Source organism: Lelliottia wanjuensis (genome assembly GCF_030238365.1).
In the GTDB taxonomy this organism is placed as follows: Bacteria; Pseudomonadota; Gammaproteobacteria; order Enterobacterales; family Enterobacteriaceae; genus Enterobacter; species Enterobacter wanjuensis.
In genome coordinates this window covers 173015-227449 of record NZ_JASSOT010000062.1, presented here as the reverse complement: position 1 = coordinate 227449, position 54435 = coordinate 173015, and the positions used below count along the sequence as shown (strand labels likewise).

The following is a 54435-nucleotide window of genomic DNA, read 5'->3' as shown; positions in this document are numbered from 1 at the left end:
GAAGGAACGCGTATGTGCCGGGATGAGAAAACTGCTCCAGCTGGCTTATGGCGTGGTGAAATCCGGACGAGAATTTAATGCTGAAATACCGCTTGCCGGATAACCGACAAGACGGTATCTCTCCCACGGGAGAGGGAGAAAACATAAAAAACGGCAACCGAAGTTGCCGTTTTGCTTTTATTTCGATATACGCTTGTACTTAATACGTTTTGGCTCCAGCGCATCCGCGCCGAGGGTACGTTTCTTGTACTCTTCGTATTCGGTGAAGTTACCTTCGAAGAACTCCACTTTACCCTCGTCCTGGTAATCCAGAATGTGGGTTGCGATACGGTCGAGGAACCAACGGTCGTGGGATATCACCATTGCACAGCCCGGGAACTCCAGCATGGCGTTTTCCAGCGCGCGCAGGGTTTCAATGTCCAGGTCGTTTGTTGGTTCATCGAGGAGCAGAACGTTACCGCCAACCTGCAGCAGTTTCGCCAGGTGCAGACGACCACGTTCACCACCGGACAGCTCGCCGACGCGTTTACCCTGATCCACACCTTTGAAGTTGAAGCGGCCAACGTAGGCGCGGCTCGGCATCTCGGTGTTACCGATACGCATGATATCCTGCCCGCCGGAAACTTCTTCCCACACGGTTTTGCTGTTGTCCATCGCGTCACGGAACTGATCCACAGAGGCCAGTTTCACGGTGTCGCCCAGCGTAATGGTGCCGCTGTCAGGCTGTTCCTGACCGGACATCATGCGGAACAGCGTCGATTTACCCGCGCCGTTCGGACCGATGATCCCGACAATCGCCCCTTTCGGCACGGAGAAGCTCAGGTCGTCGATCAGCAGGCGATCGCCGTAAGACTTACGCAGATTGCTCACTTCAACGACTTTATCCCCCAGACGTGCTCCAGGTGGGATAAACAGTTCGTTGGTTTCGTTACGTTTCTGGTATTCGGAGTTGTTCAGCTCTTCAAAGCGTGCCAGACGGGCTTTGCCCTTAGACTGACGGCCTTTCGCGCCCTGACGAACCCACTCCAGCTCTTTCTCAATCGATTTACGACGAGCCGCTTCCTGAGAAGCTTCCTGCGCCAGACGCTGATCTTTCTGCTCCAGCCAGGAGGAGTAGTTGCCTTCCCACGGAATACCTTCCCCGCGGTCCAGCTCCAGGATCCAGCCTGCGACGTTATCGAGGAAGTAACGGTCGTGGGTAATTGCCACAACGGTCCCTTCGAAGTCGTGCAGGAAGCGTTCCAGCCAGGCAACGGATTCGGCATCCAGGTGGTTCGTTGGTTCGTCGAGCAGCAGCATGTCTGGCTTTTCCAGCAGCAGACGGCACAGCGCGACGCGGCGGCGTTCACCCCCGGACAGTTTTTCGATTTTCGCGTCCCAGTCTGGCAGGCGCAGGGCATCGGCCGCACGCTCCAGCTGAACGTTCAGGTTGTGGCCGTCGTGCGCCTGGATAATTTCTTCGAATTTACCCTGTTGCGCCGCCAGTTTGTCGAAGTCCGCATCCGGTTCAGCGTACTTCGCGTAGACTTCATCCAGACCTTTCAGGGCGTTAACGACTTCGGAAACGGCTTCTTCGATGGATTCGCGAACGGTGTGTTCCGGGTTCAGCTTCGGTTCCTGCGGCAGATAACCGATTTTGAGACCAGGCTGCGGGCGAGCTTCACCTTCGATATCGGTATCGATACCGGCCATGATGCGCAGCAGGGTGGACTTACCGGCACCGTTGAGACCCAGGACACCGATTTTTGCGCCAGGGAAGAAGCTCAGCGAGATATTTTTCAGAATATGACGTTTCGGCGGAACCACTTTGCCGACACGATGCATGGTATAAACGAATTGAGCCACGTGGACTTCGCCTCTTTTATAGTAAAGAAAATGGTATACAGCTGCGAAGTGTAGCCTTTTTCATGGCCTAATCCCAGACACGAACGTCGGGAGTGTTAAAACGCGCAAGAAAGGTAAAAAAGTGTCCATGACGTGGCGTGTTGCGGAATGCCTGGTTAGCATAGATCCATTACATTTGTAGGTGGCAAGACGCCGCAACAGTATTCAACAAAATGAGGAAGAGCTTGTGGAAAAAGCCAAACAGGTGGTCTGGCGTCTGCTGGCTGCCAGCGTCTGCGTGATGACGATAAGCCACGCAGCGCATGCCGATTCACTGGATGAACAGCGCAACCGCTATGCGCAGATCAAGCAGGCGTGGGACAGTAAGCAGATGGATACCGTGCAGGCCCTTATGCCGACGCTGAAAGAGTATCCGCTCTACCCGTATCTGGAATATCGCCAGATTACCGACGATCTCATGAACCAACCGACGCTCACCGTCGCCAATTTTATTCAGGCTAACCCCACGTTGCCCCCTGCCCGAACCTTACAGTCGCGCTTTGTGAACGAACTGGCGCGACGCGAAGACTGGCGCGGCCTGCTGGCCTTCAGCCCGGAAAAACCGGGCACCACCGAGGCGCAGTGTAATTTCTATTACGCCAAATGGGCGACGGGCCAACAGCAGGAAGCCTGGAACGGCGCAAAAGATTTGTGGCTGACGGGGAAAAATCTGCCGAATGCCTGTGACTCGCTGTTTGGCGCCTGGCGCGCATCGGGCCAGCAAGATCCGCTGGCCTATCTCGAACGTATTCGTCTGGCGATGAAAGCCGGGAACACCCGTCTGGTGACCACACTGGCCGGGCAGATGCCGTCCGATTATCAGACTATTTCCACGGCGGTGCTTCAGCTCGCCAACGATCCGAATTCCGTACTGACCTTCGCCCGCTCGACCGGCGCGACAGATTTCACTCGCCAGATGGCGGCGGTGGCCTTTACCAGCGTGGCGCGTGACGATGTGGAAAACGCGCGGCTGATGATCCCGCAGCTGGTTCAGGCGCAGCAGCTTAACGACGATCAAACCCAGGATCTGCGCGATATCGTCGCGTGGCGTCTGATGGGCACCGATGTCACCGATGAACAGGCGCGCTGGCGTGACGATGCGATCATGCGTTCGAACTCTACGTCGCTGGTAGAGCGCCGCGTGCGTATGGCGCTCGGCACCGGCGATCGCCGGGGCTTAAATACCTGGCTCTCCCGCCTGCCGATGGATGCCAAAGAGAAAGACGAATGGCGCTACTGGCAGGCCGATCTGCTGATGGAGCGTGGGCGCGATGACGAAGCGAAAGAGATCCTTCACTCCCTGATGCAGCAGCGCGGATTCTACCCGATGGCGGCGGCGCAGCGCCTGGGCGAGGAGTACACGCTTAAAATCGACAAAGCCCCGACCAACGTCAACTCAGCCCTGATTCAGGGTCCGGAAATGGCGCGGGTGCGCGAGCTGATGTACTGGAGCATGGATAACACGGCGCGCAGCGAGTGGGCCAACCTGGTGACCAGCCGCAGCAACGACGAAAAAGCCCAGCTGGCGCGCTACGCGTTTGATAACCGCTGGTGGGATCTGAGCGTGCAGGCGACGATCGCCGGGAAGCTGTGGGATCATCTGGAAGAGCGTTTCCCGCTAGCCTATAAAGATCTGTTCGATCGTTACACCAGCGGGAAAGACATTCCGCAAAGCTACGCGATGGCGATTGCCCGTCAGGAGAGCGCGTGGAACCCGAAAGTGCGCTCACCGGTTGGAGCTAGCGGCCTGATGCAGATCATGCCCGGCACTGCCACGCACACGGTGAAGATATTTAATATTCCAGGCTACAGCAGCCCGTCACAGCTGCTGGACCCGGATACCAACATCAACATCGGCACCAGCTATTTGCAGTATGTCTATTCCCAGTTCGGCAATAACCGTATCTTCTCGTCTGCGGCCTATAACGCAGGGCCTGGACGCGTGCGGACCTGGCTTGGCAACAGCGCCGGACGCATCGACGCGGTGGCGTTTGTCGAGAGCATTCCGTTCTCGGAAACGCGCGGGTATGTGAAGAATGTGCTGGCCTATGACGCTTACTATCGCTACTTCATGGGGCAGAAAGATCCCCTCATGAGCGACGCCGAGTGGCAGAGAAAGTATTAATCCAGTGGGGTTGTGTTATGCTTGTACTCGTCTAAGAGTACAAACGGCGGCATAACATGACCCAGCATTCCCCTTATTCATCGGCGATGGCCGAACAGCGCAATCAGGAGTGGCTTCGTTTTGTGGAGCTGCTTCGCCAGTCCTATGAGAAAGATCTGCACTTACCGCTGATGCAATTGATACTGACACCTGACGAGCGTGAAGCGTTGGGCACGCGCGTGCGCATTATCGAAGAGTTACTGCGCGGTGAGATGAGCCAGCGTGAGCTGAAAAGCGAGCTGGGGGCGGGCATCGCGACGATCACCCGTGGCTCGAACAGTCTGAAATCAGCCCCGGTGGAGTTGCGCCAGTGGCTTGAGGAAGTGTTGTTGAAAAATGCCTGATGGCATGTTCCTGTAGGCCGGGTAAGGCGAAGCCGCCACCCGGCAATGGCGCGGCAGGTTGCCTGATGGCATGTTTTTGTAGGCCGGGTAAGGCGAAGCCGCCACCCGGCAATGGCGTGGCAGGTTGCCTGATGGCGCTTCGCTTATCAGGCCTATAACGGCGGAATCAGCCGTATACCGCGTTATGAAACGGGCTTAACGCCAACACCACCGCCTGATGGTATACGCTCGAACGCGTCAAGGCTCCGGCGGTAAACACGCCAATCGCCCCTTCTTTACGACCAATCTCATCAATGCCGGTGTACTGCGACATCACCGGCCCGAGCGCCTCTCCGGCGCGCACTTTTTCCAGAATGATGGCCGGCAAAGGCAGCGTCGCCGAGCGCGATTCACCGCGCTGCTCGCGGCTCTCGATTACCACCCAGCTAAAGGTGGCTCCCTCGTCAATCCCCGCTTCAATCGCCACCCAGAAATCAGCCTCAGGGCGCGCGGCCTTCGCATTCACGACGCGATTTCGTGCGCCAGCGCGCGTTTCCTCGCTCCCGAACGGCTGTTCAGGGACGCCGCTCTCGACGCCGACGGCGTCAATGTGGCAGGATCCTTCGCCGAAGATCTCTTCAAATGCCCTTAGAATTGCCTGAATTTTGGCAGGATTAGTGGTAGCAGAGACAACATGGTGCATAATTAAGCTCGATTCAAAAAAACTCATCGCAGTATAACGGAAAAAAAGCATGTTACAGGTTTACCTTGTTCGCCACGGTGAAACGCAGTGGAACGCCGAGCGACGTATTCAAGGGCAGTCAGACAGTCCTCTCACCGCCAAGGGTGAGCAACAAGCATGGCAGGTCGCGGAACGTGCCAGATCCTTAGGCATCACGCACATTATCGCCAGCGATTTAGGTCGCACGCAGCAAACGGCGCGCATTATTGCCGAGGCCTGTGGGTGCGACATTATCCTCGATCCTCGCCTGCGCGAACTCGACATGGGTGTGCTCGAAAAGCGTCATGTGGATACCCTGACGGAACAGGAAGAGGGCTGGCGGCGTACGCTGGTCAACGGCACGGAAGATGGTCGTATTCCGCAAGGCGAATCCATGCAGGAGCTGAGCGTGCGCGTACAGGCGGCGCTGGCGGATTGTCTTAAACTGCCGCAGGGCAGCCGTCCGCTGCTGGTGAGTCACGGTATCGCGCTGGGATGTCTGGTGAGTACCATTCTTGGACTGCCAGCCTACGCGGAACGCCGTTTGCGTTTGCGCAACTGCTCCATTTCCCGTATCGACTATCAGGAAAGCCCGTGGCTGGCTTCAGGTTGGGTGGTCGAAATGGCAGGGGACATCTCGCATCTGGACGCCCCTGCGCTGGATGAACTGCAGCGCTAGCGGCGCACTGGAATCAGGTATTCCATCCGCAGATTGATTGGGCCTACTTCCGGTCGGGCATCGCTGGCCGGGTAGTAGCGCTCAATATCCTGACCTTTGCGGCGGTTCAGATTCAGCATTGGCATGCAGGTGCCGTAAACGGTCAGGATAAATTCCTGAACGCCCGTGCCCAGCCCTTCGTAGGTGAACATCACGTATTCACCGCCTTCCAGTACCACCGGTTTCGAACCCTGGATGTAGCCGTTGGCCATCTCTGGCGTGAGCGCGGTGGTATAGAACACTTCCTGCTCGTCGTCTTTTTCCATGCTCGGATGCGTTTCGTTCAGGCCATACAGCAGCGGCGGAAGCGCCGGAGCGTGGCTCAGGAAATCGCGCCAGAACTGGGTGCGCATCTGATGACGGAATTCGGAGATCTGCTCCAGAGAACAGGTATAGCTTTGCGTCGTGCCGATGAGATGGGTCTCTGGCAGGACCGTGAATTCGTATTTTGGCATCGCGAATTCACCCAGGCGCAGCGGCGGACGCATACCAAACGAACTCCAGTCGGGTGAACGACGATAGAGCGCAGGCGTCAGCGAGAACTGTTTTTTGAAGGCGCGGGTAAACGTCTGCTGCGAGTCAAAACGGTACTGCAGGGCAATATCCAGAATAGGGCGTGCCGTCAGGCGCAGTGCCACAGCCGATTTTGAAAGACGACGTGCACGAATATAGGCACCGATAGCATGACCGGTGACATCCTTGAACATCCTTTGCAAATGCCACTTGGAATAGCCTGCTTTTGCCGCCACATTATCCAGTGACAAAGGCTGGTCCAGATGACCTTCCAGCCAGGTAAGCAGATCGCGAATAATTCCAGCCTGATCCATATACTATCCTCATCCTTAAAACAGCAGGTGCCTGATAACAGGGTAGCGGATAATAGCATTTTTTGATGTTTTAGCATTCAGTGTTTTTTTTGCGCATTAATGCTTTTTGCCGCACATTATGGGCAATAAATTGCTAATCCTGTGATCTTGCTACATTTTTATTCGGTTTGTTGAATAATCGCTCAATGTAATTTTAAAGAATGGTAACAATATGAAATACAAGACATTGATCTTCACTGCTCTGATGTTAATCGTAGGCCGTAACGCGCTGGCTGAAGAAGTCGGCTCCGTCGATACCGTGTTTAAGATGTTCGGTCCGGACCATAAAATTGTGGTCGAAGCCTTTGACGATCCGGATGTGAAAAACGTCACCTGCTACATCAGCCGCGCGAAAACGGGCGGCATTAAAGGCGGCTTAGGGCTGGCGGAAGATACGGCCGATGCGGCGATCTCTTGCCAGCAGGTCGGGCCCGTCGAACTGAGCGACAAAATCAAAAACGGCAAAGCGCAGGGCGATGTGGTGTTCCAGAAACGGACCTCGCTGGTGTTCAAAAAGCTCCAGGTCGTGCGTTTCTACGATGCGAAACGCAACACGCTGGCGTACCTGGCCTACTCCGATAAAGTGGTCGAAGGATCGCCGAAAAACGCACTGAGCGCAGTGCCGATTATGCCGTGGCGCTAACCCAGGGAATGACGATGCAGCAACCCTTGATTTGGCTGGTGGAAGACGAAATCAGCATCGCCGAGACGCTGATCTACATGCTTTCACAGGAAGGTTTTGCGGTGAAAGCGTTCGAGCGCGGGCTGCCTGCGCTCGACGAGGCGCGACGTCAGGCACCTGCGCTGGCGATTCTGGATGTGGGTTTGCCGGATATCAGCGGATTTGAGCTGTGTCGTCAGCTGCTGGCGCAGCACCCGTCGCTGCCGGTGCTGTTCCTCACGGCCCGCAGTGACGAAGTGGATAAGCTACTCGGGCTGGAAATGGGGGCGGATGATTACGTCGCCAAACCCTTTTCCCCGCGCGAAGTGTGCGCCAGGGTGCGGACCATTTTGCGCCGGATGCAAAAATCCGCGCTGCCGTCAGACATCGTGCGTATCGGACAGTTTGAGCTCAACGAGCCGGCGGCGCAGATCAGCTGGTGCGGCGAGCCATTACTTTTGACGCGCTACGAATTTTTGCTGCTCAAAACCTTGCTCCATGCGCCGGGCCGGGTGTTTTCCCGCCAGCAGCTGATGGACAAAGTCTGGGGCGAGGACGGCGACAGCTTCGATCGCACCGTTGATACCCACATTAAAACCCTGCGCGCCAAACTGCGCGCCGTGAATGCAGATCTTTCGCCGATCAGCACCCATCGCGGCATGGGCTACAGCCTGGGGCTGGTGTAATGCGCATTGGCATGCGCCTGCTGCTGGGCTATTTCCTGATCGTTGCTATCGCGGCCTGGTTCGTGCTGTCGATCTTTGTGCAGGAGGTCAAACCCGGCGTGCGTCGGGCGACTGAAGGCACGCTGATCGACACCGCCACGCTGCTGGCGGAAGTGGGGCGTGACGATCTGCTGAATGGCGATCCGCAAAACGGCAGGGTGGCGCAGGCATTTTCTCAGCTCCATCAGCGCCCGTTTCGCGCCAACATTGGCGGCATCTACAAGGTGCGTAACGAGTATCACGTCTACATGACCGACGCCCAGGGCCGGGTGGTGTTTGATTCCACTGGAAAAGGGCTGGGCGAGGATTATTCCCGCTGGAACGACGTCTGGCGCACCCTGCGCGGGCAGTACGGCGCGCGCAGCACTCAGGACGATCCGAACGATCCTAATAGCACGGTGATGTACGTGGCGGCGCCGATTGTGGATCAGGGAAAAATTATCGGCGTCCTGTCGGTGGGGAAACCGAACAGCGCGATGGCGCCGGTGATCCAGCGCAGCGAGCGACGCATTCTCTGGGCGGGCGGCGCGCTGCTGGGGATTGCCCTGCTGATCGGGCTGATCGTCGCTTGGTGGATTAACCGCTCCATCAGCTCTTTGTCGCGTTACGCCGATTCTGTCACCCACGAGACGCCGCTGCCGTTGCCCGACCCCGGCAGCAGCGAGCTGCGCAAACTGGCGCAGGCGCTGGAAAACATGCGTATTCGTCTTGAAGGCAAAAATTACATTGAGCATTACGTTCACGCACTCACCCACGAGCTGAAAAGCCCGCTGGCGGCGATTCGCGGTGCGGCGGAGATCTTAGCGGAACAGCCGCCGCCGTCGGTGGCTGCGCGGTTTATCGATAACATACTGGTGCAGAATGCGCGCATGCAGTCGCTGGTCGAAAAGCTGCTCGAGCAGGCGAAGCTGGAAAACCGCGTGGAGATTGTCCCTACCAGGGTAAGTATTGACGCGCTGTTCACGCGCATCACCGACGCCCGTTCGACGCAGCTGGCGGCAAAGAACATCAGGCTGACAGGCAACGGCGCAGCGCTAACGGTTGAAGGCGACGCGGATCTGCTGGAGCAGGCGTTCGGCAATTTGCTCGACAACGCTATCGACTTCACGCCATCCGGCGGAAGCATTGTGCTCAGCGCCGAAGAGACGCAGAAACAGACTCTGCTGAAAGTCACGGACAGCGGCAGCGGCATCCCGGATTACGCGCTGGCTCGCATCTTTGAGCGCTTCTACTCACTTGCGCGCGACAACGGCCTGAAAAGCAGCGGCCTCGGGCTGGCATTTGTGCAGGAGGTGGCTCGGCTGCATCACGGCGATATTCAGCTTCACAACCGTGAAGCGGGCGGCGTTGAGGCGATTTTGAGACTTCACCGTCCCTTCACATAACTTCAAATTCAGCGCACATAGCCGCGTTACGCTCTCTCCATCACTAAGGAGAAGGCAATGAAAAAATCCCCCCTGTTCTGGAAAGTTAGCACCCTGATGGGGTGCATCCTGCTGCTGTTAGTTCCGCTGTTCATGGTGAGTAACCTGATTTCGGAGCGCGCCAGCTATCGCGATGACGTTGAAGATACGCTGCGTCAAAGCACCAGCGGGCCGCAGCAGCTCACCGGGCCGCTGATCGCGATCCCTGTAACGGAAATTTATTACAAGTTCGAAGATAACGTGAAGGTTGAGCACAAGCGCAGTTTCCTGCACTTTTTGCTGCCTGAATCGCTGGTGGTTGACGGGAATCAGCAGGTCGAGTCTCGCAGCATCGGGATCTACGACGGACAAATCTGGAGCACTGATCTCAAGCTGAAGGCGCAATTTAACACCGATAAGCTGGACGAACTGAAAGGCGAAACCATTACCCTCGGACAGCCGTTTATTGCCGTCGGCGTGGGCGATGCGCGTGGGATCGGGGCGGTGAAGGTCTCGAAAGTGAACGATGAAACCTTGACCGTCGAACCGGGTTCGGGCATTTCAGGGCAACAGGCGGGGATCCATATTCCGCTGACCTGGGAGACGCTCAATGCGAAAAACATCGACCTGGAGATGTCACTCAATCTCAATGGAACGGGGAGTTTTTCGGTCGTACCGGTCGGGCGCAACAGCGAGCTGACGCTGCGCAGCAACTGGCCGCATCCGGGTTTTATGGGCGATTACTTACCCTCGAAGCGTGAAATCAGCGAGTCAGGTTTCCAGGCGCACTGGCAGAGCAGCTGGTTTGCCAACAATCTTGAAAGTCAGTTTAGCGCCATCGAACCGCCAGAGTTTCGTAGCGTTCCGGCGTTTAGCGTCACGGTAGCAACGCCTGCGGACCAGTACCAGCTGACGGACCGGGCGATTAAGTACGCCATTTTGCTGATTGCTCTGACGTTTATGGCTTTTTTCGTCTACGAAACGATGACTCACCTTCGCCTGCACCCGATGCAGTATCTGCTGGTGGGGCTGTCGCTGGTGCTGTTCTATCTGGTACTGCTGGCGCTCTCTGAACACGTGGGCTTTACGCCAGCCTGGATTATTGCAAGTCTGGTCGGGGCGATGATGAACGGGGTTTATCTGCAGGCGGTGCTGAAAGGCTGGAAGCGCAGCGTGCTGTTTGTGGTGGCGTTGTTAGGCCTCGACGGTGTGATGTGGTTCTTGCTGCGCTCGGAAGACAGCGCGCTGCTGTTGGGCTCTGGCGTGCTGGCGATCGCGCTGTTTGCGGTGATGTATCTCACCCGTCACTTTGACTGGTACTCGCTTTCACAGGTGAAGCAAAGTGTGCCGAAAGGGGAACCGGACGACGATGCATTACGGATCTGGAAATAAAAAAACGGCGCATTAAGCGCCGTTTTTACTGCATTGAGTGCGGGATTATTCCTGCAGGTCGCCGCAAAAACGATACCCTTCGCCGTGGATAGTGGCGATGATCTCTGGCGTATCCGGCGTAGACTCGAAGTGTTTACGAATGCGACGGATCGTCACGTCAACCGTACGGTCGTGCGGCTTCAGCTCGCGACCGGTCATCTTCTTCAGCAGCTCTGCACGGGACTGAATTTTGCCCGGGTTTTCGCAGAAGTGCAGCATGGCGCGGAATTCGCTGCGCGGCAGCTTGTACTGTTCACCGTTCGGGCTAACCAGCGAGCGGCTATTAATATCAAGTTCCCAGCCGTTGAACTTGTAGCTGTCTACGCTACGACGCTCTTCGCTCACCGTACCCAGGTTCATGGTACGGGACAGCAGGTTGCGTGCACGGATGGTTAACTCGCGAGGATTAAACGGCTTGGTGATGTAGTCATCAGCGCCGATTTCCAGGCCAAGAATTTTATCCACTTCGTTATCACGGCCTGTCAGGAACATTAGTGCGACGTTCGCCTGTTCACGCAGCTCGCGCGCCAGCAGAAGGCCGTTTTTCCCGGGCAGGTTGATATCCATGATGACCAGGTTGATATCATTTTCAGAAAGGATCTGATGCATCTCTGCGCCATCGGTCGCTTCAAAGACATCGTAGCCTTCTGCTTCGAAAATGCTCTTTAACGTGTTGCGTGTTACCAACTCGTCTTCAACGATAAGAATGTGCGGGGTCTGCATGTTTGCTACCTAAATTGCCAACTAAATCGAAACAGGAAGTACAAAAGTCCCTGACCTGCCTGATGCATGTCGCAAATTAACATGATCGGCCTAACGTGACTAAAGTACGTAATTGCGTTCTTGATGCACTTTCCATCAACGTCAACAACATCATTAGCTTGGTCGTGGGCACTTTCCCTCAGGACCCGACAGTGTCAAAAACGGCTGTCATCCTAACCATTTTAACAGCAACATAACAGGCTAAGTGACACCAGACACCCAATAAAACTACGCTTCGTTGACATATATCAAGTTCAATTGTAGCACGTTAACAGTTTGATGAAATCATCGTATCGGATTGCTAGCCTTTGTCACAAATTTTCAATAAACCAACTAGTTGCAGATATTGATTAATAAACAACGCGAATCCAATACGAAAAAGCAATCAATCAGAGTATTATCATTAATAAACATACGGATAAGCAATATCTGTTAACATTTAAATCAATGATTCAGTCATGCAACAGTTTAGCGTTTTTAATTTGTTGTGAAACGCGATTTCGGTGATTTGTGTTGCAATTTTGTAAATTCGCGCTGCGTAATATGTTGAGCTGTATCACACTTTTACAGGCTAACTGATTAAAAAGAGAGCATAAATGCACTTATCGATAGTGCTGGTTTCGCCAGCAAGACCCGAAAATATTGGCGCCGCCGCCCGTGCAATGAAGACGATGGGATTCACCGATTTACGTATTGTCGACAGTCAGGCACATCTTGAACCGGCGACCCGCTGGGTGGCGCACGGTTCGGGTGAAATTCTCGACAACATAACCACTTACGCAACCCTCGCTGACGCATTGCACGACATTTCCTTCACCGTGGCGACCACCGCGCGCAGCCGGGCGAAGTATCATTACTATGCGACGCCGATCGAACTGGTACCGATGCTTGAGGAAAAAAGCGCGTGGTTGACCAAAGCTGCGCTGGTGTTTGGTCGTGAAGATTCAGGCCTGACCAACGAAGAGCTCGAGCTGGCAGACGTGCTCACGGGCGTGCCGATGGTGGCGGATTACCCGTCCCTCAATCTGGGCCAGGCGGTGATGGTGTATTGCTATCAATTAGCATCCTTAATGCAAACCCCGGCACCTGCCACAGAGAGCGTGGATGAAAACCAGCTGCGGGCATTACGCGCACGAACCCAATCGCTTTTGGCGCAGCTGGGCGTGGCCGACGATCAGAAAATGGTGGACTGGTTACACCAGCGTCTCGGTCTACTTGAGCAGCGCGATACGGCGATGCTGCACCGATTGCTGCATGATATTGAAAAAAAATTGGCAGAATAAAAATCTGATATTTTTTTTTCGTATGGATTAACCGTCTGTCGATAAGGGTTGCAACTGGTCGTATCCGGACAAAAATAAATCCGCAAGCAGCGGGTCGTGAAAGGGTTACAAACTGTGATCAAATTAAAAATTCATTGACTTAAGGTGCCGGATACTTTAACCCTAAAAGGATACAGGACAGACAGAAAACAACACAGAGCACACAACATCCATGAATCGCGTTAGCACCACCACCATTACAACAACCATCATCATTACCACAGGTAACGATGCGGGCTGACGCGTAACAGGAAAAACAGAAAAAAGCCCGCACCTGAACAGTGCGGGCTTTTTTTTCGACCAAAGATCACGAGGTAAACCATGCGAGTCTTGAAGTTCGGCGGTACATCAGTGGCAAACGCAGAACGCTTTCAGCGCGTTGCCGATATCCTGGAAAGCAACGCCAGGCAGGGGCAGGTGGCAACCGTGCTCTCTGCCCCGGCGAAAATTACTAACCACCTGGTGGCGATGATTGAAAAAACCATCGGTGGGCAGGATGCGCTACCGAACATCAGCGATGCCGAGCGTATTTTTGCCGAGCTGCTGCAGGGGCTCGCCGACAGCCAGCCCGGCTTCCCGCTCGCACAGCTGAAAGCTCTGGTTGAACAAGAATTCGCACAGATTAAACATGTCCTGCACGGCATCAGCCTGCTGGGCCAATGTCCGGACAGCATCAACGCGGCGCTGATTTGCCGCGGTGAAAAACTGTCGATCGCTATTATGGCGGGGCTGCTGGAAGCGCGCGGCCACGCGGTCACGGTGATCGACCCGGTTGAAAAACTGCTCGCCGTGGGCCACTACCTCGAGTCCACCGTCGATATCGCCGAATCCACTCGCCGCATCGCCGCCAGCAAAATCCCGGCTGACCACATGATCCTGATGGCAGGTTTCACCGCCGGGAACGACAAAGGTGAACTGGTGGTGCTGGGCCGTAACGGCTCCGACTACTCCGCCGCCGTGCTTGCCGCCTGTCTGCGCGCCGACTGTTGTGAAATCTGGACTGACGTCGACGGCGTCTATACCTGCGACCCACGCCAGGTGCCGGACGCGAGGCTCCTGAAATCGATGTCGTATCAGGAGGCGATGGAGCTGTCGTACTTCGGCGCAAAAGTTCTCCACCCACGTACCATCTCCCCGATTGCCCAGTTCCAGATCCCTTGCCTCATCAAAAACACCGGTAACCCGCAGGCGCCAGGCACCCTGATTGGCGCCAGCCATGACGAAGACGATCTGCCGGTGAAAGGCATTTCGAATCTGAATAACATGGCGATGTTCAGCGTCTCCGGTCCGGGGATGAAAGGGATGGTCGGCATGGCTGCGCGCGTGTTTGCCGCGATGTCACGCAATGGCATCTCCGTGGTGCTTATTACTCAGTCCTCCTCTGAATACAGCATCAGCTTCTGCGTACCGCAGGCCGACTGTGGCCGTGCGCGCCGCGCGCTGGAAGAGGAGTTCTATCTGGAGCTGAAAGAAGAGCTGCTGGAACCCCTGTCGATTCAGGAGCGCCTGGCGATCATCTCCGTCGTTGGCGACGGAATGCGCACGTTGCGCGGGATCTCCGCCAAATTCTTTGCCGCGTTGGCGCGCGCGAACATCAATATTGTCGCCATTGCCCAGGGCTCTTCCGAGCGCTCCATCTCCGTCGTGGTGAGCAATGACGACGCGACCACCGGCGTGCGTGTGACGCACCAGATGCTGTTCAACACCGATCAGGTGATCGAGGTGTTCGTGATCGGTGTCGGCGGTGTGGGCGGCGCGCTGCTCGAGCAGGTCAAGCGCCAGCAGGGCTGGCTGAAGAACAAACATATCGACCTGCGCGTCTGCGGCGTGGCGAACTCTAAGGCGCTGCTGACCAACGTCCACGGCCTGAATCTGGAAAGCTGGCAGGACGAGCTGGCGCAGGCCAAAGAGCCGTTCAATCTGGGCCGCCTGATCCGTCTGGTGAAGGAGTATCACCTGCTCAATCCGGTGATTGTGGACTGTACCTCAAACCAGGCCGTCGCCGATCAGTATGCTGACTTCCTGCGCGAGGGCTTCCACGTGGTGACGCCGAATAAAAAGGCCAACACCTCGTCGATGGATTACTACCATCAACTGCGTACCGCCGCCAGCAAGTCGCGTCGCAAATTCCTGTACGACACCAACGTGGGCGCAGGGCTGCCGGTCATCGAGAACCTGCAAAACCTGCTTAATGCGGGTGACGAACTGCAGAAATTCTCCGGCATTCTTTCCGGCTCGCTGTCGTTTATTTTTGGCAAGCTGGATGAAGGGATGAGCCTCTCGGAAGCTACCCGCGAAGCGCGTGAGCTGGGCTACACCGAGCCGGATCCGCGCGACGATCTCTCGGGCATGGACGTGGCGCGCAAGCTGCTGATCCTCGCCCGTGAAACGGGCCGCGAGCTGGAGCTGTCCGATATCGTCATCGAGCCGGTGCTGCCCGCGAGTTTTGACGACAGCGGCGATGTCGCGACCTTTATGGACCGCTTAGTGCAGCTCGACGACGACTTTGCGGCGCGCATCGCAAAAGCCCGTGATGAAGGCAAAGTATTGCGCTATGTTGGCAACATCGAAGACGACGGCGTGTGCCGTGTGAAGATTGCCGAAGTGGACGGGAACGATCCGCTCTTTAAAGTGAAAAACGGCGAAAACGCTCTGGCGTTTTACAGCCACTATTATCAGCCATTACCGTTGGTGCTTCGCGGTTACGGCGCAGGGAATGATGTGACAGCGGCGGGCGTGTTTGCCGATCTGTTGCGTACCCTGTCATGGAAGTTAGGAGTTTAACATGGTCAAAGTTTATGCCCCGGCTTCTAGCGCCAATATGAGCGTCGGATTTGATGTGCTGGGTGCGGCGGTTACGCCTCTCGACGGTTCGCTGCTGGGTGATACGGTCACCGTCGAAGCGGCGGACAGTTTCAGCCTCAATAATATTGGCCGCTTCGCGAGCAAGCTGCCGCCAGAACCGCGCGAGAATATTGTTTATCAGTGCTGGGAACGCTTCTGTCAGGAGATCGGCAAAAACGTGCCGGTCGCCATGACCCTCGAAAAAAGTATGCCGATTGGCTCGGGCCTCGGCTCCAGCGCCTGTTCCGTCGTCGCCGCGCTGGTGGCGATGAACGAACACTGCGGCAAACCGCTGAACAACACCCGTCTGCTCTCCCTGATGGGCGAGCTGGAAGGGCGCATCTCCGGCAGCATTCACTACGATAACGTCGCGCCGTGCTTCCTTGGCGGCATGCAGCTGATGATCGAAGAGAACGGCATTATCAGCCAGCAGGTGCCAGGCTTTGATGAGTGGCTGTGGGTGCTGGCGTATCCGGGGATTAAAGTCTCGACCGCCGAAGCGCGCGCGATCCTGCCCGCGCAGTATCGCCGTCAGGACTGTATCGCGCACGGTCGTCATCTGGCGGGCTTTATTCACGCCTGCTATACCCGTCAGCCCGCGCTCGCCGCGAAGCTGATGAAAGATGTGATCGCCGAACCTTACCGCACCAAACTGCTGCCGGGCTTCAACGAAGCGCGTCAGGCGTCGCTGGATATCGGCGCGCAAGCGTGCGGCATTTCGGGCTCCGGCCCGACGCTGTTCGCCTTATGCGATAAGCCGGACACCGCGCAGCGCGTGGCGGACTGGCTGTCGAAAAACTACCTGCAAAATCAGGAAGGCTTTGTTCATATTTGCCGTCTGGACACGGCCGGCGCACGAGTACTGGGATAAACGATGAAACTCTACAATCTTAAAGATCATAACGAGCAGGTGAGCTTCGCGCAGGCGGTGACTCAAGGGCTGGGCAAAAATCAGGGGCTGTTTTTCCCGCACGATTTACCCGAGTTTAGCCTGACGGAAGTGGACGACATGCTGAAGCAGGATTTCGTCACCCGCAGCGCGAAAATCCTCTCCGCCTTTATTGGCGATGAAATTCCTCACGAGCTGCTGGAAGAGCGCGTGCGTAGCGCCTTTGCCTTCCCGGCTCCGGTGAAATCCGTTCAGCCTGACGTGGGCTGTCTGGAGCTGTTCCACGGTCCGACGCTGGCATTTAAAGATTTCGGCGGGCGCTTTATGGCGCAGATGCTGACGCACATCAGCGGCGACAAGCCTGTGACGATTTTGACGGCGACTTCCGGTGATACGGGTGCGGCGGTGGCCCATGCGTTTTACGGCCTGAAAAACGTCCGCGTGGTGATCCTCTATCCGCAGGGGAAAATCAGCCCGCTGCAGGAAAAACTGTTCTGTACGCTCGGCGGCAACATTGAAACCGTCGCCATCGACGGCGATTTTGACGCCTGCCAGGCGCTGGTGAAAAAGGCCTTCGACGATGAAGAGCTGAAAGTGGCGCTGGGGCTGAACTCGGCGAACTCGATCAACATCAGCCGCCTGCTGGCGCAGATTTGCTACTACTTCGAAGCGGTGGCGCAGCTGCCGCAGGAAGCGCGTAATCAGCTGGTGATTTCGGTGCCAAGCGGTAACTTTGGCGATCTGACCGCCGGTCTGCTGGCGAAATCCCTCGGCCTGCCGGTGAAGCGTTTTATCGCGGCAACCAACGCCAACGACACGGTTCCACGCTTCCTGAAAGACGGCAAGTGGACGCCAAACGCGACCCAGGCGACCCTGTCGAACGCGATGGATGTGAGCCAGCCGAACAACTGGCCGCGCGTGGAAGAGCTGTTCCGCCGTAAGATCTGGCGTCTGGGCGATCTGGGCTATGCGGCGGTGAGCGATGACACCACCAAAGAGACGATGCGCGAGCTGAAAGCGGTGGGTTACACCTCCGAGCCGCATGCGGCGATTGCCTACCGTGCGCTGCGCGACCAGCTCAATCCGGGCGAGTATGGCCTGTTCCTCGGCACGGCGCATCCGGCGAAGTTCAAAGAGAGCGTGGATGAGATCCTGGGTGAATCGCTGCCGCTGCCGAAAGAGCTGGCCGATCGCGCCGATTTGCCGCTGCTGTCCCACCATCTGCCAGCGGATTTCGCGGCGCTGCGCCAGCTGATGATGACGCGCGGATAGCCTTGTTGTGTCGGGTGGCGGCTTCGCCTTACCCGACCTACGGTTTTTGTAGGCCCGGTAAGCGTAAGCGCCACCGGGCTTTTTTTATGGAGAAATTAAGGAGAGAAAATGCAGGGAAAAAGCAGAAATTCCCAATAAATGCGGTCACTTAGAGATTAGGATTGCAGAGAATAACATCCCCGACTTCCCTCACGTACTCTCCTTACATCGGCCCACGTTGGGCAAGAATGAAAAGGAGTCACCTATGTCTAAACTGAAACCTGCACTGCTCGTGCTTTCACTGATGCTGGTCGCTCCCGCAGTGGTTCAGGCCGGGGAGATCACCCTGGTCCCGGCGGTAAAATTACAGATTGGCGATCAGGATAGAAGCGGGCACTACTGGGATGGCGGCCGCTGGCGCGACCATGACTGGTGGAAATCACATTACGAGTGGCGCGACAACCGCTGGCACCAGCATGACGAGCATCGCGAGCCTCACGATAACCGCCATGGCGATAAACATGATAAGCCTGGCAAGGGGCCGGACTGGAAGCATCATTAACAACGCCTGATGGCGCTGCGCTTATCAGGCCTACGAGTCGCCCTGGTAAGCGTAGCGCCACCGGGGAAATTACTGCTCGTGCCGCTTAAACACCAGCTCGCCTTTCCCTGACGCTTCGCCGTCAAAGAAATACCCGTCAGTGTTAAATTGGGTCAACTGCTCTGGCTTCGTCAGGCGGTTCTCAATGATATAGCGGCTCATCAGCCCGCGCGCTTTTTTGGCGTAGAAGCTGATCACTTTGAACTTGCCGTTCTTCTCGTCCAAAAATACCGGCTTGATAATCTCCGCGTTGAGCTTTTTCGGCTTCACGGATTTGTAGTATTCGTCGGACGCCAGGTTGATGACGATATTATCGCCCTGGGCTTTCAGCGCGTCGTTCAGCTTCTCGGTGATGATATCGCCCCAGAAGTGGTACAGATCTTTGCCTTTGGCATTTTCCAGACGGATTCCCATCTCCAGGCGATACGGCTGCATCAGATCCAGCGGGCGCAGCACCCCGTACAGGCCTGACAGCATGCGCAGGTGTTGCTGGGCAAAATCGAAATCGGCTTCGCTGAACTCTTCCGCCTGCAGGCCGGTATACACATCGCCTTTGAAAGCGAGGATCGCCTGACGGGCGTTTTTCGGGGTGAAATCCGGATGCCAGTCGTGGAAGCGGGTGGCGTTGAGATCGGCGAGTTTGTCGCTGATGCTCATCAGCTTGCCAATCTGCGGGGCGGAGAGTTTACGCGCCTCGCGAATCAGCTGCTGTGAATGATCCAGCAGTTCGGGCTGGGTATAGCGCTCGGTGGCGAGCGGGCTCTGGTAATCGAGCGTTTTTGCAGGTGAAATCAGAATCAGCATATCCAGTCCTTGCAGGAAATTTAGAGCGACTTTAGCAAAAAAATGGCCTGATTTGATCGATGACTGTTATTGCCGGGGCAAATCATCCCAACTGCCCGGCGCAATCTGCGACTCAATTTCGGGGTAACGGGTGGGGTCAAATACCGGCTGCACGCCCATTTTGCGCTGACGCAAGTAATCGCGGGCGATCAGCGCCACCACCGGCGACAGCAGCAAAATCGCGGTCAGGTTGGTGATCGCCATCAGCGCCATAATCACGTCCGCCAGCTGCCAGACCAGCGGCAGGCTCATCACCGAACCCATCAATACCATCCCGGCGATGCCGAGGCGCAAAAACCACAGGTTATTACGCGAGTCGAGGCGCAGGAATATCAGGTTATTTTCGGCATAAATGTAGTTGGCAACGATTGAGCTAAAGGCAAACAGCATCACAATCAGCGAGACAAATCCTGCGCCCCAGCTGCCGGAGAGATTCACCAACGCCTGCTGGACGAGCTGTATGCCCGCCATATCAGCGGAATGAGGAACCGGACCTGCCAGCAGCACAATCATCGCGCTGGCGGTGCAGATGATAATGGTGTCGGTAAACACGCCGATCATCTGCACGATCCCCTGCGCCGCCGGGTGAGGAGGCCATGAGGCGGCCGCCGCTGCGGCATTCGGCGTGGAGCCCATCCCCGCTTCGTTCGAGAACATACCGCGCTGGAAACCGGCCGTCAGCGCCTGACTGATGGTGTAACCCAGCGCGCCTGCGGCAGCTTCTCGCCAGCCAAATGCGGCTTTGAAAATCATGGCGATGACGCCTGGCACCTGTTCGATATGCGTAGCTGTGACGACGAGACTGGCGAATACCCACAGCAGGGCCATGACGGGAACCATCCACTGCATCAGGCGCGCGACGCCTTTGATGCCGGTCACGATGACCAGCAGCGTCATCACGGCCAGCACCACGCCCGTTATCCATTCCGGGAAGCTGAAGGCATAGCGCAGGGCGTGGGCCACGGAGTTCGCCTGGACGGTGTTAAAGATAAGGCCGTAGGCAGCGAGCAGGAAGAGAGAAAACAGGACGCCCATCCAGCGCATCCCCAGACCACGGGACATATACCAGGCCGGGCCGCCGCGGAATTGACCGTGCTTATCGCGCTCTTTGTAGAGCTGGGCCAGCGAGCACTCGGCAAAAGAGGTCGCCATGCCGATAATCGCCGTCACCCACATCCAGAATACGGCGCCAGGGCCACCGGCGCTGATCGCGAGGGCCACACCGGCTAAATTCCCGCTGCCGACGCGTGCCGCCAGGCTGGTGCAGAGCGCCTGAAAAGAGGTTAATCCGCCGGGCTGGGGGTTAACGCTGTTTTTAAGACTTTTGCCAAACTGGCGAATGTAGCGAAACTGAATAAAACCGCTGCGGTAGGTAAACCACACCCCGGCTCCCAGTAACAGATAAATCATTACTGAGCCCCACAGGACTTCATTGATAAAAGAAAAGAAATCAGGCATTAACGTCCCTCTTGTTGATGCCACTGAATAGATACGCGGTAACGCTGAATGAGCACGCTGTTAATTAGCAGGCTGTTAATATTCAGAGTTTACCATACTATCCGTAAGCGCACTGTCTGCGGTTGCGCTGTCATTCCGTCGTGTTATCATCAGGGCAGACCGGTTACATCCCCCTAACAAGTAAGCCTGTCATTTTTCCGCTGCGGGCAGGCTGTCGGTAGCGTGAATTATCCAGGGCACGTTAAAAGAGAAACACTATCATGACGGATAAATTGACCTCCCTTCGTCAGTTCACCACTGTCGTAGCTGACACCGGAGATATCGCGGCAATGAAGTTGTACCAGCCGCAGGATGCCACAACTAACCCTTCTCTGATTCTTAACGCCGCGCAGATCCCTGAGTACCGCAAACTGATCGACGAAGCTGTGACCTGGGCGAAAGGCCAGAGCAACGATCGTGCGCAGCAGGTTGTGGATGCAACTGACAAACTGGCTGTGAACATCGGTCTGGAAATCCTGAAACTGGTTCCGGGTCGTATCTCTACCGAAGTTGACGCGCGTCTGTCCTACGACACCGAAGCGTCTATCGCCAAAGCCAAACACCTGATCAAACTGTATAACGATGCGGGCATCAGCAACGATCGTATCCTGATCAAACTGGCTTCCACCTGGCAGGGCATTCGCGCTGCAGAACAGCTGGAAAAAGAAGGCATCAACTGTAACCTGACTCTGCTGTTCTCCTTCGCGCAGGCGCGTGCGTGTGCAGAAGCGGGCGTGTACCTGATTTCTCCGTTCGTGGGCCGTATTCTGGACTGGTACAAAGCCAACACCGACAAGAAAGAGTATGCAGCTTCTGAAGATCCAGGCGTGGTTTCCGTGACTGAAATCTACGAATACTACAAACAGCACGGCTACGAGACCGTCGTGATGGGCGCAAGCTTCCGTAACGTCGGTGAAATCATCGAGCTGGCCGGCTGTGACCGTCTGACCATCGCCCCTGCGCTGCTGAAAGAGCTGGCAGAGAGCGAAGGCGCGCTGGAGCGTAAACTGAGCTACACCGGCGAAGTGAAAGCACGTCCAGAGCGTATCACCGAGTCTGAGTTCCTGTGGCAGCACAACCAGGATCCAATGGCAGTAGACAAACTGGCGGACGGTATCCGTAAGTTTGCTGTTGACCAGGAAAAACTGGAAAAAATGATCGGCGATCTGCTGTAATCATTTCCCTGGCCGGGAGCTCTCCCGGCCACGTTACTTCTCTCGTCCCCTGTCTGATTTTCCCCTCTGCGTGTATCATTCTCCGTAATCAGTATTGTTATGAAGGGAATGGATATGAATACCTTACGCATCGGCTTAGTGTCGATTTCTGACCGCGCGTCCAGCGGCGTGTACGCCGACAAAGGCATCCCGGCGTTAGAAGAGTGGCTGGCCGCCGCACTGACCACCCCGTTTGAAGTGCAAACCCGTTTAATCCCGGATGAACAGCCGATCATCGAGCAAACCCTGTGCGAGCTGGTGGACGAAATGAGCTGCCATCTGGTGCTGACCACCGGTGGTACCGGCCCGGCGCGCCGCGACGTGACGCCGGATGCCACGCTGGCGGTCGCCGATCGCGAGATGCCAGGTTTCGGCGAGCAGATGCGTCAGATCAGTCTGCACTTTGTGCCGACGGCGATCCTGTCACGTCAGGTGGGTGTCATCCGCAAACAGGCGCTGATTCTTAATCTGCCAGGCCAGCCGAAATCTATCAAAGAGACGCTCGAAGGGGTGAAAGCCGAAGACGGCAAAGTGGTGGTGGCGGGGATCTTTGCCAGTGTACCGTATTGTATACAGCTGCTGGACGGGCCTTACGTCGAGACCGATCCGCAAATGGTAGCAGCTTTTCGCCCGAAAAGCGCAAGGCGCGAAATAATCTCCTGAAATTGATGTGTTTGTGACATAAGCTACAGCCTCAATGGCGTGGTGTTTGATTTACGGTATAGTCATTTTTTCTTTACGATCACTGTAAAATTAAATCAACACTGCCAGTAAAGGTTTTGCAATGTCACATTACACCCGGCCTCTGAATCGTCAGGACTACAAAACGCTCACGCTCGCGGCCCTCGGCGGCGCGCTGGAGTTTTACGATTTCATCATCTTCGTCTTCTTTGCCGCCGTTGTCGGCGAACTCTTCTTCCCGGCGGATATCCCGGAATGGCTGCGTCAGGTGCAGACCTTCGGTATTTTTGCCGCAGGCTATCTGGCGCGCCCGCTGGGTGGCATTATCATGGCCCACTTCGGCGATCTGGTCGGGCGCAAAAAGATGTTTACCCTCAGCATTCTGCTGATGGCGGTGCCGACGCTGGCGATCGGTCTGCTACCGACCTATGCCTCGATGGGGATTGTGGCACCGGTTCTGCTGCTGTTGATGCGTATTTTGCAGGGTGCGGCGATTGGCGGGGAAGTGCCGGGGGCGTGGGTGTTTGTTGCTGAACACGTTCCGGCGCGTCGCATCGGGATCGCCTGCGGGACCTTAACCGCCGGGCTGACCGTCGGGATTTTGCTCGGCTCGGTCGTGGCCACGCTGATCAACACCAGCATGACGCCGCAAGCCGTGCATGAGTGGGGCTGGCGAATTCCGTTTCTGCTGGGCGGGGCGTTTGGCCTGGTGGCGATGTATCTGCGCCGCTGGCTACAGGAGACGCCGATTTTCCTTGAGATGCAGCAGCGTAAAGCCCTGGCGCAAGAGCTTCCGGTGAAAGCGGTGGTGGTGCGCCATCAGAAAGCGGTAGTGATCTCCATGCTGCTGACCTGGCTGCTGTCCGCCGGAATTGTCGTCGTGATTTTGATGTCGCCGGTCTGGCTGCAAAAACAGTATGGCTTTGCCCCGGCGGTGACGCTGCAGGCCAACAGCATCGCGACCATTATGCTCTGCTTTGGCTGTCTGATTGCCGGTCTGGCGGCGGATCGTTTCGGGGCCAGCCTGACCTTTATCGTTGGCAGCCTGCTGCTCGCCGGATCGAGCTGGGCGTTCTATCACCTGGCGGGCGCGCATCCGGAACAGCTGTTCCTGCTCTACGGCATCGTGGGCCTGTGCGTTGGCGTCGTCGGGGCCGTGCCTTACGTGATGGTTCGCGCCTTCCCGGCGGAAGTACGCTTCACGGGCATTTCGTTCTCCTACAACGTCTCGTACGCCATTTTCGGCGGTTTAACGCCGATAGCCGTTACGCTGCTGATGGGCGTCTCGCCGATGGCTCCGGCCTGGTACGTGCTGGCACTGGCGTTGATGGGGCTGGTGCTGGGGATCTGGCTTCGCGGTGAGCGCCATCAGCTGATGGCGCATACGCCGGTTAACGAGGGGTAAAGCTCAGGATGATGTTGTCATCCGGGATATGGGTGAAGCTTTTGATCAGCTCGTGATAATCCGCCTGCGGATCAACGTCCTTGAACAGCGTTGGGTAGAAGATTTTACTCAAGGCTTCAATGGCGATGATGTTGTACGGATTGTTGTAGAAGTGATGGTATAGCGCACCGGTATGGCCCTGCGCGACGGCCGGAATGCTGCTCACGCCCTGGCGCGACACCAGCGCCTTAAATGCGGCGGCGACATCGCTTTCCGGCACGTTATAGCCAAACGGAATAATCGCGGTGCCTTTCCCCGAGCGCTTTGATCCGGTCATCAGGTAGTAATCCGGGTTCAGGGAGATAATTTTTTCCACCGAGATATTCCCGGTTGCGCCCGGTAGCAACTGCGAGCCAATGTTCACGCCGCCTGCGGCCTCTACCAGCCCGCCCCAGCCGTTGTGCGCGTGGGTGAAGCAACAGCCGTTATCCAGCCCGGCGACCCCGGCAATCGGTTCGATAAACACCAGCGGCTTTTTCTCTGCTTCCGTCAGGCGCTGGTGAATTCTGTCCAGACGCTGCTGATAGAAGTCGACATAGGCCTGCGCACGATCCGTCTGGCCCAAAACTTTGCCCAGCAGATCGATGCTCGGCAGCGTGTTCTCCACCGGATGCAGTTCGTAATCTACGAACACCACCGGGATGTGCAGGGCTTCCAGCTGGGTCAGCACACCGCTTTGCGTCAGCGAAGGTTTGGCGCGCAGCTGGGCAATCATCAGATCCGGGTGGCGCGAAATCACCGTCTCCAGATCGACGTTCCCCTGATCCGAGAACTGCATATCGAGGATCTTCTCGGCTTCCGGCCATTTGCGCTTCAGCACGTTCCAGGTTTCAGTGTCCTGTTTCTTCGGCAGGTTGTTCCACGCCACCACTTTGGCGAAGGGATCGTCACGCTCGAGCATCGCCAGCGTCAGAATATCGCGGCCATCCTGCAAAATAATGCGCTGCGGCTCCTGCGGGATAGTCACCGTGCGGTTAGCCATATCTTTTACGGTCACCGGCCAGGTCTGGGCCATCGCCAGCAGCGGTGAGAGCAGCAGTACCGCTGCGAATATCGTCTTCTTAATCGTCATACTTCCCCGTCTTATGATGAGTGTTATGTTGTTAAACCATCGACCACCACGTGCGGCAGTCCTTGCGAACACTTTTCCACCCGGCCTTTCACGCCGTAGACCGTCGCCAGGTTCGCGGGGGTGACCACCTCGCCCGGAACTCCGCTGGCGACCAGGGCACCCTCTTTGAGCATCACGGCGTATTCGGCGTGGCGCAGGGCGATGTTGATGTCGTGGATCACCACCACCGTCACGATGTTGCGCAGCCGCGTTTCGCGGGCAACGATGTCCATAACGTGAAACTGATAGTTGAGATCGAGGGCGCTGAGGGGTTCATCAAGCAGCAGGAGATCGGGCTGGCGGATCAGGGACTGGGCCAGACCAATCAGCTGTTTTTGCCCGCCTGAGAGCTGGTCGAGATAACTCATTGCCAGATGGGCGACGCCGAGCTTTTCCAGGATCGCAAAAGCTTCCTCCCCGGCGTTGCCGTCAACGGGAGAGCCACTGGCGCGTCGCGCGACAATCACCGACTCCAGGGCATGGAGATGCACGCCCGCCGGGAGCGACTGCGGAAGATAAACCACTTTTTGTGCCCGCCTGGCAGAGGGTAACGTCATCAGGTCTTCACCGTTCAGCGCAAGCTTGCCCTGGGCCGGGTTCAGATCGGCCATGGCGCGCAGCAACGTCGATTTCCCCGAACCGTTCGGCCCGAGCAGCGCCGTAATTTTTCCGCGCGGCAGCAGGGGCGTCGTCAGCCCGTTGATGATTTTCTTTTTGCGATAGCCGGTGTGCAGGTCGGTGACGATCAATCCATCCATTACAGCGTCCCCCGGTGGCGAATAATAATGCTCAGGAAGAAGGGCACGCCGACCAGCGAGGTGACGATGCCGACCGGAATAATGACGCCGGGGACGATATTTTTGGAGAGCACCGAGGCCAGGGACAGCACCAGCGCGCCGATCAGCATACTGCCCGGCAGGTAAAAGCGATGGTCTTCGCCAAACATCATCCGCGAAATATGTGGGGCGACCAGGCCGATAAACCCGACCGGGCCGACAAACGCCACCGTCAGCGCCGAGATAATGCTAATGCGCAGGAGCGTCGCCAGCCGCAGTTTGCGCACGTTAATGCCAAAGCTCACCGCCCGGTCTTCGCCGAGGCGCAGGGCGGTGAGCTTCCAGGCGTTTTTCAGTGACAGCGGCACGACGATCAACAGGACTACCAGCAGAATCGCAAGCTTATCCCACGACGCGCGGGCCAGGCTGCCCATCGTCCAGAACACCAGCCCCTGGAGCGTGTCTTCGCTGGCGACAAATTGCAGAATGGAGATCAGCGCGTTAAAGGTGAAGACCAGCGCGATGCCAAACAGCACCACGCCGGAGGTGGCGACGCGCGTCCAGCGGCTGATGCCGTCGAGCACGAAGCAGGCCATCAGCGCGAAAATAAAGGCATTGGCAGAGATGAACCATTGATCGGGAATACCGGGGATCCCCAGCCCAAGGATAATCGCCAGCGCGGCACCAAAGGAGGCGGCGGAAGAGACGCCCAGCGTAAACGGGCTGGCGAGGGGGTTATTCAGAATGGTTTGCATCTCAGCGCCCGCGAGGCCCAGCGCCATTCCCACAACGACCGCCATCAGCGCGAAGGGCAGACGGATATCCCAGACGATCACCCGTGTGCCTGCGTCAGCGGAGGCGGCATCAAACAGCGTGTGCCCCAGGGTTGCAACGGAAATCCCGGACGGGCCGAGGGTAAAATCCAGCAGGAGCGAGAGGACGATCAGCAGCAGAATCACACCTGCGACGACAAAGCGGCGCATCACGACTTTACGGTACTGTGACGCCACCGCAGATCCGTCAGGTTTCACGCTGGCGACAAGAGGGGAACTCATTGGCTTACCTTATGCAACAAAAGCAGAATCGTAGTTTATCCCGAAACGTTCCTGTCTTTGATGCTGCCTGATATCCAATATCCGGGGATGCTCCCGGCGACAATATTCGGGATGATAATGCTTATCAATTAAAATGATATGAAGCGCGCAACTCGTTTAGCTGCGGTTTCTGTTGTGCGCAAAAATTAACCTTCCAGATGGCGGCAGGTCATGTACGCGCCTGTCACGCACAGCGCGACGGGCACCAGGAAACTGTGGTCCATCCGGGTGGATTCCATGATCAGCGCGATGGCCGTGATCGGCATTTGCAGAGACGCGGCGAGAAAACCCGCGGCCCCTGTCAGGGCAAAACTCGCCATATCCGCGCCGGGGAACCAGCGGCCCAGCAGGATAAACAGCACCGAGCCGAGCAGGCCGCCGACGGCAAGTCCGGGTGTGAGCAAACCGCCCTGAGCACCGGCGCGCAGTACCGCCCAGATCACCACCACTTTAAGCATGAGGATCGCGACGGCGAGCTGGAGTGTCACATCGCCGCTAAGGGCCAGCTGCGTCGGGCCTTTGCCATTGCCGGGCAGCTGCGGGAACCAGACGGATAGCGCCCCGAGAGCCGTAAAGGCGATCAGGCTGAAGACCGGCATCTGCCAGTTACTGCGCACTTTGCTGCGTGCGCGCTGCGTTACGCGACGGAACAGAAACGCCGCCGCGCCAAACAGCGGGCCGGAAAGCGCCCCCCAGAAGACCAGCGAAGTGGCGGCGATTTCGGTGGTGAAATGGTACTGATGTTCATCGCCCAGTCCGAGCGTGGCGATCCACGCCGCCAGCGCGGAGGTGACCAGCGCGGCGATGGCTTTCTCCCAGCTGAAGCTGACCAGCAGCACTTCCAGCGTAAAAATGGCCCCGGCCAGCGGAACGTTATACACCGCCGCCAGACCGGCACCGGCGCCGCAGGCGATCATCAGATGGATATCGGCCAGGCTCAGGTGCAGACGACGGGCGACGCCGCTAGCAAAGAGTGCGCCCACTTCGCGCGGGGCGACTTCCCGACCGAGCGGTGAGCCCATCGCGACGGTGATGATTTGCAGAAGCGAGTTAATGAGCGTGGTGACGGCAGGCATCGGTTGGTCTGGGTTTTTGATCGCCTCGCCGATGCTGATGCGTTTTTTGGCGTAGCGCGCCAGCAGCCACCAGCCGATACCCGCTACCAATCCCGCGGCGGTGAGAGCGAGAAAACGCCGCTGGGCGCTGGCATCCGTCACGCCCTCTAAAAACGACTGCGGGCTGATGAGGAGCGTCTGGCTGTAGCCGTAAACGAGGTGCTGAACTTCATGCAGCAGCATGGCGAGCAGCATGCCGCCGAGCCCCGCCAGAATCCCGGTGAGCAGTAACGCAGTCCAGCGATGCAGCCAATATATGCGAGACGGATCATGAGCCATCATACGGAATGTCTTGATAAAAAGAGGGAGAAACAGTGTCCCACAAAGCGACAAAACGAGGAATCAATCAGAAGAATTAAAGCGAGAGATTCGTGCCCGCGAGGCGGGCACGAAGGGGGATTAGTGTTTTTCACCAATCGGCAGTACGGTGCGGCCAAACTGTTCGTTCAGCACTTCGCCCATTGCCAGGTAGATTGCGCTCGCGCCACACGCCAGGCCAACCCAGCCCGCAACGTGAACGATGCTTTCGTTATCAGCCAGATGACCAATCGCCAGCAGGGCGAACAGCACGGTCAGGCTCAGGAACACGAACTGCAGGGCGCGGTTACCGACCAGCGTACCGAAGAACATGAACAGGGTGAAGATGCCCCACAGGCCCAGGTAAACGCCGAGGAAGTGCGCGTTAGAGGCAGCAAAGCCCATATTTGGCATGACCAGAATGGCGACCAGGGTCAGCCAGAAAGCGCCGTAAGAGGTGAAAGCGGTTAAACCGAAGGTATTGCCTTTTTTATACTCCAGCAGTCCCGCGAAGATTTGCGCGATACCGCCGTAAAAAATGCCCATCGCCAGGATAATATTGTCCATCGGGAATAAGCCGATGTTATGCAGGTTCAGCAGAATAGTGGTCATGCCGAAACCCATCAGGCCCAGCGGAGCCGGATTAGCCAACTTAGTGTTGCCCATAAGTCCTCAAAAAAATCATCATTAGTATGGTGAAATGGTTAAACCACGCCCACTCTCCCGAGCAGTGGCGCGGCATAATAATCGGCGCGATCCCTGCCGTCTATGATCTGAGCAGGGTGAAATTAAAAAATTTTTTATCCTTGCCCCTTGATGCATGCCGTTACGACCCCATCTTGTAGTCAACCGCAGTGAGTGAAGCTGAAAAAAATCAAATCAGGGCAGTTGAAACCGCACGTTTCGCCCTTATTACAGATTCACAACCACATGATGAACAAATTTTTAGTGGAGACGTTTAGATGGGTAAAATTATTGGTATCGACCTGGGTACTACCAACTCTTGTGTAGCGATTATGGACGGCACTACTGCACGTGTGCTGGAGAACGCCGAGGGCGATCGCACCACGCCTTCTATCATTGCTTATACCCAGGATGGTGAAACTCTGGTTGGCCAGCCGGCTAAACGTCAGGCCGTGACTAACCCGCAAAACACGCTGTTTGCGATTAAACGCCTGATTGGCCGTCGCTTCCAGGACGAAGAAGTACAGCGTGATGAAGCCATCATGCCGTACAAAATTATCGGTGCTGACAACGGCGATGCATGGATCGACGTGAAGGGCCAGAAAATGGCACCTCCGCAGATCTCTGCAGAAGTGCTGAAGAAAATGAAGAAAACGGCTGAAGATTATCTGGGCGAACCGGTAACTGAAGCGGTTATCACTGTACCTGCATACTTCAACGATGCTCAGCGTCAGGCAACCAAAGATGCCGGTCGTATCGCGGGTCTGGAAGTCAAACGTATCATCAACGAACCTACCGCAGCCGCGCTGGCTTACGGTCTGGATAAAGAAGTTGGCAACCGTACTATCGCGGTTTACGACCTCGGTGGTGGTACTTTCGATATCTCTATTATCGAAATCGACGAAGTTGACGGCGAAAAAACCTTCGAAGTTCTGGCAACCAACGGTGATACCCACCTGGGTGGTGAAGACTTCGACAGCCGTATGATCAACTACCTCGTTGACGAGTTTAAGAAAGATCAGGGCATTGACCTGCGTAACGATCCGCTGGCAATGCAGCGCCTGAAAGAAGCCGCAGAAAAAGCGAAAATTGAGCTCTCTTCTGCGCAGCAGACCGACGTTAACCTGCCGTACATCACTGCAGATGCGTCTGGTCCAAAACACATGAACATCAAAGTGACTCGCGCGAAACTGGAAAGCCTGGTCGAAGACCTGGTGAACCGTTCCATCGAGCCGCTGAAAGTTGCTCTGCAGGATGCTGGCCTGTCTGTCTCTGACATTCAGGACGTTATCCTGGTCGGTGGTCAGACGCGTATGCCAATGGTTCAGAAGAAAGTCGCTGAATTCTTTGGTAAAGAGCCGCGTAAAGACGTTAACCCGGACGAAGCAGTGGCCATCGGTGCTGCGGTTCAGGGCGGTGTACTGACGGGTGAAGTGAAAGACGTTCTGCTGCTGGACGTGACCCCGCTGTCGCTGGGTATCGAAACCATGGGCGGCGTGATGACTGCGCTCATCAGCAAAAACACCACCATCCCGACCAAGCACAGCCAGGTGTTCTCTACCGCTGAAGACAACCAGTCTGCGGTGACCATCCATGTGCTGCAGGGTGAGCGTAAACGTGCTGCGGATAACAAAGATCTGGGCCAGTTTAACCTCGACGGTATCAGCCCGGCTCCACGCGGTATGCCACAGATCGAAGTCACCTTCGACATCGATGCTGACGGTATCCTGCACGTGTCCGCGAAAGACAAAAACAGCGGTAAAGAGCAGAAGATCACCATCAAAGCTTCTTCTGGTCTGAACGAAGAAGAGATCGAAAAAATGGTTCGTGAAGCAGAAGCGAATGCTGAATCTGACCGTAAATTCGAAGAGCTGGTTCAGACCCGTAACCAGGGTGACCATCTGCTGCACAGCACTCGTAAGCAGGTTGAAGAAGCCGGCGAACAGCTGCCAGCTGATGACAAAACCGCAATCGTTGCTGCACTGAGCGCGCTGGAAACTTCCCTGAAAGGCGAAGACAAAGCGGACATCGAAGCGAAAATGCAGGAACTGGCGCAGGCGTCCCAGAAGCTGATGGAAATCGCTCAGCAACAGCACGCACAGCAGCAGGCTGGCGCTGAAGCGGGTGCTTCCGCGAACAACGCGAAAGACGACGACGTTGTCGACGCTGAGTTCGAAGAAGTCAAAGACAAAAAATAATCGCCCTGATGCAGGGTAATTAATCAGCACGGGCGAAGAGGTTTCCTCTCCGCCCGTGCTCGCATGTTAAGGGGCTGAAAAAACCAATGGCAAAGCAAGACTACTACGAGATTTTAGGCGTTCCGAAAACTGCGGAAGAGCGTGAAATCAAAAAGGCGTACAAGCGCCTGGCCATGAAGTTTCACCCGGACCGTAACCAGGGTGACAAAGAGGCCGAAGCCAAATTTAAAGAGATCAAAGAAGCGTATGAAATCCTGACCGACGCTCAGAAACGTGCAGCCTACGATCAGTACGGTCATGCGGCGTTTGAACAAGGCGGCATGGGCGGCGGCGGATACGGCGGTGGCTTTGGTGGCGGTGGCGCTGATTTCGGCGACATCTTTGGTGATGTTTTCGGTGATATCTTCGGCGGTGGCCGCGGTCGTCAGCGCGCAGCGCGCGGCGCGGATCTGCGCTACAACATGGATCTGACGCTGGAAGAGGCCGTTCGCGGTGTGACCAAAGAGATCCGTATTCCAACGCTGGAAGAGTGTGATATCTGCCACGGCAGCGGCGCGAAAGCGGGGACCAAACCGCAAACCTGTCCAACCTGTCACGGCTCCGGCCAGGTGCAGATTCGCCAGGGTTTCTTCGCGGTGCAGCAGGCCTGTCCGCACTGTCATGGTCGCGGTACGCTGATTAAAGATCCGTGCAACAAATGTCACGGTCACGGTCGCGTTGAGAAGACCAAAACCCTGTCCGTCAAAATCCCGGCAGGGGTGGATACGGGCGACCGCATTCGTCTCTCAGGCGAAGGTGAAGCTGGCGAGCACGGCGCACCGGCAGGCGATCTGTACGTTCAGGTCCAGGTGAAACAGCACGCCATCTTTGAGCGTGAAGGCAATAACCTGTACTGCGAAGTGCCGATCAACTTCGCGATGGCAGCGCTGGGCGGCGAAATCGAAGTGCCTACGCTGGACGGACGCGTGAACCTGAAAGTTCCAGGTGAAACGCAGACCGGTAAGCTGTTCCGCATGCGCGGAAAAGGCGTCAAATCCGTTCGCGGCGGTGCGCAGGGTGACCTGCTGTGTCGCGTGGTCGTTGAAACGCCGGTCAGCCTGAATGACAAACAGAAACAGCTGTTGAAAGAACTGCAGGAAAGCTTCGGCGGTCCAACGGGCGAGAAAAACAGCCCGCGTTCTAAAAGCTTCTTCGATGGCGTGAAAAAATTCTTCGATGATTTGACCCGCTAATCCCTTAGCGAGTGTGAATTTTTCAAAGCCCGGAAGCGATTCCGGGCTTTTTCGTTATGCGAGGAACTGCTCGGTAAAACTGAATCAAATCCCAATATTAATCTGATTTTTTCGATCTGTTAGCCTTGGTATTATGGTTTTAACGAGGTATGGTCTTAAGAGAGAACTAAAGTGAAACTTTTACAACGATTCTTCAGCAATGAGGCGTCCGGCGGGGTCATTTTGATCCTCGCCGCGATTGCCGCCATGGTCCTGGCAAACCTGGATGCGACCCAGGGCCTGTATCGTGCGTTTCTGGATACGCCCGTAGAACTGCGCGTGGGCGCGCTGGAAATTAACAAGAATATGCTGCTGTGGATTAACGACGCGCTGATGGCGGTGTTCTTCCTGCTGGTGGGCCTGGAAGTGAAGCGCGAGCTGGTGCTGGGCTCTCTGAACAGCCGTCAGCGGGCCGCTTTCCCGGTCATCGCGGCGCTGGGCGGTATGGTGGTACCTGCGCTGCTCTATCTGGCGTTTAACTACCAGGATCCGGTGGCGCGCCACGGCTGGGCGATTCCGGCGGCGACGGATATTGCTTTTGCACTGGGCGTGCTGGCGCTGCTGGGCAGCCGCGTGCCGGTGGCGTTAAAGATTTTCCTGATGGCGCTGGCAATTATCGATGACCTGGGCGCGATCGTGATCATCGCCCTGTTCTACACCAGCGAACTGTCGGTGCTGTCGCTGAGCGTGGCGGCGGGGGCTATCGCCGTACTGGCATTGCTGAATCTGTTTAACGTGCGCCGAATCGGAATTTACGTGCTGGTGGGTGTGGTGCTGTGGACGGCGGTACTCAAATCCGGCGTTCATGCGACGCTGGCGGGGGTTATCATCGGCTTCTTTGTGCCGCTGAAAGCGGATGAGAAGGGCAAATCCCCGGCGAAGCAGCTGGAGCATGTTCTGCATCCGTGGGTCGCGTTTATGATCCTGCCGCTGTTTGCCTTCGCTAACGCGGGCGTATCGCTCCAGGGCGTGACGCTAAGCGGTCTGACATCCATGCTGCCGATGGGTATCATCGCCGGTCTGTTTATTGGTAAGCCGCTGGGGATCAGCCTGTTCTGCTGGCTGGCGCTCAAGCTGAAGCTGGCTTCCCTGCCGCAGGGAACCACCTTCCGGCAGATCATGGCGGTCGGCGTGCTGTGCGGAATCGGCTTTACGATGTCGATTTTCATCTCGACCCTGGCGTTTGCGTCGATGGATCCGCAGCTCATCGTGTGGGCGAAACTCGGCATCCTGACCGGCTCGCTGCTCGCGGCCTTTACGGGTTATACGCTATTGAAAGTGAAGCTGTCGGGGCAGGTGCAACCGGCATAACAGAAAACGGGGGAGGGCAGAGGCCCTCTCCTGACAATACTCTCAGGGAGCGAAAACGCGATGTCTCACATCAATTACAACCATCTGTACTATTTCTGGCACGTCTACAAAGAAGGCTCGGTGGTGGGCGCGGCGGAAGCCTTGTATCTGACGCCCCAGACCATCACCGGCCAGATTAAAGCGCTCGAAGAACGCCTGCAGGGGAAACTGTTCAAACGCAAAGGCCGCGGGATTGAGCCGAGCGAACTGGGCGAGCTGGTCTTTCGCTATGCGGACAAGATGTTCACCCTGAGCCAGGAGATGCTCGATATCGTGAACTACCGAAAAGAGTCCAACCTGCTGTTTGATGTGGGCGTGGCGGATGCGCTCTCCAAACGCCTCGTCAGTGGCGTGCTGGACGCGGCGGTGGTGGAAGACGAACAAATCCATCTGCGCTGCTTTGAATCGACGCACGAGATGCTGCTGGAGCAGTTAAGCCAGCATAAGCTGGATATCATCATCTCGGACTGTCCGATCGATTCCACCCAGCAGGAAGGGTTGTTCTCAGTGAAGATTGGCGAATGCGGCGTGAGCTTCTGGTGCATCAATCCCCCGCCAGAAAAACCCTTCCCGGCGTGCCTGGAAGAAAGACGCCTGCTGGTGCCCGGACGACGTTCGATGTTAGGCCGCAAGCTGCTGAACTGGTTTAACTCGCAGGGTCTGAAAGTGGAGATTCTCGGGGAGTTTGATGATGCGGCGCTGATGAAAGCCTTCGGTGAAGCGCATAACGCGATTTTCGTTGCGCCAACGCTCTACGCGCACGATCTGTACACCGATGACCGGGTCACAGAGATTGGACGGGTGGATAACGTGATGGAGGAGTATCACGCGATTTTTGCCGAACGCATGATTCAGCATCCGGCGGTGCAGCGCATCTGTAACCGCGACTACTCGGCGCTCTTTACGCCGCCCGCGTCAAAATAAGCCTATAAAAAAACCCGCATTAAGCGGGTTCTTTATAAACAAGCAACAACAAGTGGCGATTAAGCCAGTTTGCTGATCTGCGCGGTCAGGTTTGCTTTATGACGCGCTGCTTTGTTTTTGTGGATCAGACCTTTAGCAGCCTGACGATCCACGATTGGTTGCATTTCGTTAAATGCGTTCTGCGCTGCAGCTTTGTCGCCAGCTTCGATTGCTGCGTATACTTTCTTGATGAAAGTACGCATCATAGAACGACGGCTTGCATTGTGCTTACGAGCCTTTTCAGACTGAATGGCACGTTTCTTAGCTGATTTGATATTAGCCAAGTCCAACTCCCAAATATGATCTATGTGGACAATTCAAAGGCCGAGGAATATGCCCTCTATACCTTCTTTTGTCAATGGATTTGTGCAAATAAGCGCCGTTGAATGGCGACGCTACGTTACGTAGTGATGGCGCAGGATTCTACCAGCTTGTCTCCCCTGAATACAGTCTTTCGATGTAAAAAACGCACTTTGCCGGTAGTTTTTTCCCCTCCGAAAGCTAAGCATCATGAAATCATTACGGCTTTCTGATTTGAGGCAACAATCGCCGGTTAACCTTAACCGCTGTACAAGGTATACTCGGGCGATTTTCACTGTTTTGAGCCTGTCATGAAGCTGATACGCGGCATACATAATCTCAGTCACGCCCCGCACGGGTGCGTACTGACCATTGGTAATTTCGACGGCGTGCATCGTGGGCATCAGGCGCTGTTGCAGGGATTGCGTAAAGAGGGCGAGGCCCGCGGGCTGCCGGTCGTGGTGATGATTTTTGAACCGCAGCCGCTGGAGCTGTTTGCTGGTGATAAAGCGCCCGCACGCTTGACCCGTCTGCGCGAGAAATTGCGCTATCTGGCGGAGTGCGGCGTGGACTACGTGCTGTGCGTGCGCTTTGACCGACGTTTCGCGGCACTGACGGCGCAGAATTTTGTCGGCGATTTGCTGGTCAAACGTCTGGGCGTGCAGTTTCTCGCCGTGGGCGATGATTTCCGCTTCGGCGCTGGTCGTCAGGGCGATTTCTTGTTATTACAGAAGGCCGGTCTGGAGTATGGTTTTGATGTCACCAGCACCATGACTTTCTGCGAAGGCGGCGTGCGCGTGAGCAGCACGGCGGTGCGACAGGCCCTGGCCGACGATCAGCTGGACGCGGCGGAGAACCTGTTAGGGCATCCGTTCGCCATTTCCGGACGCGTCGTGCACGGCGATGCATTAGGTCGGACCATAGGTTTCCCGACGGCGAACGTCCCGCTGCGTCGTCAGGTGTCCCCGGTAAAAGGGGTGTATGCGGTAGAAGTCACCGGACTGGGTGACAAGCCGTTGCCGGGCGTGGCCAATATTGGCACCCGTCCAACGGTGGCAGGTGTGCGCCAGCAGCTGGAAGTGCATCTGCTGGACGTTGTAATGGACCTCTACGGTCGCCATATAGATGTAATCCTGCGTAAAAAAATACGCAATGAGCAGCGATTTGCTTCGCTCGATGAGCTGAAAGCACAAATTGCGCGTGATGAGTTAACGGCCCGCGAATTTTTTGGGCTATCGAACCCGGCTTAATGCCTGAACGAGTTTTAAATACGGAACCGAGAATCTGATGAGTGACTATAAATCAACCCTGAATTTGCCGGAAACAGGGTTCCCGATGCGCGGCGATCTCGCCAAGCGCGAACCGGGAATGCTGGCGCGTTGGACCGATGATGACCTGTACGGCATCATCCGTGCAGCCAAGAAAGGCAAAAAAACCTTCATTCTGCATGATGGCCCTCCATATGCGAATGGCAGCATTCATATTGGTCACTCTGTAAACAAGATTCTGAAAGACATTATCGTGAAGTCCAAAGGACTCACCGGTTTTGACTCGCCTTACGTTCCGGGCTGGGACTGCCACGGTCTGCCAATCGAGCTGAAAGTGGAGCAGGAATACGGCAAGCCGGGTGAGAAATTCACCGCCGCCGAGTTCCGCGCGAAATGCCGCGAATACGCCGCCGCGCAGGTTGACGGTCAGCGCAAAGACTTTATCCGTCTGGGCGTGCTGGGCGACTGGTCTCGTCCTTATCTGACTATGGACTTCAAAACTGAAGCCAACATTATCCGCGCGCTGGGCAAAATCATCGGCAACGGCCACCTGCATAAAGGCGCGAAGCCGGTGCACTGGTGCGTTGACTGCCGTTCTGCGCTGGCAGAAGCGGAAGTGGAGTATTACGACAAAACCTCTCCGTCCATCGACGTGGCTTTCCACGCGGTCGACCAGGATGCGGTGAAAGCCAAATTCGGCGTGACCTCCGTCAACGGCCCAATTTCTCTGGTGATCTGGACCACCACCCCGTGGACCCTGCCAGCGAACCGTGCGATCTCCCTGTCCGCTGATTTCGATTACGCGCTGGTGCAGGTTGAAGGTCAGGCGGTGATCCTGGCAAAAGATCTGGTGGAGAGCGTTCTGAAACGCGCGCACATCAGCGAATACACTATTCTCGGCACCGTCAACGGCGCTGAGCTGGAACTGATGCGCTTCAAACATCCGTTCCTCGACTTCGACGTTCCGGCGATTCTGGGCGATCACGTCACTCTGGAAGCGGGTACCGGTGCGGTACATACCGCCGGTGGCCACGGCCCGGACGACTACAACATCAGCCTGAAATACGGTCTGGAAATCGCTAACCCGGTCGGTCCGGACGGGGCTTACCTGCCTGGCACTTACCCGGCGCTGGACGGTATCAACGTCTTCAAAGCTAACGACATCATCGTCGACATGCTGCGCGCCAGCGGCGCGCTGCTGCACGTCGAGAAGATGCAGCACAGCTATCCATGCTGCTGGCGTCACAAGTCGCCGATCATCTTCCGTGCGACCCCGCAGTGGTTCATCAGCATGGATCAGAAAGGCCTGCGCGAGCAGTCGCTGAAAGAGATCAAAGGCGTGCAGTGGATCCCGGACTGGGGCCAGGCGCGTATCGAATCCATGGTCGCGAACCGTCCTGACTGGTGTATCTCCCGTCAGCGTACCTGGGGCGTGCCAATGTCCCTGTTCGTCCATAAAGAGACGCAGGAACTGCACCCTCGCTCGCTGGAGCTGATGGAAGAAGTTGCCAAACGCGTTGAAGTGGATGGCATCCAGGCGTGGTGGGATCTGGACTCTAAAGAGATCCTGGGCGACGACGCGGCCAATTACGAGAAAGTGCCAGACACCCTCGACGTATGGTTCGACTCCGGCTCTACCCACTCTTCCGTGGTGGACGTGCGCCCTGAGTTCTACGGTCACGCGGCCGATATGTATCTGGAAGGCTCTGACCAACACCGCGGCTGGTTCATGTCATCTCTGATGATCTCCACCGCGATGAAAGGCAAAGCGCCATACCGTCAGGTGCTGACCCACGGCTTTACCGTGGATGGTCAGGGACGCAAGATGTCCAAATCCATCGGTAACACCGTTTCTCCGCAGGATGTGATGAACAAACTGGGCGCCGACATTCTGCGTCTGTGGGTGGCCTCAACGGACTACACCGGCGAAATGGCGGTTTCCGATGAGATCCTCAAACGCGCTGCCGACAGCTATCGTCGTATCCGTAACACCGCGCGCTTCCTGCTCGCTAACCTGAACGGTTTCGATCCGGTTAAAGACATGGTGAAACCGGAAGAGATGGTGGTACTGGATCGCTGGGCCGTGGGCTGCGCGCAAGCGGCGCAGGAAGATATCCTGAAGGCCTATGAGTCTTACGATTTCCACGAAGTGGTGCAGCGCCTGATGCGCTTCTGCTCCATCGAGATGGGCTCGTTCTACCTCGACATCATCAAAGACCGCCAGTACACCGCGAAAGCGGACAGCGTGGCGCGTCGTAGCTGCCAGACTGCGCTGTTCCACATTGCAGAAGCGCTGGTGCGTTGGATGGCGCCGATCATGTCCTTCACCGCAGATGAAATCTGGGCCTACCTGCCGGGTGAGCGCGAGAAATACGTCTTCACCGGTGAGTGGTACGAAGGCCTGTTTGGTCTGGCGGACACCGAAGCGATGAACGATGACTTCTGGGACGAGCTGCTCAAAGTGCGCGGCGAAGTGAACAAGGTGATCGAGCAGGCGCGTGCTGACAAGAAAGTCGGTGGCTCTCTGGAAGCGGCAGTGACCCTGTACGCTGAACCTGAGCTGGCGGCGAAACTGACGGCGCTCGGCGACGAATTGCGATTTGTCCTGTTGACCTCCGGTGCTGCTGTTGCCGATTATGCACAGGCGAGTGCCGATGCCCAGCAGAGCGAACTGCTCAAAGGGCTGAAAGTGGCGCTGGTGAAAGCCGAAGGTGAGAAGTGCCCGCGCTGCTGGCATTACACCACCGACGTCGGCCAGGTGGCGGAACACGCAGATATCTGTGGACGCTGTGTCAGCAACATCGCCGGTGATGGCGAAAAACGTAAGTTTGCCTGATGAGTCAATCAATCTGTAAAAGTGGACTGCGCTGGCTGTGGCTGGTCGTCGTCGTACTGATTATTGATCTGGGCAGCAAGTTCCTGATCCTCCAGAATTTTGCTCTGGGGGATACGGTCCCGCTGTTCCCGTCACTTAATCTGCATTATGCGCGCAACTACGGCGCGGCGTTTAGCTTCCTCGCCGACAGCGGCGGCTGGCAGCGCTGGTTCTTCGCGGGTATCGCTATCGGTATCAGCGTGATCCTCGCGGTGCTGATGTATCGCTCGAAAGCGACGCAGAAGCTGAACAACATTGCCTACGCGCTGATCATTGGCGGCGCGCTGGGCAACCTGTTTGACCGTCTGTGGCACGGCTTTGTCGTCGATATGATCGACTTCTACGTCGGTGACTGGCACTTCGCCACTTTCAACCTGGCCGATAGCGCGATTTGCATCGGTGCGGCGTTGATTGTGCTGGAAGGCTTCTTGCCAAAACCGGCAGCGAAAGAGCAGGCGTAAATGTTTATGCCGGGTGGCGCTTCGCTTACCCGGCCTACAGAATTTGTCGCCTCCCGTAGGCCCGGATCGCTGCGCGCCACCGGGCAAACCGATGGGGCAAAACAAGCGAGCAACTGGCATGTCAAAATCCATACAGAGCAATAGCGCGGTGCTGGTCCATTTCACCCTGAAACTGGACGACGGTTCTACCGCAGAATCGACCCGCAATAACGGCAAGCCTGCGCTGTTCCGCCTGGGTGATACCTCTCTTTCGGAAGGTCTGGAGCAGCAGCTGCTCGGGCTGAAAGAGGGCGAGAAAAAAGCCTTCTCCCTGGAGCCTGATGCGGCGTTTGGCGTGCCGACCCCGGATCTGATCCAGTATTTCTCGCGCCGTGAATTCATGGACGCGGGCGAGCCGGAAATCGGCGCGATTATGCTCTTTACCGCAATGGATGGCAGCGAAATGCCTGGCGTGATCCGTGAAATCAATGGCGATTCCATCACCGTCGATTTCAACCATCCGCTGGCCGGGCGTACCGTCCATTTTGATGTTGAAGTGCTGGAGATCGACCCGGCACTGGAGGAAGTGAATGCAGATCCTGTTGGCTAACCCGCGCGGTTTCTGTGCCGGAGTAGACCGCGCTATCAGCATTGTTGAAAACGCGCTGGAGATTTACGGCGCGCCGATTTATGTCCGTCATGAAGTGGTTCACAACCGCTATGTGGTCGACAGCCTGCGCGAGCGCGGCGCAATCTTTATCGAGCAGATCAGCGAAGTGCCCGACGGCGCGATCCTGATCTTCTCGGCGCACGGCGTCTCTCAGGCGGTGCGTAACGAAGCGAAAAGCCGTGACCTGACGGTCTTCGACGCCACCTGTCCATTAGTGACCAAAGTCCATATGGAAGTCGCCCGCGCCAGCCGCCGTGGCGAAGAGTCGATTCTGATTGGTCACGCCGGTCACCCGGAAGTCGAAGGGACCATGGGCCAGTACAGCAACCCGGAAGGGGGCATGTATCTGGTCGAATCGCCGGACGACGTGCTGACGCTTAACGTCAAAAACGAAGCCCGTCTGTCGTTCATGACCCAGACCACGCTCTCGGTGGATGACACCTCTGATGTTATCGACGCTCTGCGCAGCCGCTTCCCGAAAATTGTCGGGCCGCGCAAAGACGACATCTGCTACGCCACTACTAACCGTCAGGAAGCGGTGCGCGCCCTGGCCGAGCAGGCGGATGTGGTGCTGGTGGTCGGTTCCAAAAACTCCTCCAACTCTAACCGTCTGGCCGAACTGGCGCAGCGCATGGGGAAAGCGGCGTTTCTGATCGACGACGCTACCGATATCCAGGAAGCCTGGGTGAAAGACGCGACCTGTGTCGGCGTGACCGCCGGCGCCTCTGCGCCGGATATTCTGGTGCAGAACGTGATTAAGCGTTTGCAGGAACTGGGCGGTGGCGAAGCGGTGCCGCTGGAAGGCCGCGAAGAGAATATCGTCTTCGAAGTGCCGAAAGAGCTGCGCATCGACGCGAAAGAAGTCGAATAATCCCCTCGGTTTTAAACATGCCGGTCCCGTAAGCGACCGGCATTTTTTTGTCTGATTACCTGTGATTAACCCGACAGTTCCTCCCTCCTGGTCTCAGGTTAATCGTTTAATCTGATAGGCTGATCGTGCCGTTCTCCTTGGGCCGGAGAGAAACATGAATCCTGATATTATCCTGCCACCCCAGGTGGCATGGGCCAGCGGCGCGTTCGCCAATGGTCCTCTTATCCGCAAAGCCACGCGCGTGGGCGATCTGACGGGTGTGTTCAGCGATACGCTCGCCTGGCAGCAGCGCGATCCAAACGATATCGTGTATAGCGTGGAAATGCTCGACTCCCCGGCGCAAGCGGGGGCGCTGTATGTCGGCGTAACCCATCTCAATGCCGGGAAAATTGGCGACGAGTTTTATATGACGCGCGGCCATTTTCATAAACAGCGGGAGCAGGGCGAAGTCTATTTCGGGCTGAGTGGGGAAGGTTTGCTGCTACTGCAGACGGAGCAGGGTGAAGCGCGGCTGGAACGCGTCGCGCCAGGCTCGGTCCACATTATTCCTCCCTTCACCGCGCACCGCTTAATCAACACCGGAACAGAAACGCTCTCATCATTAGCCGTCTGGCCGACGGTGGCCGGGCACGATTACGCCGCGCTGGCAGGCGGTTTCGCGCTTCGCGTTTTTGCCTCAGCCGATGGCTGGGAGGTTGGAAATGGATAAGTTCGGGCTGGATATGACTATCACTCATCAGCCGCTCGGTTTCAGCTACGGCGACGACGTCACAGGGCCGATGCCGGAGATCCGCACGCTGGATCAAATTCGTCCGTCGCTGCGCAACCCTGACTGCACCGGGCCGGAGCAGGTCTATGCCATCGCGATGGACGTCGCGCGGATGGCGAATCGCCAGGAGCTGGAAAAACGGATGCTGCTGTTCGGTGTTGTGACCTATGCCGCCGGGACGCTGGGCGATGAACCGGTGCGCAGCCAGGGGCATGTGCATCGTATCAGCCAGCACAGCGGCTGGTCGCCGCCGGAGCTGTACGAGATCTGGCAGGGCAAAGCGATTATCTACATGCAGGAAAGGGTCGAGGACGATCCGGGGCGCTGTTTCGCGGTGCTCGCCGGGCCAGGCGATAAAGTGCTGGTCCCACCGGGATGGGGGCACGCCACCATCTCCGCTTCGCCCGATGTACCGCTGACGTTCGGCGCGTGGTGCGACCGGGAGTACGGGTTTGAATACGACGCGGTTCGCGCGCGCAAGGGGCTGGCCTGGTATCCGCTGGTGCAAGGGAATCACGTTATCTGGCAGCACAACCCTCACTATCAGCCGGGGCGGCTGCAGACCATCACGCCGCGTCGTTACAGCGAGTTTGGTATTACCGACGCGCCGATTTATCAGCAGTTTATTGATGATCCGGCGCGCTTCCAGTTTATCTCCCGCCCGGATCGAGCCGCGGAGCTGTGGCAGAATTTCCATCCATAAACAGTGTAAACGTAGGCCCGGTAAGCGAAGCGCCACCGGGCATTAAACCGCACGAACCTGACCTTTTGCCGGGTGGCGGCTACGCCTTACCCGGCCTACAAAACCCGCTCCACGGCTCCTGTCTTCACGCAAACAACCCACTCGCCACGCCCGCGGCCGCCAGAACCAGCAGCAACACCATCGCTTTCACCGGCGACACGCCGCGTTTCGCCATCAGATACCAGGTCCCAAGCACCACAATCAGCGGCAACAGCTGCGGGAAAATCCCGTCGAGCATCTGCTGCACATGGATGTTCACGCCGTCTTTGGTGATGAACTCCAGCCCGGTGCCGAGCTTCACGTAGCTCGCCGCCACGCCGCCCATGACGAACACGCCCAGCAGCGACAGGGCTTCACGCAGGCGAGTCGATTTGCTGCTGACCAGCATCTCCACCGACCCCGAGCCCATCTGATAGCCCTTGAGGAACAGATACCAGGAGCCCGGAATGATGATCGCCAGCCACGCGACGGTGTAAAACAGCGGGCCGAGAATATTGCCGCCCGCCGCCAGCGCCATCCCGATGCTGAGCAGGATTGGGATCAGCATGCCGGGGATCATCGAATCGCCGATCCCGGCGATCGGCCCCATCAGCCCGACTTTGAGGGTGTTAATGGTCTCGCCGTCGATCGGTTCGCCGTTGGCTTTTTTCTCTTCCAGGCCCAGCGCCATTCCGTTGACGATCGCGCCGATTTGCGGCTCGGTGTTGTAGAACGACGCATGGCGACGCAGCATCTCCTTGCGCTGAGTGGCATCCGGATAGAGTTTTTTCGCCACCGGGAGCATGCTCAGACAGAAGCCGAACGATTCCAGACGCTCAAAACTCATCGACGACAGGTTATGCATCATCCACGCGCGCCAGCAGCGGCGCAGATCTTTGCGGGTTAATTTACGCTCTTCCATCAGAATTCATCCTCATCGTCGTCAACCCGGCGTGCAGCCACCGCCTGCGGGGCTTCCGGTTTGTAGTTGTAGTGGATCAGCGCCAGTAGGCTGCCGACGATCACCAGCGCCACCATGTTCAGCTTCAGGAAAACGATGCAGATAAAGCCGACGAGGAAGTAGATCAACATGGTGTAATTTTTAATGATCTGTTTCAGCAGAATGGCGATCCCCACCGCAGGCAAAATCCCGCCCAGCACGTTCATGGTGGAGAGCACGATTTTCGGCAGGCTGTCCATAAACCCGCTGATGTACTGCGCGCCGAAATAGACCGCGATAAAGGTCGGCACAAAGCGCAGGACAAAGTTCATCGCCTGTGGCCCGATGGCGCTGTTGAAGTAGATCCCGCGCTCATCGCCTTTCTCCAGCGCCACATCGGCGCGGTGGTTCCAGTACGAGTTCAGCACCATCATCGCGTTGAACAGAATGGTTCCGGCGATGCCGATGGTCGCCGCCAGCGCGACGGCCACCTCCGGCCCTTTTCCGGAGAGAATGCCCAGCGCAATGGCAGGGTAGGCGACGAAGTTCAGATCCGCAGGCATCGAGCCGCCCGGCGTGACCATCGCAATATAAACCGCCTGCACCGCCACGCCGATCATGATCCCGGTTTTCACATCCCCCAGAATCAGACCGACCAGCATGCCGGAAACCAGCGGACGGGAAATCAAATACCAGCCGCCGGTCAGGCCCAGCAGCCACGGGCTGCTGAGTGCGCCGAGATAGCACAGCAGCCCTATTAATGACGCTTCGATAATCATTCTGCGCTCCTCATTTCAGCTTCTGGCGGGCGTCCTGCCAGGTGTAAAAGCTGGCATCCGGCACGAGGCGAAACTCAACGTTATGCCCCTGCGCCGTCAGCCACTCAAACGCGGCAGCTTCGTCGGTGGTGACCGACTGATTCGGGCCGATGGTGGTGGTATTGGCGCGGGCGCTCATGGGCCCGACGTTGATTTTGCCGTTGCTGTTTTTCAGGCTAATACCCGCCTGCTCGAGACGCTGCAGGGTGACGGGCGATTTGCCAATCACGAAATAGCGTTTCTCGCTGGCAATCACCTTCGGCAGTTTTTCGATGGCGGTGGCGGTATCGAACAGCCACACTTTGGTGTCGGAGACCGCCCCTTTCATCACTGAGGAGAGCAGCGGATCGGCCGCGACGGCGTCGTCAATGGCGACGATACCGTCACAGGGCAGCTCTTTGGCCCAGCGCGTGATGAGCTGCCCGTGGATCACCCGGTCATCAATGCGTACAAATGAAATACTCATAGCATGCTCCTTAAAAGTCATCTGACTGCGCTGAGACGACAGGTTTTGCCTGAATCAACGTAGGATGGGTCAGTTCAATCAGTCGGGCCGCCGCGATATTCACGTCGGGCAGGTGCGCCACGTCGTCGGTCTGCAGCAGCATCGGGAAATTCACTCCGGCCACCACGGCGACCGGCGGCTGGGTGTGGGGATTAAAGGCGGCCTCGCAGGCCACGTTCCACGGCGTGCCGCTCTGCATATCGCACAGTACCAGCACCCCGTCGGCCTGTGCGCTGGCCGCTTCCAGCGTCGCGGTAAACTCGCGGCGAAACCCTTCGATGCCCGCCTGTTCCGTCAGGCACACTGCCTGAACATGAGGAAGCTCGCCATATACCATCTGCCCGCTTTGCAGCAGCGCGCTGGCCAGCGGCCCGTGGGTGGCGACAATAAACCGGATCATGATTACCCCCTTACCCAGGCTTTGATGGTGGCGAGCGGTTTACCGGAAGTTTCACCGGACGGTGAGATGCGGTATTCGCCGACATCTGCCGGGATGATAAAGGTCTCGGCGTAACGCACGGTGAAAGGAGCAAAGGCGCCGCTCGGGCTGTCGACGATGGCTCGATCGCCTTCCACCAGATTGAGCACGTTGACGCCGCCGTGGGTGTGATGCACGACCGGGGCGCTAAACCAGTGGCGACGCGTTTCGATAAATTCGCGCTCGTGCAGACCGGTGCGCTCCTCCCGCCAGCCTTCGCCCTCGGCAATCGGCTCCACCTGATTCACCAGATGCTGATGCACCCACTGGGTATCGCGCTGCCAGTCGATGACCTTCTCGCCGTGATCGAGATGCACCGGGCGCGGCAGACCGTCCATGCCCAGGCGGCCCCAGTCCCACAGCTTGAAGGTGAAGATATACGGCGTGGCGCTGATCTCCAGCACCATCGTCCCGGTACCGGAACAGTGAACGGTTCCTGCGGGGATCAGGAAATGATCGTGCTTCTTCGCCGGGATCTGATTCACAAAGCGCGCATCATCAAACGGCTGCTCACCGCGACCGGCGCTTCGGAGGTTATCGAGCATCGCCTGCGGCTCAGTGCCGGTTTTGGTCCCGAGATAGACCATCGCGCCCGGCTCCGCTTCCAGAATGTAGTAGCTCTCATCCTGGGTATAGTGCATGCCAAACTGCTGCTGGATGTACTCGGTCAGCGGATGCACCTGGAAACTGAGGTTCTGCCCGCCGATGGTATCGAGAAAATCGAAGCGAATCGGGAACTCGGCGCCAAAGCGCGCGTGGACTTTTTCACCCAACAGCGCGCGAGGCTCGAGCAACACCAGGTCCTGAGAGGGGATCTCGATCCGCACCGCGCCAAAACGCAGTAACAGGCTGTTCTCCTCGGGCACACAGTCAAAACACCATGCGTAATTGGGCGCGGAGGGATCGAGATCGAATTTTTGCTTCATCCACTGGCCGCCCCATACGCCGGGGTCGAAGAAGGGGACGACGCGAAACGGCTGCTGCGTGGTTTGCTTGAGTCCGGCACGCAGCGCGTCGCCGGTGACCATCGCCGGGCTGTCGGCACGGGTGGTATCCAGCAGGAAATCGGCGCGTTTGAGAAGCGGGGTTTTATGGCGGTCGAACACGCGCCACTCGACAAAGAACGCCCGCTTGTAGCGCCTGAGCATGTCTTCGCTCTGATTCTCTGCGCCCCAGTTATCCAGCTCGCCGCTGCGCATCCGCTGCTGGATCTCCCAGCGCGGCAGATCCGCATACACCAGCACATCACCCGGATGCACCAGCGCCGCACCGGGGCCGTAAATCACGATCAGCCCGTCAGGGGCGTTGCTGACCTGTTCTTTCAGCGCAGCCAGCTTTTGCGGATCGATAAACTCGCTGAGCTGATGGCAGGAGAGCACCCCAAAGACGCGGTCATCCGTGAGGTTGCGCGCCAGAAGCTGATGCAGGGCCGACTCATCGAGCCGCGCCTGTTCGGCGTTAATCACCAGGGCCGGGTTCAGCGCGCACAGCAGATTTTCTTCCAGTTCGGCCAGGCGAACGCCCGGATAGCAGTCAATCACCAGAACGGTTCGCTGGCCTGTTCTGGCGCGAAGCCGGGCCGTTATCGCTTCCCAGCCCTGCCAGGCGCTGTCGTCGTAGCCTTCAATCTTGAGCGTGGGATATTTTTCGTAGTAGCTCATTTTATCCTCCGTAATCGTTGCTTAAGGTTATTCGATTAACCGCGTTTGAGAAGGGTGGTTAACGCGATTAACCCGCCATTCCAGGCAATGAAAGGGGAAAAAGCGGGCGGAATGTGAAGAGGCTCACAGGGAAAAGTGCAAAAAATAGGTTATTCGATTAATCTGGAATGAAGTCTTAAAGGAGTCACTATGACAGGAATCACGCTGGCCGATGTCGCGAAGCGGGCCGGAGTCTCAACGGCGACGGTCTCGATGGTGTTGTGCAACAAAGGGCGCATTTCACAGGCGACCCGCGAGCGGGTGCTGAAAGCGCTGGATGAATCGGGCTACGTCTATAACCAGACGGCGGCCAACCTGCGCAATCGCAGCAGCAATCAGGTCGGACTGCTGCTGCACGATATCACCAACCCTTTTTACGGGGAGATGACGGCGGGATTAAGCCACGAAATGGAGCGTCACGATCTGATGCTGTTCCTGGCGAACAGCGAAGAGTCGTCCCAGCGGCAGCAGAAATTTGTCGATTCTCTGATGCGCAATAACGTCGGTGGAATGGTGCTGTGCGCGGCCCGGGAAACGCCGCAGGCCTTTTTCGACGGCCTGAAGCGGCGCAACATTCCGGCGATTATGGTGGTGCGCCCGCTCAACGATCCTGATTTCGATTTTGTCGGGACGGATAACTTCCTCGGCACACAAATGGCGACCGAACATCTGCTGCGGATGGGGCATCGCCAGATTGCGTTTATCGGTGGCAGCCAGAATTCCGGCTCGCGGGCGCAGCGTATCGGCGGCTTTACCAGCCAGCTGCTGGAGTATGGCGTCGCGCCAAATCCCGACTGGATCATCACCTCGCAGGCCAGCCAGAGCGACGGGGCACGCGTGGCGGAAACCCTGCTGCGGGACAATCCGCAGATCACGGCGGCCATTTGCTATCAGGATATTGTGGCGCTCGGCGTTATGCAGAGTTTACGCAAACTGGGCCGCGAACCGGGGCGGGATTTTGCGCTGGTCGGCTTCGATGACATCACCGAAGCGGCGCTGGTTCAGCCCGCGCTGACCACGGTATCGGTCGCGGCGAAAGAGATCGGGCGTAAAGCCGGGGAGCTGCTGTTCAGCCGGATTCAGGGCAACGACGAACCGGCAAAACGGATCATCCTGCCACCGGCGCTGGTGGTGCGGGAATCATGCGGTTTTCGCTGATCCTCATGTCTTTTACTGATACTGCTCCCTGTTTATCATAAAATTCTAATTATCGGCGTTTTCAGATAGCAGCATTGCCGAAGGCTGGTTAATCTGAAAACGATTTACATACTTTTAACGTAAGAGAATAACTATGCATGATGCACAGGTACGTGTCGCGATAGCGGGCGCGGGTGGCCGTATGGGCCGTCAGTTAATTCAGGCAGCGCTGCAGTTAGACGGCGTTGCGCTTGGCGCGGCGCTGGAGCGCGACGGCTCTTCGCTTCTGGGAACCGACGCGGGCGAACTGGCGGGCGTAGGCAAGACGGGCGTGACCGTGCAGAGCAGCCTGGAGGCGGTGAAAGACGATTTTGACGTTTTCATCGATTTCACCCGTCCGGAAGGGACGCTACACCATCTTGCGTTTTGCCGTCAGCACGGGAAAGGCATGGTCATCGGCACCACCGGTTTTGACGACGCGGGCAAACAGGCCATCAAAGACGCTTCCCAGGAGATCGCCATTGTCTTCGCGGCTAACTTTAGCGTCGGCGTCAACGTGATGCTCAAGCTGCTGGAGAAAGCGGCCAAAGTGATGGGCGAGTACACGGACATCGAGATTATCGAAGCGCACCACCGACATAAAGTGGATGCCCCGTCCGGTACGGCGCTGGCGATGGGCGAAGCGATTGCTTATGCACTTGATAAGGATTTAAAGGACTGCGCGGTCTACTCTCGCGAAGGGCATACCGGCGAGCGTGTTCCGGGCACTATTGGGTTTGCGACAGTGCGTGCGGGCGACATCGTCGGTGAACATACGGCGATCTTCGCCGATATCGGCGAGCGCGTGGAAATTACCCACAAAGCATCCAGCCGTATGACCTTTGCCAACGGCGCAGTGCGCTCCGCGTTGTGGCTTAAAGCGTTAGATAACGGTCTTTTTGATATGCGAGATGTGCTTAATCTTAACGATTTATAAGTGTTATTACCCATCGTGATGTGGTTATTGCAGTCTTAATTGATTGATTGCACAGGGCAATATATTATTGCCCTTTTATTTTGCCATTTTGGCGTAGTTTCTTTAGCTAAAGGCGTTAAAAATATCATCTTCTCTCAATTTTGTGTTATCGTACTGTAAATTTTGACCATCTGGTCTGGTTTTTATTGCCCCTCACACTCAGATCCCACTAAACTCAGCGTACAAACGTTTTCTAACGTGATTTTGTTGATCTTTTTATGGCTTAAACTCCGTTAATCGTCAAAGGTGCGTAAAATAATAAACAAAAAAGCCATTTTGAGTTGACTTTACCCCTCCAAATCCCCAGAATGCCGCCGTTTGCCGAAAATCCACTGGCAGCAAATTTGCATTGATTCATGACGTCGTTGTGAATTAATATGCAGATAAAGTGAGTGAATATTCTCTGGAGGGTGTTTTGATTAAGTCAGCGCTATTGGTTCTGGAAGACGGAACCCAGTTTATCGGTCGGGCCATAGGGGCAACAGGTTCGGCGGTTGGGGAAGTCGTTTTCAATACTTCAATGACCGGTTATCAAGAAATCCTCACTGATCCTTCCTATTCCCGCCAAATCGTCACCCTTACTTATCCTCATATTGGTAATGTCGGCACCAACGAAGCCGATGCCGAATCTTCCCAGGTCCACGCACAAGGTCTGATTATTCGCGACCTGCCGCTGATTGCCAGCAACTACCGCAACACCGAAGACCTCTCTTCTTACCTGAAGCGTCACAACATCGTGGCGATTGCCGATATCGATACCCGTAAGCTGACCCGTCTGCTGCGCGAGAAGGGCGCACAGAACGGCTGCATCATCGCGGGCGATAACCTGGATGCGGCCCTGGCGCAGGAAAAAGCGAAAGCCTTCCCTGGCCTGAACGGGATGGATCTGGCGAAAGAAGTGACCACCGCGGAAGCTTATAGCTGGACGCAGGGGAGCTGGACGCTGGCGGGCGAACTGCCAGAAGCGAAGAAAGAAGAAGAGCTGCCGTTCCACGTGGTCGCCTACGACTACGGCGCGAAGCGCAATATCCTGCGCATGCTGGTGGACCGCGGCTGCCGCCTGACGGTGGTTCCGGCGAAAACGCCTGCGGACGAAGTACTGAAGATGAACCCGGACGGGATCTTCCTCTCCAACGGCCCTGGTGACCCGGCGCCGTGCGATTACGCGATTGAAGCGATTAAAAGCTTCCTCGAAACCGATATTCCGGTATTTGGCATCTGCCTCGGCCATCAGCTGCTGGCGCTGGCGAGCGGTGCGAAGACCGTTAAGATGAAGTTCGGCCACCACGGTGGTAACCACCCGGTGAAAGATATCGACAACAACACGGTGATGATTACCGCGCAGAACCACGGTTTTGCGGTGGACGAGGCGTCAATGCCTGCCAACCTGCGCGTTACCCACAAGTCGCTGTTCGACCATACCCTGCAGGGTATCCATCGCACCGACAAACCGGCGTTCAGCTTCCAGGGTCACCCTGAAGCCAGCCCAGGCCCGCACGATGCCGCGCCGCTGTTCGATCACTTCATCGAACTTATCGAGCAATACCGTCAGACCGCTAAATAATCAGGAGCCGAGAACAACATGCCAAAACGTACAGATATAAAAAGCATCCTGATCCTTGGCGCTGGTCCGATCGTTATCGGCCAGGCCTGCGAATTCGACTACTCCGGCGCACAGGCGTGTAAAGCCCTGCGCGAAGAGGGTTACCGCGTTATTCTGGTGAACTCTAACCCGGCCACCATCATGACCGACCCGGAAATGGCCGATGCGACCTACATCGAGCCGATTCACTGGGAAGTGGTACGCAAAATTATCGAAAAAGAACGTCCGGACGCCGTGCTGCCAACCATGGGCGGCCAGACCGCGCTGAACTGTGCGCTGGAGCTGGAACGTCAGGGCGTACTGGCCGAGTTCGGCGTGACCATGATTGGTGCCACCGCCGACGCGATTGATAAAGCCGAAGACCGCCGCCGTTTCGACGTGGCGATGAAGAAAATCGGCCTCGACACCGCGCGCTCCGGCATCGCACACACCATGGAAGAAGCGCTGGCGGTTGCCGCTGACGTCGGCTATCCGTGCATCATCCGTCCTTCCTTCACCATGGGCGGCACCGGCGGCGGTATCGCCTACAACCGCGAAGAGTTCGAAGAGATTTGCGAACGCGGTCTGGATCTTTCCCCAACCAAAGAGCTGCTGATTGACGAGTCGCTGATTGGCTGGAAAGAGTACGAGATGGAAGTGGTGCGTGATAAAAACGACAACTGCATCATCGTCTGCTCTATCGAAAACTTCGATGCGATGGGTATCCACACTGGCGACTCCATCACCGTGGCACCGGCTCAGACTCTGACCGACAAAGAGTATCAAATCATGCGTAACGCCTCGATGGCGGTACTGCGTGAAATCGGCGTCGAAACCGGCGGGTCCAACGTGCAGTTCTCCGTGAACCCGAAAAACGGTCGCCTGATTGTTATCGAAATGAACCCGCGCGTCTCCCGCTCCTCGGCGCTGGCCTCCAAAGCGACCGGTTTCCCGATTGCGAAAGTGGCGGCGAAACTGGCGGTGGGTTACACCCTCGACGAGCTGATGAACGACATCACCGGCGGTCGTACTCCGGCGTCGTTTGAACCGTCTATCGACTACGTTGTGACTAAGATTCCTCGCTTCAACTTCGAGAAATTCGCGGGCGCGAACGACCGTCTGACCACCCAGATGAAATCCGTCGGCGAAGTGATGGCGATTGGCCGCACTCAGCAGGAATCCCTGCAGAAAGCCCTGCGCGGCCTCGAAGTGGGCGCGATGGGCTTCGACCCGAAAGTGAGCCTGGATGACCCGGAAGCGCTGACCAAAATCCGCCGCGAGCTGAAAGACGCGGGCGCTGAGCGTATCTGGTACATCGCCGATGCCTTCCGCGCGGGCCTGTCTGTCGACGGCGTCTTCAACCTGACCAACATCGACCGCTGGTTCCTGGTGCAAATCGAAGAGCTGGTGCGCCTCGAAGAGAAAGTGGCAGAGATGGGCATCACCGGTCTCGACGCTGACTTCCTGCGTATGCTGAAACGCAAAGGCTTCGCCGATGCGCGTCTGGCGAAACTGGCGGGTGTACGTGAATCTGAAATCCGCAAGCTGCGCGACCAGTACAATCTGCACCCGGTCTACAAACGCGTGGACACCTGCGCGGCTGAGTTCGCCACCGACACCGCCTACATGTACTCCACGTACGAAGACGAGTGCGAAGCGAACCCGTCCACCGACCGCGACAAAATTATGGTTCTCGGCGGCGGTCCAAACCGTATCGGCCAGGGCATCGAGTTTGACTACTGCTGCGTACACGCCTCTCTGGCGCTGCGCGAAGACGGTTACGAGACCATCATGGTCAACTGTAACCCGGAAACCGTATCGACCGACTACGACACCTCTGACCGCCTCTACTTCGAGCCGGTAACCCTGGAAGACGTGCTGGAAATCGTGCGCATCGAGAAGCCAAAAGGCGTTATCGTGCAGTACGGCGGCCAGACCCCGCTGAAACTGGCGCGCGCGCTGGAAGCAGCAGGTGTGCCGGTTATCGGCACCAGCCCGGATGCGATTGACCGCGCGGAAGACCGCGAGCGTTTCCAGCAGGCGGTTGACCGTCTGAAGCTGAAACAACCGGCGAACGCCACTGTGACCGCGATTGAAATGGCGGTTGAGAAGGCGAAAGAGATTGGCTACCCGCTGGTGGTGCGCCCGTCCTACGTACTGGGCGGCCGCGCGATGGAAATCGTCTACGACGAAGCTGACCTGCGCCGCTACTTCCAGACCGCGGTGAGCGTCTCTAACGATGCGCCGGTGCTGCTCGACCGCTTCCTCGACGACGCGGTAGAAGTGGACGTGGATGCCATCTGCGACGGCGAAATGGTGCTGATTGGCGGCATCATGGAGCACATCGAGCAGGCGGGCGTGCACTCCGGTGACTCCGCGTGTTCTCTGCCAGCCTACACCCTGAGCCAGGAAATTCAGGATGTGATGCGCCAGCAGGTGCAGAAACTGGCCTTCGAGCTGCAGGTTCGCGGCCTGATGAACGTCCAGTTTGCGGTGAAAGATAACGAAGTCTACCTGATTGAAGTGAATCCGCGTGCGGCGCGTACCGTGCCGTTCGTCTCCAAAGCGACCGGGATTCCGCTGGCGAAAGTGGCGGCGCGCGTGATGGCGGGCCAGACGCTGACTCAGCAGGGCGTGACCAAAGAGATCATCCCACCGTACTACTCGGTGAAAGAGGTGGTCCTGCCATTCAACAAATTCCCGGGCGTTGACCCGCTGTTAGGGCCAGAGATGCGCTCCACCGGTGAAGTCATGGGCGTGGGCCGTACCTTCGCGGAAGCTTTCGCCAAGGCACAGCTCGGCAGCAGCTCGACCATGAGAAAGCAGGGCCGTGCGCTGCTCTCCGTGCGCGAAGGCGACAAAGAGCGTGTGGTAGACCTGGCGGCGAAACTGCTGAAACAGGGCTTTGAGCTGGATGCGACCCACGGCACGGCTATCGTGCTGGGTGAAGCCGGTATCAACCCGCGTCTGGTCAACAAGGTGCATGAAGGTCGTCCGCACATTCAGGACCGTATCAAGAATGGCGAGTACACCTACATCATCAACACCACCGCAGGTCGTCAGGCGATTGAAGACTCCAAGCTGATTCGCCGCAGCGCGCTGCAGTACAAAGTGCATTACGACACCACCCTGAACGGCGGTTTCGCGACAGCGATGGCGTTGAACGCGGATGCCACCGAGAAGGTGATTTCGGTGCAGGAAATGCACGCGCAAATTAACAAGTAAGCCGCACCGCGTGTATCC

Annotated in this window: 49 protein-coding genes and 1 other annotated feature; of the genes, 32 read left to right on the top strand and 17 right to left on the bottom strand. The window is 57.0% G+C overall.

The window, feature by feature from the left end; all coding sequences use genetic code 11:
• Window positions 1–177: 177 nt before the first annotated feature.
• Entirely contained in the window at window positions 178–1845 is a 1668-nt protein-coding gene (ettA, locus tag QQF33_RS13780) for an energy-dependent translational throttle protein EttA (protein ID WP_100777722.1), read from the bottom strand.
• Window positions 1846–2071: 226 nt separating this feature from the next.
• Between ettA and sltY the strand changes: the two genes are divergently transcribed.
• Both sltY and trpR read left to right on the top strand, forming a co-directional pair.
• The gene (gene sltY, locus QQF33_RS13775; protein ID WP_285157977.1) at window positions 2072–4009 is read left to right on the top strand and encodes a murein transglycosylase; all 1938 of its coding nucleotides are present in this window, start codon (window positions 2072–2074) and stop codon (window positions 4007–4009) included.
• 56 nt (window positions 4010–4065) lie between these two features.
• Window positions 4066–4392: a trp operon repressor gene (gene trpR / locus QQF33_RS13770; RefSeq protein ID WP_282493476.1), complete on the top strand. Its 327-nt coding sequence runs from the start codon at window positions 4066–4068 to the stop codon at window positions 4390–4392.
• A 166-nt stretch (window positions 4393–4558) separates the two neighbouring features.
• Here the strand turns inward: trpR and yjjX are convergent, their stop codons facing one another.
• Window positions 4559–5074, bottom strand: coding sequence for an inosine/xanthosine triphosphatase (gene yjjX, locus QQF33_RS13765; protein ID WP_285153726.1), 516 nt, complete (start codon window positions 5072–5074; stop codon window positions 4559–4561).
• Window positions 5075–5123: 49 nt separating this feature from the next.
• Between yjjX and gpmB the strand changes: the two genes are divergently transcribed.
• Window positions 5124–5771: a 2,3-diphosphoglycerate-dependent phosphoglycerate mutase GpmB gene (gpmB, locus tag QQF33_RS13760; RefSeq protein ID WP_282491569.1), complete on the top strand. Its 648-nt coding sequence runs from the start codon at window positions 5124–5126 to the stop codon at window positions 5769–5771.
• Here gpmB and robA read toward each other — a convergent pair.
• Window positions 5768–6637, bottom strand: a complete 870-nt coding sequence (gene robA / locus QQF33_RS13755) for an MDR efflux pump AcrAB transcriptional activator RobA (protein ID WP_282491570.1) — start codon at window positions 6635–6637, stop codon at window positions 5768–5770. The two genes, gpmB and robA, sit on opposite strands and share 4 nt — an antisense overlap.
• 211 nt (window positions 6638–6848) lie before the next feature.
• Between robA and creA the strand changes: the two genes are divergently transcribed.
• Genes creA through creD form a run of 4 tightly spaced genes read left to right on the top strand, consistent with a single transcriptional unit; the run spans window position 6849 to window position 10857 of the window.
• A complete protein-coding gene (gene creA / locus QQF33_RS13750) occupies window positions 6849–7319 on the top strand; it encodes a protein CreA (RefSeq protein WP_282491571.1) in 471 nt (156 codons plus the stop codon).
• A 14-nt stretch (window positions 7320–7333) separates the two neighbouring features.
• On the top strand, window positions 7334–8023 hold the full coding sequence (gene creB / locus QQF33_RS13745) for a two-component system response regulator CreB (protein WP_285146061.1): 690 nt from the start codon (window positions 7334–7336) through the stop codon (window positions 8021–8023).
• Window positions 8023–9447 (top strand): two-component system sensor histidine kinase CreC, encoded by a 1425-nt coding sequence (gene creC, locus QQF33_RS13740; RefSeq protein ID WP_285150618.1) that lies wholly within the window; start codon window positions 8023–8025, stop codon window positions 9445–9447. The genes creB and creC overlap by 1 nt, the downstream gene beginning before the upstream one ends.
• Before the next feature lie 57 nt (window positions 9448–9504).
• Window positions 9505–10857, top strand: a complete 1353-nt coding sequence (creD, locus tag QQF33_RS13735) for a cell envelope integrity protein CreD (RefSeq protein WP_285150619.1) — start codon at window positions 9505–9507, stop codon at window positions 10855–10857.
• Between the two features lie 45 nt (window positions 10858–10902).
• Here the strand turns inward: creD and arcA are convergent, their stop codons facing one another.
• A complete protein-coding gene (gene arcA, locus QQF33_RS13730) occupies window positions 10903–11619 on the bottom strand; it encodes a two-component system response regulator ArcA (protein ID WP_006174002.1) in 717 nt (238 codons plus the stop codon).
• A gap of 95 nt (window positions 11620–11714) precedes the next feature.
• Here arcA and yjjY point away from each other — a divergent pair, with 95 nt between their 5' ends.
• From yjjY to QQF33_RS13695, 7 genes are all read left to right on the top strand, one after another.
• Window positions 11715–11855: a YjjY family protein gene (yjjY, locus tag QQF33_RS13725; protein ID WP_001303782.1), complete on the top strand. Its 141-nt coding sequence runs from the start codon at window positions 11715–11717 to the stop codon at window positions 11853–11855.
• Between the two features lie 399 nt (window positions 11856–12254).
• Window positions 12255–12941, top strand: coding sequence for a tRNA/rRNA methyltransferase (locus QQF33_RS13720; RefSeq protein ID WP_285150620.1), 687 nt, complete (start codon window positions 12255–12257; stop codon window positions 12939–12941).
• 211 nt (window positions 12942–13152) lie between these two features.
• Window positions 13153–13221, top strand: a complete 69-nt coding sequence (gene thrL / locus QQF33_RS13715; protein ID WP_107704209.1) for a thr operon leader peptide — start codon at window positions 13153–13155, stop codon at window positions 13219–13221.
• Window positions 13160–13278 (top strand) — a sequence feature (Thr leader region). It overlaps the preceding gene by 62 nt.
• A 23-nt stretch (window positions 13279–13301) precedes the next feature.
• Window positions 13302–15764 (top strand): bifunctional aspartate kinase/homoserine dehydrogenase I, encoded by a 2463-nt coding sequence (gene thrA, locus QQF33_RS13710; RefSeq protein ID WP_285153729.1) that lies wholly within the window; start codon window positions 13302–13304, stop codon window positions 15762–15764.
• A 1-nt stretch (window position 15765) separates the two neighbouring features.
• Entirely contained in the window at window positions 15766–16695 is a 930-nt protein-coding gene (thrB, locus tag QQF33_RS13705) for a homoserine kinase (RefSeq protein WP_282491577.1), read from the top strand.
• A 3-nt stretch (window positions 16696–16698) separates the two neighbouring features.
• Window positions 16699–17985, top strand: a complete 1287-nt coding sequence (thrC, locus tag QQF33_RS13700; protein WP_285157976.1) for a threonine synthase — start codon at window positions 16699–16701, stop codon at window positions 17983–17985.
• A gap of 244 nt (window positions 17986–18229) precedes the next feature.
• Window positions 18230–18526: a DUF2502 domain-containing protein gene (locus tag QQF33_RS13695; protein ID WP_285146053.1), complete on the top strand. Its 297-nt coding sequence runs from the start codon at window positions 18230–18232 to the stop codon at window positions 18524–18526.
• Window positions 18527–18595: 69 nt separating this feature from the next.
• On the opposite strand, the gene yaaA is transcribed toward QQF33_RS13695, so the two are convergent.
• Both yaaA and QQF33_RS13685 read right to left on the bottom strand, forming a co-directional pair.
• Window positions 18596–19369 carry a peroxide stress protein YaaA gene (gene yaaA, locus QQF33_RS13690; RefSeq protein ID WP_285157975.1) on the bottom strand — a complete coding sequence of 258 codons (774 nt, stop codon included), beginning with the start codon at window positions 19367–19369 and terminating at the stop codon, window positions 18596–18598.
• A 66-nt stretch (window positions 19370–19435) separates the two neighbouring features.
• The gene (locus tag QQF33_RS13685; protein WP_285157974.1) at window positions 19436–20866 is read right to left on the bottom strand and encodes an alanine/glycine:cation symporter family protein; all 1431 of its coding nucleotides are present in this window, start codon (window positions 20864–20866) and stop codon (window positions 19436–19438) included.
• Window positions 20867–21126: 260 nt separating this feature from the next.
• On the opposite strand from QQF33_RS13685, the gene tal reads away from it, so the two are divergent.
• The 3 genes from tal to QQF33_RS13670 all read left to right on the top strand — a co-directional run bounded on the left by tal (window position 21127) and on the right by QQF33_RS13670 (window position 24205).
• Window positions 21127–22080, top strand: a complete 954-nt coding sequence (gene tal, locus QQF33_RS13680; RefSeq protein ID WP_100777705.1) for a transaldolase — start codon at window positions 21127–21129, stop codon at window positions 22078–22080.
• A 114-nt stretch (window positions 22081–22194) separates the two neighbouring features.
• Window positions 22195–22782, top strand: coding sequence for a molybdopterin adenylyltransferase (gene mog, locus QQF33_RS13675; protein WP_285157973.1), 588 nt, complete (start codon window positions 22195–22197; stop codon window positions 22780–22782).
• A gap of 121 nt (window positions 22783–22903) precedes the next feature.
• On the top strand, window positions 22904–24205 hold the full coding sequence (locus QQF33_RS13670; protein WP_282491583.1) for an MFS transporter: 1302 nt from the start codon (window positions 22904–22906) through the stop codon (window positions 24203–24205).
• Here the strand turns inward: QQF33_RS13670 and QQF33_RS13665 are convergent.
• The 5 genes from QQF33_RS13665 to satP all read right to left on the bottom strand — a co-directional run bounded on the left by QQF33_RS13665 (window position 24192) and on the right by satP (window position 29303).
• A complete protein-coding gene (locus QQF33_RS13665; protein WP_285153733.1) occupies window positions 24192–25316 on the bottom strand; it encodes an ABC transporter substrate-binding protein in 1125 nt (374 codons plus the stop codon). The two genes, QQF33_RS13670 and QQF33_RS13665, sit on opposite strands and share 14 nt — an antisense overlap.
• Before the next feature lie 23 nt (window positions 25317–25339).
• The gene (locus QQF33_RS13660; RefSeq protein ID WP_285157972.1) at window positions 25340–26113 is read right to left on the bottom strand and encodes an ABC transporter ATP-binding protein; all 774 of its coding nucleotides are present in this window, start codon (window positions 26111–26113) and stop codon (window positions 25340–25342) included.
• Complete coding sequence (locus QQF33_RS13655) at window positions 26113–27114, bottom strand: FecCD family ABC transporter permease (protein ID WP_390888476.1); 1002 nt, start codon at window positions 27112–27114, stop codon at window positions 26113–26115. The genes QQF33_RS13660 and QQF33_RS13655 overlap by 1 nt, the downstream gene beginning before the upstream one ends.
• Before the next feature lie 257 nt (window positions 27115–27371).
• The gene (locus QQF33_RS13650; protein WP_285157970.1) at window positions 27372–28622 is read right to left on the bottom strand and encodes a chloride channel protein; all 1251 of its coding nucleotides are present in this window, start codon (window positions 28620–28622) and stop codon (window positions 27372–27374) included.
• Between the two features lie 117 nt (window positions 28623–28739).
• Entirely contained in the window at window positions 28740–29303 is a 564-nt protein-coding gene (satP, locus tag QQF33_RS13645) for an acetate uptake transporter (protein WP_285157969.1), read from the bottom strand.
• A 296-nt stretch (window positions 29304–29599) separates the two neighbouring features.
• Between satP and dnaK the strand changes: the two genes are divergently transcribed.
• From dnaK to nhaR, 4 genes are all read left to right on the top strand, one after another.
• Window positions 29600–31519: a molecular chaperone DnaK gene (dnaK, locus tag QQF33_RS13640; protein ID WP_282491589.1), complete on the top strand. Its 1920-nt coding sequence runs from the start codon at window positions 29600–29602 to the stop codon at window positions 31517–31519.
• 86 nt (window positions 31520–31605) lie between these two features.
• Entirely contained in the window at window positions 31606–32751 is a 1146-nt protein-coding gene (dnaJ, locus tag QQF33_RS13635) for a molecular chaperone DnaJ (protein ID WP_282491590.1), read from the top strand.
• A 171-nt stretch (window positions 32752–32922) separates the two neighbouring features.
• A complete protein-coding gene (gene nhaA / locus QQF33_RS13630; RefSeq protein ID WP_285150631.1) occupies window positions 32923–34101 on the top strand; it encodes a Na+/H+ antiporter NhaA in 1179 nt (392 codons plus the stop codon).
• A gap of 60 nt (window positions 34102–34161) precedes the next feature.
• Window positions 34162–35064: a transcriptional activator NhaR gene (gene nhaR / locus QQF33_RS13625; RefSeq protein WP_282491592.1), complete on the top strand. Its 903-nt coding sequence runs from the start codon at window positions 34162–34164 to the stop codon at window positions 35062–35064.
• A gap of 59 nt (window positions 35065–35123) precedes the next feature.
• Here nhaR and rpsT read toward each other — a convergent pair whose 3' ends face one another.
• Window positions 35124–35387 carry a 30S ribosomal protein S20 gene (gene rpsT, locus QQF33_RS13620; protein ID WP_100777693.1) on the bottom strand — a complete coding sequence of 88 codons (264 nt, stop codon included), beginning with the start codon at window positions 35385–35387 and terminating at the stop codon, window positions 35124–35126.
• A gap of 327 nt (window positions 35388–35714) precedes the next feature.
• On the opposite strand from rpsT, the gene ribF reads away from it, so the two are divergent.
• The 7 genes from ribF to QQF33_RS13580 all read left to right on the top strand — a co-directional run bounded on the left by ribF (window position 35715) and on the right by QQF33_RS13580 (window position 42999).
• Entirely contained in the window at window positions 35715–36653 is a 939-nt protein-coding gene (gene ribF, locus QQF33_RS13610) for a bifunctional riboflavin kinase/FAD synthetase (RefSeq protein WP_285157968.1), read from the top strand.
• Between the two features lie 37 nt (window positions 36654–36690).
• A complete protein-coding gene (gene ileS, locus QQF33_RS13605) occupies window positions 36691–39507 on the top strand; it encodes an isoleucine--tRNA ligase (RefSeq protein ID WP_285157967.1) in 2817 nt (938 codons plus the stop codon).
• Window positions 39507–40007, top strand: a complete 501-nt coding sequence (gene lspA, locus QQF33_RS13600; protein ID WP_282491595.1) for a signal peptidase II — start codon at window positions 39507–39509, stop codon at window positions 40005–40007. The genes ileS and lspA overlap by 1 nt, the downstream gene beginning before the upstream one ends.
• Before the next feature lie 118 nt (window positions 40008–40125).
• A complete protein-coding gene (gene fkpB, locus QQF33_RS13595) occupies window positions 40126–40596 on the top strand; it encodes an FKBP-type peptidyl-prolyl cis-trans isomerase (protein ID WP_095280714.1) in 471 nt (156 codons plus the stop codon).
• On the top strand, window positions 40577–41527 hold the full coding sequence (ispH, locus tag QQF33_RS13590; RefSeq protein WP_282491596.1) for a 4-hydroxy-3-methylbut-2-enyl diphosphate reductase: 951 nt from the start codon (window positions 40577–40579) through the stop codon (window positions 41525–41527). The genes fkpB and ispH overlap by 20 nt, the downstream gene beginning before the upstream one ends.
• Window positions 41528–41681: 154 nt before the next feature.
• Window positions 41682–42236: a glucose-6-phosphate isomerase family protein gene (locus tag QQF33_RS13585; protein ID WP_285157966.1), complete on the top strand. Its 555-nt coding sequence runs from the start codon at window positions 41682–41684 to the stop codon at window positions 42234–42236.
• On the top strand, window positions 42229–42999 hold the full coding sequence (locus QQF33_RS13580; RefSeq protein ID WP_285157965.1) for a glucose-6-phosphate isomerase family protein: 771 nt from the start codon (window positions 42229–42231) through the stop codon (window positions 42997–42999). Before QQF33_RS13585 ends, QQF33_RS13580 begins: the two co-directional genes overlap by 8 nt.
• Before the next feature lie 124 nt (window positions 43000–43123).
• On the opposite strand, the gene QQF33_RS13575 is transcribed toward QQF33_RS13580, so the two are convergent.
• The 5 genes from QQF33_RS13575 to QQF33_RS13555 are packed head-to-tail and all read right to left on the bottom strand — an operon-like array spanning window position 43124 to window position 47419.
• A complete protein-coding gene (locus QQF33_RS13575; RefSeq protein ID WP_285157964.1) occupies window positions 43124–43939 on the bottom strand; it encodes a PTS system mannose/fructose/sorbose family transporter subunit IID in 816 nt (271 codons plus the stop codon).
• Window positions 43939–44736 carry a PTS mannose/fructose/sorbose/N-acetylgalactosamine transporter subunit IIC gene (locus tag QQF33_RS13570; protein ID WP_202674012.1) on the bottom strand — a complete coding sequence of 266 codons (798 nt, stop codon included), beginning with the start codon at window positions 44734–44736 and terminating at the stop codon, window positions 43939–43941. The genes QQF33_RS13575 and QQF33_RS13570 overlap by 1 nt, the downstream gene beginning before the upstream one ends.
• 10 nt (window positions 44737–44746) lie before the next feature.
• Entirely contained in the window at window positions 44747–45241 is a 495-nt protein-coding gene (locus QQF33_RS13565; RefSeq protein WP_282491601.1) for a PTS system mannose/fructose/N-acetylgalactosamine-transporter subunit IIB, read from the bottom strand.
• 10 nt (window positions 45242–45251) lie between these two features.
• A complete protein-coding gene (locus QQF33_RS13560) occupies window positions 45252–45680 on the bottom strand; it encodes a PTS sugar transporter subunit IIA (protein ID WP_285157963.1) in 429 nt (142 codons plus the stop codon).
• Between the two features lie 2 nt (window positions 45681–45682).
• A complete protein-coding gene (locus QQF33_RS13555) occupies window positions 45683–47419 on the bottom strand; it encodes a class I mannose-6-phosphate isomerase (protein ID WP_285157962.1) in 1737 nt (578 codons plus the stop codon).
• 189 nt (window positions 47420–47608) lie between these two features.
• Here QQF33_RS13555 and QQF33_RS13550 point away from each other — a divergent pair, with 189 nt between their 5' ends.
• From QQF33_RS13550 to carB, 4 genes are all read left to right on the top strand, one after another.
• Window positions 47609–48616 carry a LacI family DNA-binding transcriptional regulator gene (locus tag QQF33_RS13550; protein ID WP_285146037.1) on the top strand — a complete coding sequence of 336 codons (1008 nt, stop codon included), beginning with the start codon at window positions 47609–47611 and terminating at the stop codon, window positions 48614–48616.
• 133 nt (window positions 48617–48749) lie between these two features.
• Window positions 48750–49571 (top strand): 4-hydroxy-tetrahydrodipicolinate reductase, encoded by an 822-nt coding sequence (gene dapB, locus QQF33_RS13545; protein WP_285157961.1) that lies wholly within the window; start codon window positions 48750–48752, stop codon window positions 49569–49571.
• A 454-nt stretch (window positions 49572–50025) separates the two neighbouring features.
• A complete protein-coding gene (gene carA, locus QQF33_RS13540; protein WP_095280725.1) occupies window positions 50026–51174 on the top strand; it encodes a glutamine-hydrolyzing carbamoyl-phosphate synthase small subunit in 1149 nt (382 codons plus the stop codon).
• A gap of 18 nt (window positions 51175–51192) precedes the next feature.
• Window positions 51193–54417, top strand: coding sequence for a carbamoyl-phosphate synthase large subunit (gene carB, locus QQF33_RS13535; RefSeq protein ID WP_282491606.1), 3225 nt, complete (start codon window positions 51193–51195; stop codon window positions 54415–54417).
• Window positions 54418–54435 lie beyond the last annotated feature (18 nt).

Coding starts and splice junctions, on each gene's coding strand:
- trpR (WP_282493476.1), top strand. CDS start 4,066: ATGACCCAGCATTCCCCTTATTCATCGGCGATGGCCGAACAGCGCAAT.
- yjjX (WP_285153726.1), bottom strand. CDS start 5,074: ATGCACCATGTTGTCTCTGCTACCACTAATCCTGCCAAAATTCAGGCA.
- gpmB (WP_282491569.1), top strand. CDS start 5,124: ATGTTACAGGTTTACCTTGTTCGCCACGGTGAAACGCAGTGGAACGCC.
- robA (WP_282491570.1), bottom strand. CDS start 6,637: ATGGATCAGGCTGGAATTATTCGCGATCTGCTTACCTGGCTGGAAGGT.
- creA (WP_282491571.1), top strand. CDS start 6,849: ATGAAATACAAGACATTGATCTTCACTGCTCTGATGTTAATCGTAGGC.
- creB (WP_285146061.1), top strand. CDS start 7,334: ATGCAGCAACCCTTGATTTGGCTGGTGGAAGACGAAATCAGCATCGCC.
- creC (WP_285150618.1), top strand. CDS start 8,023: ATGCGCATTGGCATGCGCCTGCTGCTGGGCTATTTCCTGATCGTTGCT.
- creD (WP_285150619.1), top strand. CDS start 9,505: ATGAAAAAATCCCCCCTGTTCTGGAAAGTTAGCACCCTGATGGGGTGC.
- arcA (WP_006174002.1), bottom strand. CDS start 11,619: ATGCAGACCCCGCACATTCTTATCGTTGAAGACGAGTTGGTAACACGC.
- QQF33_RS13720 (WP_285150620.1), top strand. CDS start 12,255: ATGCACTTATCGATAGTGCTGGTTTCGCCAGCAAGACCCGAAAATATT.
- thrA (WP_285153729.1), top strand. CDS start 13,302: ATGCGAGTCTTGAAGTTCGGCGGTACATCAGTGGCAAACGCAGAACGC.
- thrB (WP_282491577.1), top strand. CDS start 15,766: ATGGTCAAAGTTTATGCCCCGGCTTCTAGCGCCAATATGAGCGTCGGA.
- thrC (WP_285157976.1), top strand. CDS start 16,699: ATGAAACTCTACAATCTTAAAGATCATAACGAGCAGGTGAGCTTCGCG.
- QQF33_RS13695 (WP_285146053.1), top strand. CDS start 18,230: ATGTCTAAACTGAAACCTGCACTGCTCGTGCTTTCACTGATGCTGGTC.
- yaaA (WP_285157975.1), bottom strand. CDS start 19,369: ATGCTGATTCTGATTTCACCTGCAAAAACGCTCGATTACCAGAGCCCG.
- QQF33_RS13685 (WP_285157974.1), bottom strand. CDS start 20,866: ATGCCTGATTTCTTTTCTTTTATCAATGAAGTCCTGTGGGGCTCAGTA.
- tal (WP_100777705.1), top strand. CDS start 21,127: ATGACGGATAAATTGACCTCCCTTCGTCAGTTCACCACTGTCGTAGCT.
- mog (WP_285157973.1), top strand. CDS start 22,195: ATGAATACCTTACGCATCGGCTTAGTGTCGATTTCTGACCGCGCGTCC.
- QQF33_RS13670 (WP_282491583.1), top strand. CDS start 22,904: ATGTCACATTACACCCGGCCTCTGAATCGTCAGGACTACAAAACGCTC.
- QQF33_RS13665 (WP_285153733.1), bottom strand. CDS start 25,316: ATGACGATTAAGAAGACGATATTCGCAGCGGTACTGCTGCTCTCACCG.
- QQF33_RS13660 (WP_285157972.1), bottom strand. CDS start 26,113: ATGGATGGATTGATCGTCACCGACCTGCACACCGGCTATCGCAAAAAG.
- QQF33_RS13655 (WP_390888476.1), bottom strand. CDS start 27,114: ATGCGCCGCTTTGTCGTCGCAGGTGTGATTCTGCTGCTGATCGTCCTC.
- QQF33_RS13650 (WP_285157970.1), bottom strand. CDS start 28,622: ATGATGGCTCATGATCCGTCTCGCATATATTGGCTGCATCGCTGGACT.
- satP (WP_285157969.1), bottom strand. CDS start 29,303: ATGGGCAACACTAAGTTGGCTAATCCGGCTCCGCTGGGCCTGATGGGT.
- dnaK (WP_282491589.1), top strand. CDS start 29,600: ATGGGTAAAATTATTGGTATCGACCTGGGTACTACCAACTCTTGTGTA.
- dnaJ (WP_282491590.1), top strand. CDS start 31,606: ATGGCAAAGCAAGACTACTACGAGATTTTAGGCGTTCCGAAAACTGCG.
- nhaR (WP_282491592.1), top strand. CDS start 34,162: ATGTCTCACATCAATTACAACCATCTGTACTATTTCTGGCACGTCTAC.
- ribF (WP_285157968.1), top strand. CDS start 35,715: ATGAAGCTGATACGCGGCATACATAATCTCAGTCACGCCCCGCACGGG.
- ileS (WP_285157967.1), top strand. CDS start 36,691: ATGAGTGACTATAAATCAACCCTGAATTTGCCGGAAACAGGGTTCCCG.
- lspA (WP_282491595.1), top strand. CDS start 39,507: ATGAGTCAATCAATCTGTAAAAGTGGACTGCGCTGGCTGTGGCTGGTC.
- fkpB (WP_095280714.1), top strand. CDS start 40,126: ATGTCAAAATCCATACAGAGCAATAGCGCGGTGCTGGTCCATTTCACC.
- ispH (WP_282491596.1), top strand. CDS start 40,577: ATGCAGATCCTGTTGGCTAACCCGCGCGGTTTCTGTGCCGGAGTAGAC.
- QQF33_RS13585 (WP_285157966.1), top strand. CDS start 41,682: ATGAATCCTGATATTATCCTGCCACCCCAGGTGGCATGGGCCAGCGGC.
- QQF33_RS13580 (WP_285157965.1), top strand. CDS start 42,229: ATGGATAAGTTCGGGCTGGATATGACTATCACTCATCAGCCGCTCGGT.
- QQF33_RS13575 (WP_285157964.1), bottom strand. CDS start 43,939: ATGGAAGAGCGTAAATTAACCCGCAAAGATCTGCGCCGCTGCTGGCGC.
- QQF33_RS13570 (WP_202674012.1), bottom strand. CDS start 44,736: ATGATTATCGAAGCGTCATTAATAGGGCTGCTGTGCTATCTCGGCGCA.
- QQF33_RS13565 (WP_282491601.1), bottom strand. CDS start 45,241: ATGAGTATTTCATTTGTACGCATTGATGACCGGGTGATCCACGGGCAG.
- QQF33_RS13560 (WP_285157963.1), bottom strand. CDS start 45,680: ATGATCCGGTTTATTGTCGCCACCCACGGGCCGCTGGCCAGCGCGCTG.
- QQF33_RS13555 (WP_285157962.1), bottom strand. CDS start 47,419: ATGAGCTACTACGAAAAATATCCCACGCTCAAGATTGAAGGCTACGAC.
- QQF33_RS13550 (WP_285146037.1), top strand. CDS start 47,609: ATGACAGGAATCACGCTGGCCGATGTCGCGAAGCGGGCCGGAGTCTCA.
- dapB (WP_285157961.1), top strand. CDS start 48,750: ATGCATGATGCACAGGTACGTGTCGCGATAGCGGGCGCGGGTGGCCGT.
- carB (WP_282491606.1), top strand. CDS start 51,193: ATGCCAAAACGTACAGATATAAAAAGCATCCTGATCCTTGGCGCTGGT.